54 protein-coding genes (1 of these 54 running past the window's edge) are annotated in these 57,671 nt (G+C 51.9%); 33 read left to right on the top strand and 21 right to left on the bottom strand.

What is annotated here, in order from left to right; genetic code table 11:
* Window positions 1-364, top strand: partial view of a glycoside hydrolase family 94 protein gene (locus tag CSR04_RS09090; protein WP_102795939.1) — the end only. Its footprint begins 2,093 nt before the window's first position; 364 of the gene's 2,457 nt are visible here — the last part of the coding sequence; its start codon lies off the left edge, out of view; its stop codon occupies window positions 362-364.
* Here CSR04_RS09090 and CSR04_RS09085 read toward each other — a convergent pair.
* From CSR04_RS09085 to leuA, 5 genes are all read right to left on the bottom strand, one after another.
* On the bottom strand, window positions 361-1,374 hold the full coding sequence (locus tag CSR04_RS09085) for a LacI family DNA-binding transcriptional regulator (protein WP_102795938.1): 1,014 nt from the start codon (window positions 1,372-1,374) through the stop codon (window positions 361-363). The genes CSR04_RS09090 and CSR04_RS09085 overlap by 4 nt on opposite strands.
* A 279-nt stretch (window positions 1,375-1,653) precedes the next feature.
* On the bottom strand, window positions 1,654-2,253 hold the full coding sequence (leuD, locus tag CSR04_RS09080; RefSeq protein ID WP_102795937.1) for a 3-isopropylmalate dehydratase small subunit: 600 nt from the start codon (window positions 2,251-2,253) through the stop codon (window positions 1,654-1,656).
* The gene (leuC, locus tag CSR04_RS09075; protein ID WP_102795936.1) at window positions 2,250-3,650 is read right to left on the bottom strand and encodes a 3-isopropylmalate dehydratase large subunit; all 1,401 of its coding nucleotides are present in this window, start codon (window positions 3,648-3,650) and stop codon (window positions 2,250-2,252) included. Before leuC ends, leuD begins: the two co-directional genes overlap by 4 nt.
* A complete protein-coding gene (leuB, locus tag CSR04_RS09070) occupies window positions 3,650-4,747 on the bottom strand; it encodes a 3-isopropylmalate dehydrogenase (protein WP_102795935.1) in 1,098 nt (365 codons plus the stop codon). Before leuB ends, leuC begins: the two co-directional genes overlap by 1 nt.
* Window positions 4,748-6,301: a 2-isopropylmalate synthase gene (leuA, locus tag CSR04_RS09065; protein ID WP_102795934.1), complete on the bottom strand. Its 1,554-nt coding sequence runs from the start codon at window positions 6,299-6,301 to the stop codon at window positions 4,748-4,750.
* Between the two features lie 810 nt (window positions 6,302-7,111).
* On the opposite strand from leuA, the gene flhA reads away from it, so the two are divergent.
* The 15 genes from flhA to CSR04_RS08990 all read left to right on the top strand — a co-directional run bounded on the left by flhA (window position 7,112) and on the right by CSR04_RS08990 (window position 21,513).
* Complete coding sequence (gene flhA, locus CSR04_RS09060) at window positions 7,112-9,211, top strand: flagellar biosynthesis protein FlhA (RefSeq protein WP_102795933.1); 2,100 nt, start codon at window positions 7,112-7,114, stop codon at window positions 9,209-9,211.
* A gap of 19 nt (window positions 9,212-9,230) precedes the next feature.
* The gene (gene flhF, locus CSR04_RS09055) at window positions 9,231-10,550 is read left to right on the top strand and encodes a flagellar biosynthesis GTPase FlhF (protein WP_102795932.1); all 1,320 of its coding nucleotides are present in this window, start codon (window positions 9,231-9,233) and stop codon (window positions 10,548-10,550) included.
* A complete protein-coding gene (locus CSR04_RS09050) occupies window positions 10,547-11,419 on the top strand; it encodes a MinD/ParA family protein (RefSeq protein WP_102795931.1) in 873 nt (290 codons plus the stop codon). The genes flhF and CSR04_RS09050 overlap by 4 nt, the downstream gene beginning before the upstream one ends.
* Complete coding sequence (locus CSR04_RS09045; RefSeq protein WP_102795930.1) at window positions 11,416-12,141, top strand: RNA polymerase sigma factor FliA; 726 nt, start codon at window positions 11,416-11,418, stop codon at window positions 12,139-12,141. The genes CSR04_RS09050 and CSR04_RS09045 overlap by 4 nt, the downstream gene beginning before the upstream one ends.
* A 46-nt stretch (window positions 12,142-12,187) precedes the next feature.
* Window positions 12,188-12,571, top strand: a complete 384-nt coding sequence (gene cheY / locus CSR04_RS09040; protein ID WP_102795929.1) for a chemotaxis response regulator CheY — start codon at window positions 12,188-12,190, stop codon at window positions 12,569-12,571.
* A gap of 35 nt (window positions 12,572-12,606) precedes the next feature.
* On the top strand, window positions 12,607-13,353 hold the full coding sequence (locus CSR04_RS09035) for a protein phosphatase CheZ (protein WP_102795928.1): 747 nt from the start codon (window positions 12,607-12,609) through the stop codon (window positions 13,351-13,353).
* 13 nt (window positions 13,354-13,366) lie between these two features.
* A complete protein-coding gene (locus CSR04_RS09030; RefSeq protein WP_102795927.1) occupies window positions 13,367-15,568 on the top strand; it encodes a chemotaxis protein CheA in 2,202 nt (733 codons plus the stop codon).
* Window positions 15,569-15,571: 3 nt separating this feature from the next.
* Complete coding sequence (locus tag CSR04_RS09025; protein ID WP_102795926.1) at window positions 15,572-16,678, top strand: protein-glutamate methylesterase/protein-glutamine glutaminase; 1,107 nt, start codon at window positions 15,572-15,574, stop codon at window positions 16,676-16,678.
* Window positions 16,679-16,714: 36 nt separating this feature from the next.
* Complete coding sequence (locus CSR04_RS09020; RefSeq protein ID WP_102795925.1) at window positions 16,715-17,494, top strand: ParA family protein; 780 nt, start codon at window positions 16,715-16,717, stop codon at window positions 17,492-17,494.
* Entirely contained in the window at window positions 17,491-18,168 is a 678-nt protein-coding gene (locus tag CSR04_RS09015; RefSeq protein WP_102795924.1) for a chemotaxis protein CheW, read from the top strand. Before CSR04_RS09020 ends, CSR04_RS09015 begins: the two co-directional genes overlap by 4 nt.
* Before the next feature lie 23 nt (window positions 18,169-18,191).
* Window positions 18,192-18,680: a chemotaxis protein CheW gene (locus tag CSR04_RS09010; protein ID WP_102795923.1), complete on the top strand. Its 489-nt coding sequence runs from the start codon at window positions 18,192-18,194 to the stop codon at window positions 18,678-18,680.
* A gap of 67 nt (window positions 18,681-18,747) precedes the next feature.
* A complete protein-coding gene (locus CSR04_RS09005; protein ID WP_102795922.1) occupies window positions 18,748-19,179 on the top strand; it encodes a DUF2802 domain-containing protein in 432 nt (143 codons plus the stop codon).
* Between the two features lie 600 nt (window positions 19,180-19,779).
* Window positions 19,780-20,256, top strand: coding sequence for an AAC(3)-I family aminoglycoside N-acetyltransferase (locus CSR04_RS09000; RefSeq protein ID WP_102795921.1), 477 nt, complete (start codon window positions 19,780-19,782; stop codon window positions 20,254-20,256).
* A gap of 90 nt (window positions 20,257-20,346) precedes the next feature.
* Window positions 20,347-20,727 (top strand): hypothetical protein, encoded by a 381-nt coding sequence (locus CSR04_RS08995; RefSeq protein WP_102795920.1) that lies wholly within the window; start codon window positions 20,347-20,349, stop codon window positions 20,725-20,727.
* Between the two features lie 465 nt (window positions 20,728-21,192).
* A complete protein-coding gene (locus CSR04_RS08990; RefSeq protein WP_102795919.1) occupies window positions 21,193-21,513 on the top strand; it encodes a hypothetical protein in 321 nt (106 codons plus the stop codon).
* A 47-nt stretch (window positions 21,514-21,560) separates the two neighbouring features.
* On the opposite strand, the gene CSR04_RS08985 is transcribed toward CSR04_RS08990, so the two are convergent.
* Both CSR04_RS08985 and fliK read right to left on the bottom strand, forming a co-directional pair.
* Window positions 21,561-21,872: an EscU/YscU/HrcU family type III secretion system export apparatus switch protein gene (locus tag CSR04_RS08985; RefSeq protein WP_102795995.1), complete on the bottom strand. Its 312-nt coding sequence runs from the start codon at window positions 21,870-21,872 to the stop codon at window positions 21,561-21,563.
* 4 nt (window positions 21,873-21,876) lie between these two features.
* Complete coding sequence (gene fliK, locus CSR04_RS08980) at window positions 21,877-23,976, bottom strand: flagellar hook-length control protein FliK (RefSeq protein ID WP_102795918.1); 2,100 nt, start codon at window positions 23,974-23,976, stop codon at window positions 21,877-21,879.
* A 186-nt stretch (window positions 23,977-24,162) separates the two neighbouring features.
* Here fliK and ccmA point away from each other — a divergent pair, with 186 nt between their 5' ends.
* The 12 genes from ccmA to CSR04_RS08920 all read left to right on the top strand — a co-directional run bounded on the left by ccmA (window position 24,163) and on the right by CSR04_RS08920 (window position 34,393).
* Window positions 24,163-24,786 (top strand): cytochrome c biogenesis heme-transporting ATPase CcmA, encoded by a 624-nt coding sequence (ccmA, locus tag CSR04_RS08975; RefSeq protein ID WP_102795993.1) that lies wholly within the window; start codon window positions 24,163-24,165, stop codon window positions 24,784-24,786.
* Window positions 24,786-25,451, top strand: coding sequence for a heme exporter protein CcmB (gene ccmB, locus CSR04_RS08970; protein WP_102795994.1), 666 nt, complete (start codon window positions 24,786-24,788; stop codon window positions 25,449-25,451). The genes ccmA and ccmB overlap by 1 nt, the downstream gene beginning before the upstream one ends.
* A gap of 21 nt (window positions 25,452-25,472) precedes the next feature.
* The gene (locus tag CSR04_RS08965; RefSeq protein WP_102795917.1) at window positions 25,473-26,231 is read left to right on the top strand and encodes a heme ABC transporter permease; all 759 of its coding nucleotides are present in this window, start codon (window positions 25,473-25,475) and stop codon (window positions 26,229-26,231) included.
* Entirely contained in the window at window positions 26,221-26,451 is a 231-nt protein-coding gene (gene ccmD / locus CSR04_RS08960; RefSeq protein WP_216362535.1) for a heme exporter protein CcmD, read from the top strand. The genes CSR04_RS08965 and ccmD overlap by 11 nt, the downstream gene beginning before the upstream one ends.
* On the top strand, window positions 26,451-26,927 hold the full coding sequence (ccmE, locus tag CSR04_RS08955) for a cytochrome c maturation protein CcmE (protein WP_102795916.1): 477 nt from the start codon (window positions 26,451-26,453) through the stop codon (window positions 26,925-26,927). The genes ccmD and ccmE overlap by 1 nt, the downstream gene beginning before the upstream one ends.
* A 3-nt stretch (window positions 26,928-26,930) precedes the next feature.
* Window positions 26,931-28,910: a heme lyase CcmF/NrfE family subunit gene (locus tag CSR04_RS08950; protein WP_102795915.1), complete on the top strand. Its 1,980-nt coding sequence runs from the start codon at window positions 26,931-26,933 to the stop codon at window positions 28,908-28,910.
* Window positions 28,907-29,476, top strand: coding sequence for a DsbE family thiol:disulfide interchange protein (locus CSR04_RS08945; protein ID WP_102795914.1), 570 nt, complete (start codon window positions 28,907-28,909; stop codon window positions 29,474-29,476). The genes CSR04_RS08950 and CSR04_RS08945 overlap by 4 nt, the downstream gene beginning before the upstream one ends.
* On the top strand, window positions 29,473-29,931 hold the full coding sequence (locus CSR04_RS08940; RefSeq protein ID WP_102795913.1) for a cytochrome c-type biogenesis protein: 459 nt from the start codon (window positions 29,473-29,475) through the stop codon (window positions 29,929-29,931). The genes CSR04_RS08945 and CSR04_RS08940 overlap by 4 nt, the downstream gene beginning before the upstream one ends.
* Window positions 29,932-29,933: 2 nt before the next feature.
* A complete protein-coding gene (ccmI, locus tag CSR04_RS08935; RefSeq protein ID WP_102795912.1) occupies window positions 29,934-31,142 on the top strand; it encodes a c-type cytochrome biogenesis protein CcmI in 1,209 nt (402 codons plus the stop codon).
* Window positions 31,142-31,924, top strand: coding sequence for an MlaA family lipoprotein (locus tag CSR04_RS08930; protein ID WP_425427685.1), 783 nt, complete (start codon window positions 31,142-31,144; stop codon window positions 31,922-31,924). The genes ccmI and CSR04_RS08930 overlap by 1 nt, the downstream gene beginning before the upstream one ends.
* A 158-nt stretch (window positions 31,925-32,082) precedes the next feature.
* Window positions 32,083-33,372 carry a Vi polysaccharide biosynthesis UDP-N-acetylglucosamine C-6 dehydrogenase TviB gene (tviB, locus tag CSR04_RS08925; RefSeq protein ID WP_102795911.1) on the top strand — a complete coding sequence of 430 codons (1,290 nt, stop codon included), beginning with the start codon at window positions 32,083-32,085 and terminating at the stop codon, window positions 33,370-33,372.
* Window position 33,373: 1 nt separating this feature from the next.
* Window positions 33,374-34,393, top strand: coding sequence for an SDR family oxidoreductase (locus CSR04_RS08920; RefSeq protein ID WP_102795910.1), 1,020 nt, complete (start codon window positions 33,374-33,376; stop codon window positions 34,391-34,393).
* A gap of 207 nt (window positions 34,394-34,600) precedes the next feature.
* Here the strand turns inward: CSR04_RS08920 and CSR04_RS08915 are convergent, their stop codons facing one another.
* On the bottom strand, window positions 34,601-35,329 hold the full coding sequence (locus CSR04_RS08915; protein WP_146027135.1) for a L,D-transpeptidase family protein: 729 nt from the start codon (window positions 35,327-35,329) through the stop codon (window positions 34,601-34,603).
* Between the two features lie 128 nt (window positions 35,330-35,457).
* On the opposite strand from CSR04_RS08915, the gene alr reads away from it, so the two are divergent.
* A complete protein-coding gene (gene alr / locus CSR04_RS08910; protein WP_102795908.1) occupies window positions 35,458-36,540 on the top strand; it encodes an alanine racemase in 1,083 nt (360 codons plus the stop codon).
* A gap of 7 nt (window positions 36,541-36,547) precedes the next feature.
* Here alr and CSR04_RS08905 read toward each other — a convergent pair whose 3' ends face one another.
* From CSR04_RS08905 to CSR04_RS08890, 4 genes are all read right to left on the bottom strand, one after another.
* Window positions 36,548-37,879, bottom strand: a complete 1,332-nt coding sequence (locus tag CSR04_RS08905; protein WP_102795907.1) for a DUF3300 domain-containing protein — start codon at window positions 37,877-37,879, stop codon at window positions 36,548-36,550.
* A gap of 152 nt (window positions 37,880-38,031) precedes the next feature.
* Window positions 38,032-39,465, bottom strand: a complete 1,434-nt coding sequence (locus CSR04_RS08900; RefSeq protein ID WP_102795906.1) for an efflux transporter outer membrane subunit — start codon at window positions 39,463-39,465, stop codon at window positions 38,032-38,034.
* Window positions 39,458-42,631 carry an efflux RND transporter permease subunit gene (locus CSR04_RS08895; protein WP_102795905.1) on the bottom strand — a complete coding sequence of 1,058 codons (3,174 nt, stop codon included), beginning with the start codon at window positions 42,629-42,631 and terminating at the stop codon, window positions 39,458-39,460. Before CSR04_RS08895 ends, CSR04_RS08900 begins: the two co-directional genes overlap by 8 nt.
* 1 nt (window position 42,632) lies before the next feature.
* Window positions 42,633-43,874 carry an efflux RND transporter periplasmic adaptor subunit gene (locus CSR04_RS08890; protein WP_216362534.1) on the bottom strand — a complete coding sequence of 414 codons (1,242 nt, stop codon included), beginning with the start codon at window positions 43,872-43,874 and terminating at the stop codon, window positions 42,633-42,635.
* 141 nt (window positions 43,875-44,015) lie between these two features.
* On the opposite strand from CSR04_RS08890, the gene CSR04_RS08885 reads away from it, so the two are divergent.
* The 3 genes from CSR04_RS08885 to CSR04_RS25200 all read left to right on the top strand — a co-directional run bounded on the left by CSR04_RS08885 (window position 44,016) and on the right by CSR04_RS25200 (window position 47,719).
* Entirely contained in the window at window positions 44,016-45,035 is a 1,020-nt protein-coding gene (locus CSR04_RS08885) for a LysR family transcriptional regulator (protein WP_102795903.1), read from the top strand.
* A 137-nt stretch (window positions 45,036-45,172) separates the two neighbouring features.
* Complete coding sequence (locus CSR04_RS08880) at window positions 45,173-46,831, top strand: methyl-accepting chemotaxis protein (protein WP_102795902.1); 1,659 nt, start codon at window positions 45,173-45,175, stop codon at window positions 46,829-46,831.
* 90 nt (window positions 46,832-46,921) lie between these two features.
* Complete coding sequence (locus CSR04_RS25200; RefSeq protein ID WP_245921491.1) at window positions 46,922-47,719, top strand: hypothetical protein; 798 nt, start codon at window positions 46,922-46,924, stop codon at window positions 47,717-47,719.
* Here the strand turns inward: CSR04_RS25200 and CSR04_RS08870 are convergent.
* The 5 genes from CSR04_RS08870 to CSR04_RS08850 form a co-directional block, all read right to left on the bottom strand.
* Window positions 47,685-48,599: a sensor domain-containing diguanylate cyclase gene (locus CSR04_RS08870; RefSeq protein ID WP_102795901.1), complete on the bottom strand. Its 915-nt coding sequence runs from the start codon at window positions 48,597-48,599 to the stop codon at window positions 47,685-47,687. The two genes, CSR04_RS25200 and CSR04_RS08870, sit on opposite strands and share 35 nt — an antisense overlap.
* A gap of 112 nt (window positions 48,600-48,711) precedes the next feature.
* Window positions 48,712-49,731 carry a cyclase family protein gene (locus tag CSR04_RS08865; protein ID WP_102795900.1) on the bottom strand — a complete coding sequence of 340 codons (1,020 nt, stop codon included), beginning with the start codon at window positions 49,729-49,731 and terminating at the stop codon, window positions 48,712-48,714.
* Window positions 49,728-50,369, bottom strand: a complete 642-nt coding sequence (locus CSR04_RS08860; RefSeq protein ID WP_216362533.1) for a DsbA family oxidoreductase — start codon at window positions 50,367-50,369, stop codon at window positions 49,728-49,730. Before CSR04_RS08860 ends, CSR04_RS08865 begins: the two co-directional genes overlap by 4 nt.
* Window positions 50,370-50,465: 96 nt before the next feature.
* Entirely contained in the window at window positions 50,466-51,329 is an 864-nt protein-coding gene (locus CSR04_RS08855) for a LysR family transcriptional regulator (protein WP_102795899.1), read from the bottom strand.
* A 62-nt stretch (window positions 51,330-51,391) separates the two neighbouring features.
* Window positions 51,392-51,868 carry an HPP family protein gene (locus tag CSR04_RS08850; protein ID WP_102795898.1) on the bottom strand — a complete coding sequence of 159 codons (477 nt, stop codon included), beginning with the start codon at window positions 51,866-51,868 and terminating at the stop codon, window positions 51,392-51,394.
* A 45-nt stretch (window positions 51,869-51,913) separates the two neighbouring features.
* Here CSR04_RS08850 and CSR04_RS08845 point away from each other — a divergent pair, with 45 nt between their 5' ends.
* A complete protein-coding gene (locus tag CSR04_RS08845) occupies window positions 51,914-52,546 on the top strand; it encodes a TetR/AcrR family transcriptional regulator (RefSeq protein WP_216362532.1) in 633 nt (210 codons plus the stop codon).
* A 13-nt stretch (window positions 52,547-52,559) separates the two neighbouring features.
* On the opposite strand, the gene CSR04_RS08840 is transcribed toward CSR04_RS08845, so the two are convergent.
* The 4 genes from CSR04_RS08840 to CSR04_RS08825 all read right to left on the bottom strand — a co-directional run bounded on the left by CSR04_RS08840 (window position 52,560) and on the right by CSR04_RS08825 (window position 57,600).
* Window positions 52,560-54,221: a trypsin-like serine protease gene (locus CSR04_RS08840; RefSeq protein WP_245921488.1), complete on the bottom strand. Its 1,662-nt coding sequence runs from the start codon at window positions 54,219-54,221 to the stop codon at window positions 52,560-52,562.
* Window positions 54,222-54,495: 274 nt separating this feature from the next.
* On the bottom strand, window positions 54,496-55,713 hold the full coding sequence (locus CSR04_RS08835; protein WP_102795897.1) for a hypothetical protein: 1,218 nt from the start codon (window positions 55,711-55,713) through the stop codon (window positions 54,496-54,498).
* A 147-nt stretch (window positions 55,714-55,860) separates the two neighbouring features.
* Window positions 55,861-56,511 carry a signal peptidase I gene (lepB, locus tag CSR04_RS08830; protein WP_102795896.1) on the bottom strand — a complete coding sequence of 217 codons (651 nt, stop codon included), beginning with the start codon at window positions 56,509-56,511 and terminating at the stop codon, window positions 55,861-55,863.
* Between the two features lie 144 nt (window positions 56,512-56,655).
* A complete protein-coding gene (locus CSR04_RS08825; protein WP_102795895.1) occupies window positions 56,656-57,600 on the bottom strand; it encodes a DUF1835 domain-containing protein in 945 nt (314 codons plus the stop codon).
* Window positions 57,601-57,671: the final 71 nt, after the last annotated feature.

Below are 57,671 nucleotides of genomic sequence, written 5' to 3'. Positions count from 1 at the left end.
GTACAGTCAGATGATTGCCGGGCGCGACGCCGCGACGCCGGGGCAGGCAAAGAATTCCTGGCTCAGTGGCACGGCGGCCTGGTGTTTTTATGCTGCCAGCCAATATATTACCGGTATACGTCCTGACTACCAGGGGCTGCGCATTATGCCCTGTTTGCCCAGCCACTGGCCGTCACTGTCTGTTACCCGGCAGTTTCGAGGGGCCGTTTATCAGATAGACATCGCCAATCCCCATGGCCTGAGTCAAGGAGTTGTGGATATGCAGATTGATGGTGAGCCTGTGCCTGGCGACCTGATCCCTTATGCGCGCTATCGGGGGCAGCATAAGGTGCAGGTTCGGCTGCTACCACCAGAGCAAGGTTAGTCGGATGCAGGTGCCGGGCCGGTGCTTTGTCTGACCACCAGGCGCAACGGCAATTGGATGTGCTGCGGTACTGGATTTTTGCCGCTTAACTGGGCCAGCAGCAGTCTCATGCTGGCCTGGCCAATTTCTTCAAGCGGTTGATGGATAGTGGTAAGGGGCGGATTCATCAGGCTGGCATAGCGGATATCGTCAAAGCCCATAATGGAGATATCCCCCGGAATGGCATAGCCATATTCTCTGAGCACACTCATGGCACCAATGGCCATATCGTCATTAAAACAGAATACGGCGGTAGGGCGTTTACGCAGCTTTAGCAGCGCTTCCATCGCTTTCATACCCGACTCAGTGGTGTAATCACCCTGCACCAGATACTGTTCATCCGGCTCGATACCGGCTTGTTGCAAGGCCTGCTGAAACCCTTGCAAGCGCTCGCGATTGCTGGGGGCATTGTTGTCACCAAGCACTGCCGCAATGCGCCTGTGCCCCAGCGCGACCAAGTGGTTTACCCCGTCTTTGGCCCCCTGAACATTATCGACCATCACTTTATTCAGGCCGTCGACTTCTATGCTTTCGTTGCCATTCACTAAGGGCGGTAAATTGGCTGTCAGATTATCCAGATCAAACGGCAGGCGGTGGGTATAAAGCAATATGCCGTCGGCCTGGCCACTGCTGACCATCTGAGCGTAATGGCGCTCGCGCGCTTCCTGACCTTGCGTGTCACCAAGCAACACCGAGTAACCGGCCTTTTGCGCTTCTACTTCGATAGCACGGATAATGCCGGCATTCACCTGATTAGTGATATCCGGCATCATCACTACAATATTGCCGCTTTGCTGCGTGCGCAGGCTGGAGCCAAAACGATTGGGTGTGTAGCCGGACTCCCGTACCGCTTTCATGACTTTTTTACGGGTGTCTTTATTGACCAGTTCGGGGTTACGTAAGGTGCGTGACACTGTGGCCGGGGACACGCCTGAACGGGCCGCGATATCTTTGATACCCAGTTTGCTCACTATGAAAATCCTGTTTTCTAAGGCTTTCGATGTAAAACGTTTTCAGCCCGAAATTAAAGGCTTTGAATGAATATAATGCCTTGAGTGAAAAAATCACTGATTTTTTTCAAAGAGAATCGTGGTTGACAGCAAAAAGGCAGATGACGTGGGTAGCAAAAGCGCATTGCCGGGCGATGCTTGATTCAAGCCCGACGGGGGAAGTCGTCAGAACTAAGTGGTCAGTTGGCAGAGCCGGGCAAACCTGAACTGCCAACTGCCCACTTAATTCAGCCAACTGATTTAACGCCAGGCCGGAAGCTGCTGCTCGTAGGCGTCGATCTTCGCCACCAGTTCCAGGGTTTCACCAATGGCATCCAGCCCTTTGATCAGCTTGTACTTGTGATGTTCCTTAATCTCAAAGGCGAAGCTGTGCTCGCCAACCCGTACATGCTGAGCAGGCAGATCGATTTCAATCTGCACTTGTGGGTCGGCGTCTACCGCGGCAAACAACTTATCCATCTGGCTGTTATCCAGGGCTATAGGCAGTAGTTGGTTGTTCATGCAGTTGCCGTAAAAAATATCGGCAAAGCTGGTGGCAATCACCGCTTTAAACCCATAGTCGGTCAGTGACCAGGGCGCGTGTTCGCGGCTGGAGCCACAACCAAAGTTTTCTCTGGCCAGTAAAATTTCACTGCCCTGATGCTCTGGCCGGTTCAGTTCAAACTCCGGATTAGGAACTTTTTCTTCCAGATCCAGATAGCGCCAGTCGTGGAACAAATGTTTACCGTAACCGGCACGGGTTACAGCGGTTAAAAACTGCTTGGGGATAATCTGATCGGTATCCACATTGGCACGGTTCAGTGGCGCTGCTTTGGCGCGAAGTTGTATGATGCCTGTCATTTATCCAACTCCCTTACATCTACAAAATGACCCGCCAGTGCGGCGGCTGCGGCCATGGCCGGACTCACCAGGTGAGTGCGGGCGCCGCGGCCCTGGCGACCTTCAAAGTTGCGGTTACTGGTGGAGGCGCAGCGGTCACCGGCTTGCAGCAGGTCATCGTTCATACCAAGGCACATAGAGCAGCCCGGCAAACGCCATTCAAAGCCAGCATCCAGAAACACCTTATCCAGTTGCTCGGCCTCAGCCTGTTGTTTAACCGCGTAAGAGCCCGGCACCACAATGGCGTTAACGCCCGCAGCCACTTTACCTTTGGCGGCAATCTTGGCCGCAGCACGCAGGTCTTCAATACGGCTGTTGGTGCAAGAGCCAATAAATACATGGCTGATGGCCACATCGGAAAGCTTTTGTCCGGCTTCCAGGCCCATATATTTCAGGGCTTTTTCCGCCGAAGTGCGCTCTACCGCATCGCTGAAACTGGTGGGGGCCGGAATAGGTTCATCCACCGCCACCACCTGACCGGGGTTGGTGCCCCAGGTAACCTGCGGCTTGATGTCTTCGGCGGTTAAACTAACCACAGTATCAAACTGGGCGTCGGCGTCGGACTTCAGGTTTTGCCAGCAGGCCAGGGCGGCTTCCCAGTCTGCCCCTTTGGGGGCGCGCTCTTTGTCTTTGAGGTAATCAAAGGTGATCTGATCCGGGGCAATCAAACCGGCTTTAGCGCCAGCTTCAATACTCATATTGCAGATGGTCATGCGCTCTTCCATGGACAGCGCTGCAATGGCGCTACCGGCATATTCCAACACATAGCCGGTTGCCCCTGCATGGCCAATCTTACCTATAATCGCCAGGATGATGTCCTTGGCAGTCACGCCGATAGACAGCGTACCGTTAACCTCCACCTTCATGGCCTTGGCTTTGCCCTGCTTCAGGGTTTGGGTGGCAAACACATGCTCCACTTCGGAGGTGCCGATACCAAAGGCCAGCGCCCCAAAAGCGCCATGGGTAGCGGTATGAGAGTCGCCGCATACCACGGTCATGCCGGGTAAAATCAGCCCCAGCTCCGGACCAATGACATGTACGATACCTTGTTTTTTATGTCCGACCGGAAACAGCTCGACGCCAAACTTTTCACAGTTTTCCATCAGAGTACGAAGCTGCAACTGGTTGGCCGGGCCACAGGCATCCAGGGCCAGCGACTTGGTGGAAATACTGTGATCCATGGTAGCAAAGGTGCGATCCGGACGGCGCAGTTTACGGCCTTTTTCTTCAAGACCGGCAAACGCCTGCGGTGAGGTCACTTCGTGGATCAGATGACGGTCAATATAAATCAGGTTATCGGTACCGGCCTGGGCTACCAGATGCATGTCCCAGATTTTGTCGTATAAGGTCTTACCCATCAGGCATGCTCCTGTAGTTTGGCGGCTATATAACTGCCCACCTCGGCGGTGGACTTCGCCTCGTGTCGGCGCTCTGCACTCAGTAGCTCGGCGGTCACATAACCATCATTCAGGGCATGTTGCACGGCCTGTTCAATCGCATCTGCGGCCGCGTTTTGGCCCAAGCTGTAACGCAGCAACATGGCCGCTGACAGGATCTGGGCAATGGGGTTGGCGATGCCTTTACCGGCAATATCCGGGGCGCTGCCACCGGCCGGTTCATACATGCCAAAGCCTTCAGCGTTAATGCTGGCAGAAGGCAACAAGCCCATGGAGCCTGTGATCATGGCGCATTCATCGCTAATAATGTCGCCGAATAAATTGGAGCACAGCATCACATCAAACTGATTGGGGTAGCGCAGCAGTTGCATGGTGGCATTGTCGATATAGATATGCTCCAGCGTTACATCCGGGTAGTCTTTGGCGACCTCTTCGGTGATTTCCCGCCACAGGCGGCTGCATACCAGCACATTGGCCTTATCTACCGAGGTGACTTTTTTGCCGCGCAGACGTGCCGCTTCAAAGGCAATTTTGGCAATGCGGCGGATTTCCCGGCGCGAATAACGCATGGTATCAAAGGCGTATTCTTCCTCACCTTCGCCGGCCATGCCTTTGGGCTGACCAAAATAGATGCCGCTGGTCAGTTCACGTACCACCATCACATCAAAACCGCTGGCGGCGATATCCGCACGCAGGGGAGACAAGGCTTCCAGGCCGGGATAAATCCTGGCCGGGCGCAGGTTGCTGAACAGGTCAAAATGGCTGCGAAGTTTTAATAGCGCCGCACGCTCCGGGCGCTGGTCCAGCGGCAGACTGTCCCATTTGGGACCACCAATAGAGCCGAATAAAATGGCATCGGCCTGTTCGCAGCCTTTTAAGGTATCTTCTGGCAAGGCATGACCATGTTTATCAATGGCTGCACCGCCTACATCAAATTGGTTCAGGACCAGATTGAGGTCGAACTTACGCTGGACTACTGCCAGCACTTTTTCCGCCTCGCGCATTACTTCCGGGCCGATGCCGTCACCGGGCAGTAAAGCTATGGAATAGGATTTCATCTACACCCCTGCTATTTTCTGTTGTTTTTTCTCGTCTATCTGATCGGCCAGACAGGTGTTGTTCAGTACATAAATCAGGGCTTTCACCCCAGCTTCAACGATGTCGGTGGCAAGACCAATACCGTTGAAACGACGACCACGATATTCGGCTACCACGCTCACTTGGGCCAAGGCATCAGCCCCTTCGCCTTTGGAGTCCAGTTTAAAGTCAACGATCTCCACTTCGTCATGGCCGGTTACCTGAATAATGGCGTTAAAGGCTGCATCCACCGGGCCGTTACCTATGGCCGAAGCGGTGCCTTCCTGTTCGCCCATACGCATTTTGACCGTGGCGCTTGGGATCATCCCCTTACCAGCGTTGGCATGCAGATACAGCAGTTCATAATGGGCCTGTTGCTGCTTCTGCTGGTCGAAGAACACCAGCGCTTCCAGGTCGTAATCAAACACCTGGCCTTTTTTGTCGGCCAGTTTCAAAAACGCCTGATACAAGGTATCTAAATCATAATCTTCATCTTTGTAACCCAGCTCATGCATACGATGCTTAATCACATGGCGGCCCGAGCGGCTGGTCAGATTCAGATGATTTTTGTTAATGCCGACACTTTCTGGTGTCATGATTTCATAGGTATTTTGCGCTTTTAAGATGCCATCCTGATGAATGCCGGAAGAATGGCTGAAGGCATTGGCGCCGACAATGGCTTTATTGCTTTGTACCGGCATATTACATATCTGACTGACCAGCTTGGAGGTACGGAAAATCTCCTGGCTGTTAATGCCGGTTTGCAGGCCCAGCATGGCTTCGCGGGTTTTCAGGATCATGGCCACTTCTTCCAGCGAGCAGTTACCGGCCCGCTCGCCAATACCATTGATGGTACATTCAATCTGACGTGCGCCGTGCTGCACGGCGGCTACAGAGTTAGCCACTGCCAGGCCCAAATCGTTATGGCAGTGCACGGAAATCGTGGCCTGGTCGATATTCGGCACCCGGTTGAACAAGGTCTGAATAATGGCGCCGAATTCGCTGGGGATGGTATAACCGACGGTATCGGGAATATTTACCGTGGTGGCACCGGCCCTGATGGCGTTTTCCACCATCCGGCACAGATAATCGATGTTGGTGCGTCCGGCATCCTCGCAGGAAAATTCCACATCGTCGGTGTAGCGTCTGGCATGTTTGATAGCGGCCACCGCCATGTCCAGCACCTCATCCTGAGACTTCCGTAATTTGGCGCCTACATGAATATCTGAGGTGGCGATAAAGGTGTGGATACGGAATTGCTCAGCAACCTTTAAGGCTTCGCCGCAGGCGTCGATGTCATTCATTACCGCGCGGGACAAACCACAGACGGTGGCATTTTTCACTTCCCTGGCAATGGTTTGTACAGATTTAAAGTCACCCGGGGAAGAGACCGGGAAGCCAGCTTCGATAATATCCACCCCCAGTCGCTCAAGGGCCAGGGCAATCTGCAGTTTTTCCTTCACACTCAGACTGGCAGGTAAGGCCTGTTCGCCGTCCCGCAAGGTGGTATCGAATATCTTGACTCTGTTTGTCATGGTCTTTCCCCTTCTTGGTTGACCCCGGCACCTTCACACTTGGTTTTTACTTGGTATAAAAGTGAAAAACCCGTGCTGTGCACGGGTTTTTCTGAATTTCTGCCTGTTTCTCGGCTACAACCTACCCGTGCAATCTTGCTGCCATAAGGAGGAGTAGAGAGAGAAATTTTTGCATTCGCTGTTGCCTGTATTTGGAACAGGCATATTAGTATCTTTTTCGGCTATTGACGTCAACCAGTTAGGGTAAATTAATTCGCTATTGGCTTGCTTTAAATGGCATAAGCGCGATTTTATCCCTTTCCTGGCGGAGTATGTCGAAAGGCTTATCCTAACAATGTCGAAATTTCTGGTTGTCCAGTTATTGGTTGTCAGGTTTGTAAGTGGTCTGTAATTCGTTGTCAGTTGGCAGAAATCAGTCGTCAGTTGGCAGAGCCGGGGCGACCTGAATTGCCAACTGTATAGTAACCACGGATTTTGAAGCTATTGTTGTTGGGCTGAAGCCCAACCCACAGTGGGTCGGAATTTATTCCGACAACAAAGCTCAGTCTAAGCGCCGTGGGTCGGATTTGAGTCCGACGGGATGTAAGCTAAATGGTCAGTAATCAGTCGGCAGTTAGCAGAAATCCGTTGACAGAGCGCGAGGGCGAGTCAGACTGAACAGCCAACAGCCAACAGCCAACAGCCAACAGCCAACAGCCAACAGCCAACAGCCAACAGCCAACAGCCAACGGATTACTGACCACTTAATTCAGCCAACTGGCGCACTAATTGCAGTATCCAGTGCAGCCGTCAAATTCCCGTTGTTAGATTATGGAACTAAGCTCCTACCTGAACCGATTCGACAAAAACTCTGTAAAGCAGTTCACCTCCGGGTTGGGGGCACCATTAATCCTGCTGGCCATTATGGGCATGGTGATATTACCCATGCCGGCATTTCTGCTGGATGTACTGTTTAGTTTCAACATTGCTTTGTCGCTGGTGGTTATCCTGGTTGCGGTATTTACCAAACGGCCCATTGATTTTGGCGCCTTTCCGCTGGTGTTGCTGATTGCCACGGTATTACGTCTGGCATTGAACGTCGCTTCCACCCGTGTGGTATTGCTGGAGGGGCATGAAGGCGGGGACGCCGCGGGTAAGGTGATTCAGGCCTTCGGTGAAGTGGTGATTGGCGGTAACTTTGCCGTGGGTATTGTTGTCTTCGCCATCTTGTTGATTATCAACTTTAAAGTGGTTACTGCGGGTGCCGGACGTATTTCTGAGGTAAGTGCACGCTTTACCCTGGACGCTATGCCGGGTAAGCAAATGGCCATTGATGCGGATTTAAATGCGGGCTATATCGATTCCGATGAAGCCCGTCGTCGCCGTCAGGAAATTACCACAGAAGCAGACTTTTACGGCTCAATGGATGGTGCGTCAAAGTTTGTAAAAGGTGACGCGGTAGCCGGTCTGTTTATTATGTTGATCAATATCGTCGGCGGTTTGTTTATCGGCATGATTCAGCATGATCTCAGTTTTGGTGATGCCATTGAGATTTATACCATTCTGACCATAGGTGACGGCCTGGTGGCGCAGATCCCGTCACTGCTGTTATCTGTTGCCACGGCCATTATAGTTACCCGTGAAAACGATACCCAGGATATGGGTAGCGAGTTGAAGAACCAATTGGGTAATCGCCGCGCGCTGTATATCACCACCGGTATTTTGTTTGTGATGGGGATTGTGCCAGGGATGCCACACCTGGCGTTTTTAGGCTTTGCACTGTTGGTTGGCGGCTATGCCTATTTTGACTGGTGGCGGGAACAACAAGCCGAACAGCAGCAGGCGGCTGGCGAGCTGGTACCTGAACAGACCCGCGCACCCGCAGAAGTCAAAGAGCTGGGCTGGGATGATGTGCAGCATGTTGACACTATTGGTCTGGAAGTAGGGTACCGGCTAATTCCCCTAGTGGACAAAAGTCAGGGCGGTGAGTTGCTGACCCGTATTAAGGGGGTGCGTAAAAAGCTTTCCCAGGAGTTGGGTTTTTTGATCCCGCCCGTGCACATACGTGACAACCTGGACTTAAATCCCAATACCTACACCATCGCTATGTTGGGTGTCACTATTGGTGAGGCAGATATCAGCCATGATCAGGAACTGGCCATTAACCCTGGTCAGGTGTTTGGCAAACTCGACGGCAAGCCCACCAAAGATCCGGCCTTTGGCCTGGATGCGGTATGGATTAAGGCTGCCCAGCGAGAACACGCGCAAACACTGGGCTATACGGTGGTAGATGCTGCGACAGTAGTGGCAACGCACTTAAGCCAGTTGCTGACCAATAATGCCTATCAATTGCTGGGCTACGAAGAGGTTCAGCAGTTGCTTGACATGCTGGCCAAACAAAATCCCAAACTGGTAGAGGGATTGGTACCGGATATTCTGCCCATGGGCACGGTAGTGAAGGTGCTGCAGACCTTGCTATATGAAGGGGTGCCAATCCGAGATTTGAGAAGCATTGTACAAACCCTCTGCGAATATGGTCCCAAGAGTCAAGATCCCGACGTATTAGTATCGGCCGTGCGTATTGCCCTGAAACGTCTGATCGCCCAGGAAATTAACGGCAGCAGCAAAGAAATCCCTGTGATCACTTTGGCCCCAGAACTGGAACAGATATTGCACCAGTCGCTACAAGCCGGTGGCGGTGACGGCGCGGGTATCGAGCCCGGTCTTGCCGAACGACTGCAGCAATCTCTGGCCGAAGCGGCCCAGCAGCAGGAACTGGCGGGCGAGCCAGCAGTATTGTTGACGTCAGGCATGTTGAGACCCGTGTTATCACGCTTCCTTAAACATGCCATCGCCGGATTGCACGTACTGTCCTATCAGGAAGTACCTGATGACAAGCAGATTAAGATTGTCAGCGCCGTGGGCCAATAAGCTGACATAGGGGGTAAAAGTGAAAATCAGACGTTTCTATGGAAAAGACATGCGCGAAGCGCTGGCTCAGGTTAAAGAAGAGTTGGGCGGTGACGCAGTGATCATGTCGAACAAAAAAGTGGCGGATGGTATAGAAATTGTTGCTGCCTATGACAGAGAGCCTGTACGTAAGCAAACACCCCAAGCCAATCAGCCGGATGTTATGGCAAAACCAAGAATGGCACCGGCTGGCGCAGCAGGAAAGACGCCCAGTCTCAGCGAAATTATCGGGGATTCCGGCCCGGACAGCCTTAAAGCACTGTTGGAAAAGCAAACCAAACAGTCTCAATCAGCATCGCAACCTGCCCGTGCAGAAAGCACAAGTGCAAACACGCAGCATACCCCTGTGAAGACAGAGCCCAACAGACAGGACGACATCGAGTTGCAGGATATTCGCCAGGAGTTGAAGTCACTGCGAAATGTACTGGAGTTTCAGGTGGCTGGCCTGATCAAGCAAGATCGTCAGCAAGCCAGGCCCCTGCATAGCTATCTCATTGATAAATTGGTGCGCATGGGCATTACCCCAGCGCTGGCCGAGCAGGTGGTATCCTATGCACCGGCCAACTGCGAGGAGCGTGACGCCTGGGTATTTCTGCTTAAACTACTGGCCAATCGTCTGCACACGACACAAAACGATATTCTCGCCAAAGGCGGTGTCGTGGCACTGATGGGGCCGACCGGCACCGGTAAAACCACCACGATTGCCAAGTTGGCGGCGCAGTATGCGCAGCGTTATGGTGCCAATCAGGTAGCGCTTATTACCATTGACAGCTATCGCATTGCCGCATACGAACAGCTGGCGACTTACGGCAAGATTATTGGCTGCCCGGTAAAGAAAGCGGCCAGTGCCGAAGAATTGTCCGATCTGCTCCATCAGTTTCGCAATAAAGGCCTGGTTTTGATTGATACTGCCGGTTTTGGTCAAAGAGACACCAGATTAATCAAACAGTTAGATACCTTGGCTGAATCATCTTATGCTAATATCAAACATTATCTGGTGTTGGCCGCGAATGCGCAGCATAGAGTGATGGAGCATCAGCTTATGACGTATAAGCAGATTTCTTTGCAGGGCTGTATTTTCACTAAACTTGATGAGTGTTACAGTCTCGGCGAAGCCATCAGCCTGGCCCTGGAGCACAGATTGCCTGTCGGATATTTGACGGATGGGCAGAAGGTGCCCGAGGACATTAAGGCGGCCGATGCCAAGTACATAATTTCTTGTGCAGCGAGACTATTTAAGCAGTATGCTTTAATGCCTACAAGAACGCAGCAGGTTGTAAACTCAGCAGTATCAATATGATTGAGGATCAAGCGAGTAGCTTAAGACGAATGAACCAGCCCAATCTAATCAAAGTGATTGCCGTTACCGGTGGCAAAGGGGGAGTGGGTAAAACCAACATCACTCTGAATACAGCCATCGCTATGGCCAAGCAAGGCAAAAGGGTCATGGTGCTTGACGCCGACCTGGGGTTGGCCAACGTTGACGTAATGTTGGGCCTGCGGGTCGAAAAGAATTTATCTCACGTACTGTCGGGTGAATGTCTGTTGGAAGAAGTGCTGGTGGAAGGCCCCTATGGGGTCAAAATTGCCCCGGCCACCTCTGGCACGCAGTCCATGACAGAGCTGACCCCCACAGAACATGCCGGATTGATTCGCGCTTTCAGTGAATTGCGCAGCCAAATCGACGTGCTGATTGTGGATACCGCCGCCGGTATTTCCGATATGGTGTTGAGCTTCTCGCGCGCAGCCCAGGATATTATGGTGGTGGTGTGTGATGAGCCGACTTCTTTGACGGATGCTTATGCGCTGATCAAGATTTTGAATCGTGACCATGGTGTATTTCGCTTTAAGATTGTGGCCAATATGGTGCGCAACTTACGCGAAGGACAAGAACTCTTTGCTAAACTGTCAAAAGTAACCAATCGTTTTCTGGATGTTGCCCTGGAATTGGTTGCCACAATTCCGTTTGACGAGAACATTCGTAAAGCGGTACGCAGGCAAAAATCCATTATCGAAGCCTATCCCAGTTCGCCAGCGGCAGTAGCCATCAATAATCTGGCTAAACAGGCGCTAAGATGGCCAATACCATCGCAGCCCGGGGGGCATCTGGAGTTTTTCCTGGAACAGTTAGTCAATCAGAATTCTGCGGTCCAAAGAGATAAAGTGTGAACAATAAAGCAGCCGCCTATCAGCAATTCGACGATAAAACGAAGCTGGTGGAGCAACATGCCTCACTGGTCAAGCGTATAGCCCACCACCTGATGGCGCGTCTGCCTGCCAGCGTGTTGGTTGACGATCTTATTCAGGCTGGCATGATTGGTTTGTTGGAAGCCGCCAAAAATTTTGACGGTTCCAAGGGAGCCAGTTTCGAAACCTTTGCCGGTATTCGCATCCGCGGTGCTATGCTGGACGAAATTCGTAAAGGCGACTGGACACCCCGTTCGGTGCATAAGAACAGCCGCGCCATTGCCGAGGCTATACAAGCAGTGGAACGTGAAACTGGTGGCGATGCGCGTGATGCCGATGTTGCCGGGAAATTACAAGTCAGTCTGGATGAATATCACCAGATGTTGAACGAAGTGAATGCCGGCAGACTGGTGGGTATTGAAGATCTGGGCATTACCGAAGATGTCATTAGCACCGAACAGAACCGGGGCACTGACGCACCCTTTGATGATTTGTTGCAGGGATCGTTTCAAAAAGCGCTGGCCCATGCTATTACTACTTTGCCTGAACGGGAAGCCATTGTGCTGTCACTGTATTATGACGAGGAACTGAACCTGCGCGAAATAGGCGAAGTGCTTGAAGTCAGTGAGTCTCGGGTTAGTCAGATCCATAGTCAGGCCATGTTGAGACTCAGAACTCGCATGCAAAGCTGGCAAATGGAATAGAATTTAATAAGAATAACAGTTGGTTGATTCCTCACTGGAGGCAGTTTTGGATAAAAACATGAAAATTCTTGTTGTCGACGATTTCTCGACAATGAGACGTATCATCAAGAACCTTCTCAAAGACCTGGGCTTTACCAATGTTCAGGAAGCTGATGACGGGAATACCGCGTTGCCAATGTTGCAACAAGGCGATTTCGACTTTGTTATCACTGACTGGAACATGCCAGGGATGCAGGGGATTGATCTGCTCAGAGCCATTCGCGCTGATGATAGCTTGAAACACACCCCTGTTCTGATGGTGACAGCGGAAGCGAAGAAAGAGCAAATTGTTGCAGCAGCCCAGGCCGGTGTAAATGGATATGTGGTGAAACCATTCACTGCAGCTACGCTGAAAGAGAAACTCGAAAAGATATTTGAGCGCCTTGGGTAGTCCCTGGCGGATCCTAAAGCATAAGGAACGCCTTAATGACTGATACTCATCAAGCTCCCATGTCGCTTGAGGATGCTCGCCAACTGGTGACATTGCTTGAGCAGGGAGACAACCAGGGTGCCATGCAACTGCTGGAATCTGTGACCATGGAAGACTCCATGGAATTGTTTGCCGAAGTGGGCAAACTTACACGTCAGTTACATGATTCACTTAACAATTTCCAATTGGATGCCCGCATCGCGGATTTGGCTCAGGAAGATATTCCTGATGCACAAAGTCGACTCAACTATGTAATTGAAACCACGGAAGATGCAGCTAACCGCACGATGGATGCGGTTGAGACCAGTATGCCTATCGCTGAACGTCTGAATGCCAGAATTAATGAAATTCTGCCAGACTGGAAAAGGCTGATGACACGTCAGTTGCAATTGGGTGAATTTAAAACGCTTTGCCATGATATGGATAAGCTTCTTGACGAGGCCAGTGTTGATTCGGCGAAACTGAACGAACTATTGACCGAAGTGCTGATGGCTCAGGGTTATCAGGATCTGACCGGTCAGGTTATCCGTAAAGTCATCGAGTTAGTCAAAGAAGTCGAAGACAACCTGGTACATATGCTTAAGGTGTTTGGTGAGCCCGAAGTAGATGAGATTGCCAAACAAGCCAAGAAAGAGGCCAGCAAGGAAATGGCAGAGGGCCCAATTATTGATGCGGCTACCCGTGATGACGTGGTAACTGGTCAGGATGACGTAGATGATCTACTTTCAAGCTTAGGGTTTTAAGGGGAATTGATGCATGGCCTTTGACGTTGATGAGGATATCCTGCAGGACTTCCTGGTTGAAGCGGGAGAAATTCTGGAGCAATTGCAGGAGCAACTGGTTGATCTGGAAAACAATCCCGAAGATGCGGATTTGCTCAATGCCATATTTCGCGGCTTCCACACCGTTAAAGGTGGGGCGGGTTTCCTTTCCCTGACCGAACTGGTGGATGCCTGCCACGGTGCTGAAAACGTGTTTGACGTGTTGCGTACCGGCAAGCGCCAGGTAACTGCCGAGCTGATGGATGTTATCTTGCAAGCGTTGGATAGCATCAATGAGATGTTTGCCAGTGTTAAAGCCCGTGAACCGTTGGAGCCTGCCTCTCCAGAAGTATTGGAGGCTTTGCATCGTTTAAGTAAACCTGAGTCCGAAGACGAATATGTGGCGCCAGCGCCCGAGCCAGAGCCTGAACCCGAGCCCGAACCTGTTTCGGTGAGTGACAGTACTGATAGTGGCAGTATCGACGATATCAGCGAAGATGAATTTGAGGCTTTGCTGGATGAACTGCATGGGCCAGGCGGTGCACCTTCTAATGCCAAAGCGGCATCAACTGCCAGCAAAACTGCACCACAGGTTGATTTGAGTGACGGTGATGAAGACATTACCGACGATGAATTTGAGGCCTTGCTCGATCAGCTTCACGGTGAAGGCAAATTTAAAGCTGCCAGCGATGCCCCTGCACCTGCCAAAGCCGCTCCTGCTTCCGATGCAAAGAGCGGTGACGATATTACCGATGATGAATTCGAAGCCTTACTCGACCAATTGCATGGCTCGGGTAAGGGGCCTGGTGCAGTGCCGGCAGCACCACCGGCTAAGTCTGAAGCACCAAAGCCTGCTGCTAAACCTGCAGCGGCAACGCCCGCTAAAACAGAAGCCGCGAAGCCTGCTGCCAAACCTGCGCCTAAAGCCAGTGATGATGACGAAGACAAGTCGTCTGCTGTGGCCCTGAAAAAAGACGACAAGAAAGCGCCGGCTGCACCACCTGCTGAGACAACAGTGAGGGTGGATACCAAACGCCTTGACCAGATTATGAACATGGTTGGTGAGCTGGTGTTGGTTCGTAACCGTCTGCTCAGTCTTGGCGTCAATATCAATAATGAAGATATGTCCAAGGCTATTGCCAATCTGGATGTGGTGACCGGGGATCTGCAAGGTGCGGTGATGAAAACCCGCATGCAGCCCATTAAGAAAGTGTTTGGTCGCTTCCCCAGGGTTGTTCGCGATTTAGCCCGCAGCCTGAAGAAAGAAATTAACCTGAATCTGGTGGGTGAAGAAACCGATCTGGATAAAAACCTGGTGGAAGCCCTGGCCGATCCCTTGGTGCACTTGGTCAGAAACTCAGTAGACCACGGTATTGAAATGCCGGACGAGCGTGAAGCCTCGGGTAAAAAGCGCACCGGTACTGTTACCTTGTCGGCGTCCCAGGAAGGCGACCATATTCTGCTGACCATCGAAGATGATGGTAAGGGCATGGATCCGGAGAAGCTGAAAGAGATTGCCATTAAGCGTGGTGTGCTGGATGTGGATGCCGCTGCCCGTATGTCAGATGTTGAAGCCTTCAACCTGATTTTCGCACCGGGATTTTCCACCAAAACCGAGATTTCCGATATTTCCGGCCGCGGCGTTGGCATGGATGTGGTGAAAACCAAAATCAACCAGCTCAACGGTACCGTGCATATTCACTCAGAAAAAGGCGTGGGTACCCGGCTTGAGATCAAGGTCCCTCTGACCCTGGCTATTCTGCCCACCCTGATGGTGATTGTTGGTGAGCAGACCTTTGCCTTACCACTGGCCGCAGTCAGTGAAATCATAAATGTGGACATGAGTAAGACCAACACGGTTGATGGTCAGCTCACCATGATTGTGCGCTCCAAGGCGATTCCTCTGTTTTATCTGAAGGAATGGCTGCATCGCAGTAAGGAAAAGGTCAAGGTTGAACGCAGTAAAGGCCACGTTGTGGTGGTGCAAATTGGCACTCAGCAAGTAGGTTTTGTGGTCGATGCATTGATTGGTCAGGAAGAGGTGGTGATTAAACCACTGGATGCCCTGCTGCAAGGCACGCCAGGTATGGCCGGCGCAACTATTACCAGTGACGGCGGCATTGCCCTGATTCTGGATATTCCCAGCCTGCTCAAGCGTTATGCGAAAAAAGGCCTAAAAGATAAAAAAAGCAAATAACTGATGCGTTATAAGGTACTGGTGGTCGACGATTCGACATTCTTTCGTAAGCGGGTTTCGGATTTTCTCAACCAGGACCCCGGCCTGACAGTGGTCGGTGAGGCCAAAAATGGTCAGGAAGCCATAGATATGGCTGCCAAGCTGCAGCCCGATGTCATTACCATGGATGTGGAAATGCCGGTGATGGATGGCATTAGTGCGGTGAAACGCATTATGGCCAGTACGCCCACGCCTATTCTGATGTTCTCGTCCTTAACCCATGACGGTGCTCAGGCCACACTGGATGCCTTAGATGCCGGGGCGCTTGATTTCCTGCCGAAAAAGTTTGAAGACATTGCCCGGGAAAGGCAGGAGGCTATCAGCCTGCTGCAGCAAAGAGTTAAGGCGCTGGCCAGACGCCGCGCATTTACCCGGCCAAGTTTATTAAGACCTGCACCGGTTACGCGCAGCAGCCTGCGGGATACCAGAGTGCAGGAAACAAAAAGCGCACCGGTATTTGAGTCAGTCAGGCCGCCAAAAGCGACAGGTAAGCGATACGCTGCCCTGGCCATTGGTGCCTCGACAGGCGGGCCGGTGGCGCTACAAACCATTCTTACTAAGTTACCGGCCAGTTTCCCTTACCCGGTATTTCTTGTGCAGCATATGCCGGGTACGTTCACGACCGCTTTTGCAGCGAGAATGAACAATCTCTGTCAGATTAAAGTGAAGGAAGCCGAGAACGGCGATTTAGTTGAACCCGGCTGCGCGTATCTGGCACCCGGAGGCAAGCAAATGCTGGTGGATGGCAGCAGTCGTTCCTGCCGTATTCGCATTGTTGATGACACCGGCCTGGATAATATTACCTATAAGCCTAGTGTGGATCTGAGTTTTGCATCACTGGGGCGGGTATATGGCGGTGATATTCTGGCGGTGGTGCTTACCGGTATGGGAGCCGATGGACGTGAAGGCTGTCGGTCATTAAAGCCCCGTGGGGCTACGATCTGGGCGCAGGATGAAAAGAGCTGTGTGGTGTATGGCATGCCACAGGCCGTGGCTGCGGCCGGGTTGTCTTCAGCCAGCTTAGCGCTGGGCGATATTGCTTCTCATATTTTAGCTGAAATGCCTGCCTGAATTGGGCAGGGATAGGTTTCCATAAAGGGTTAAGTTGTGATTGTCTGGACTGTGGCAAATCAAAAGGGCGGCGTTGGCAAAACGACATCCACTGTGACCCTGGGTTCCTTGTTAGCGCTTAAGGGCAAAAAGGTCTTGCTGGTGGATACCGATCCCCATGCGTCTTTGAGTTATTACTTTGGGGTGGACTCAGAAGAGCTGTCTTCCAGTCTGTATGATGTGTTCCTGGCACATAAAAATCTGACCGCCGATAAAGTATTGGATTGTCTGTGTTCAACTAAATTTGATTCGCTGTTTATCTTACCGGCCACTATGGCGCTGGCAACGCTGGACAGGAGCATGGGCCATCAGGGCGGTATGGGCCTGATTATCAAAAAGGCCCTTGAGCTGATTGAACATGAATTTGATGTTGCCATTATGGATTGCCCGCCGGTATTAGGGGTGTTGATGGTTAATGCACTGGCGGCCTGCCAACGGATTCTGGTACCTGTGCAGACAGAGTTTCTGGCCTTAAAGGGCTTGGATCGCATGATGCACACCCTGGAGATTATGAAAAAGTCGCAGCCGCGGGACTATACCTACACTATTATTCCTACCATGTACGATAAGCGCACTAATGCAGCGCTGGAGGCGTATAAAAGTCTGCGCAATACCTATGGCGAATTGGTATGGAACGGCGTCATCCCGGTGGATACCCGTTTCCGTGATGCCAGCCAGGCACAGAGTCCACTGCCGGTTTATCATCCTCGCTCCCGGGGCGTCTATGCTTATAACAGTTTGCTGAACTTTCTGTTGAGCCAGGAGCCTCAGGTATGAGCAAAAATCAGTTTGCCAATGAAAAAGTCATGGAGGAATACCTCAGTGCCTTGTTGACAGAAGACGCTGTGATTGAGCAGGTTCAGCGCCAGGCCGTTGCCAGGCTGCTGGAAGAGGCAAAACCTCATATTCCCGTCCCGCCACCTGCACCCGCTCTTCAGGATGAAGGCGCAACAGCCGATACAGCCTCAGTATCTGTGCCAGACGAGGAGCCAGAATACCGTAAAGGCAAGTTTCAGGCCTTGTATTTTGAAGTCGCGGGGTTAATTCTGGCCGTACCTTTGACTGAGCTTGGCGGTATCCATAAGATGGACAAGACGTCTCCTTTAATCGGCAAGCCTGATTGGTTCAAAGGTGTAATGCTGCATCGGGACGAAAAGCTGAAAGTGGTAGACACGGCTCAGTGGGTTATGCCAGAAAAATACACAGAAACACTGGCAGAATCCTTAAATTATCAATATCTTATTATGTTAGAGAACAGTGGTTGGGGGCTTTGCTGCGAATCACTGGTAAATACGGTGACCTTACACCAAGACGATGTAAAGTGGCGTGAAAGCCACGGCAAGCGCCCCTGGCTTGCTGGTCTGGTGAAGGAAAAAATGTGTGCCCTTATCGATGTTGGCGCCTTGGTGGCCCTTCTGGAACAAGGGCTGGGCAGTAAAGATGCAGATTAATCCGCCGGTCGGGAGCTAAAGCTATGAGTGACGACAGAAACAGTAATGCAGGGACTGATAAAGATGAAGTTCTGCAGTGGGTGACCTTCAGACTGGGGGATGAGACCTACGGCATCAACGTGATGCAAGTGCAGGAAGTGCTGCGTTATACCGAGATTGCCCCGGTGCCGGGCGCACCTGATTATGTACTGGGCATTATTAATTTACGTGGCAACGTGGTCACCGTGATTGATACCCGGGCCAGATTTGGTCTTGACGCTAACGAAGTGTCCGACAATACCCGCATTGTGATTATCGAATCCGACCAACAGGTGGTGGGGATACTGGTAGACAGTGTCGCTGAAGTGGTTTATCTGAAATCCTCTGAAATCGATAGCGCCCCCAATGTCGGCACTGAAGAAAGCGCCAAGTTTATCCAGGGCGTCAGTAACCGTGATGGTGAATTACTGATACTGGTGGATCTGAACAAATTGCTGACCGATGAAGAATGGGATGAAATCAGCAGCCTGTAACGGGTGATATCAGATGACAGACACCCGGGATTGCCGGGTGTTTTTGTGTTTGTAACTAGGAAAATCCATGGGTTGGATTGAAATTGCATTAACTGGTACGGCCCTGCTGACACTGTTATTGGTTTTGGCCGTCTTTCGCCTCAGGATGGTGTCGCAGAGTCGGGCGGCTGAGCTAGCGCAGATTCAGGCGCAACTGACAGTGTTGGAACAAAAATCCCGCTCTTTGGCCGCAGAGCTGCATGAATTGCGCACCGGCAGCATTGGCATGGGAGAACGTATTAAGCTGTTGGAAGGGCGGCATAAACAACTGGATGGTGCTCTGCGCGAAACCCGCGAGCAACAGCAAGAACTGGCGGAAATGGATCCTGATACCAAGCTCTACAACAGAGCGGTGAAACTGCTGCAACAAGGCGCGTCGGTCGAAGAGCTGATGGATGAATGTGAACTGCCCCGGGCCGAAGCGGAATTGCTGTTTAGTATTCATGGCAAGCAGCGTTAGGCATTAGTCAAATTCTCTATACATCAACCGGATAAGCGGTAGTGGCTCACATCTGATCTGAAACGCAGTTCTTTGCGCGTCAGTCCCATTCTAGCGTCCTGTCTGTGGCCCTGTGGGCCAGCTAACGCTGTTCAATCTGGTTTCTGACCAGGCTTTCCCAAAATTTTCTTTACCACTTCGTGGTAGAAAGAGAATAACTTGAGAAAACCCGGATTGGCTTTTGGTACCAGGCACGTAACATTAAACTTCAGATTCTGCGCGATGCCATCCCAGACGCGTCTTCTACTCAAGTCGTTTCAGACGACTTGTCCACCTTTTAGCTGTGCCCTGAACCGACCGGGAATTTTTTAGCGGGGTCAAAGCGGCTCGGGCCGCTTAAGGGGATACCACAGTTGATGCATCAGGCATTGATATTGTAGTTCCATTGCACTGGCGGTAGTGACAAATCGTGTAAAAACAAAGCATTCCCTTAGAATACAATTTCCATTAGCATCAACCGGACCAAGAACAAGATTTATCTGACCGTCCAACAGACGTTTATCTGTCACGGACGATATGACAGATAAAACGCTAAACTCTTAGGCATATAGGAGCGAGCGAGTGTCAGTCAAGATTGTCCATCTCACTAAAAATGATGTTGCCTTGTTGCAGTCCATAAATGCTATGTTTAGCGAAGTATTCGATGACGAAGCGAGTTACTCCGCCAACAAGCCATCATCAAGCTACCTTCAAACATTGCTTGGTACATCCAGCTTCATTGCACTGGCTGCGGTTGACGAGGATAAAGTCGTGGGTGCTATCGCTGCATATGAGTTACAAAAATTCGAACAGCAAAGAAGCGAAATTTACATCTACGATCTCGCAGTAGTTTCCACCCATCGCAGAATAGGCATTGCCACTGCTCTTATTCAAAAGCTAAAGGCTATTGGCGCTGCACGCGGCGCGTATGTGATTTACGTTCAAGCCGACAAAGGCGTAGAGGATCAGCCAGCCATAGAGTTGTATTCCAAGCTGGGCACCATCGAGGATGTGTTCCACTTCGATATTACAGTTGAGGACGACAGCAAAAATGCCTAACAATACACTGCAGCCGGACAAACTCTCCGCTGCGCTTCGTATTTTCCGCTGAGTGCGGCGTTACATTTTTAACCTAAGCAGGGCATGTCAATGGCTCAAAGCAACAATAAAAAATTACTTAATAAAAAGGTTCGTAAAGGTAGTAAAGGGTTTCCTATCGCGACCGTTGCTTTTTACGGTCCTGACAATAAAACCGCGACGAAACTGGTATGTGCAATCATTTCTTATCAAGGCGCCGAACCTGACCCAATAAAAAAGTGGTTTTCATCAAGTGATATACGTAAATCTGATCAAGTGCTCAAAGAGGTATTAAGCTTTATTGATGACAATAGTGCAAAAACCGTGAGCATGATTGAGGAAATTATCGGCTGCCCTCATGAGGAGGGTATTGATTATCCCGAAGGTGCGTATTGTCCTGAATGTATATTCTGGAAGGGAAAAGATCGATTTACTGGTGAGATATTGAATTAAAAGTTTATTGTTGCGTAACGGTCACCAAAAGCCAATCCGGGTTTTCTCTAGCCAATTTTCTACCACGAAGATCAGAAGAACACGAAGAGTGGACAATCTCTATTGTCCTTCGTGCCCTTCGCGCCCTTCGTGGTGAAGAAAATTTTGGGAAAAAGCCTGGTCTGGAACCAGCTTGAACAGCTTTAGCTGGCCCAAAGGGCAACAGGCAGGACGCTTGTTGTAATTGGGTCTGGCATGCCATGAATGACATATCATAAGGGACAAGGCGGTCAGGTTATTCAAACCTTGCCATGGTGCACTTCGCCGTGGATACTAAAATTCAATTTGGCTAAATCAAATCCAAAGACATAGTTGTAATCAGACATGGACGGCTCACCTCAAAGGTTGCCAGTTAAGCGTGGCAGAACCTCGGGAAAGGGGGAGTCCATATCATTCGTTACACGGCCATGGAGCATTGAGTAAAATATGGAAGTGAGAGAACAATATGGGGAAGAAGCAAGAATTCAGTTAAATTTCTTCTCTTTCATGACGGTGGCTGTTTGGGTGTGCTTTGGCGTGAGCCTGTCATTTGCCTTGGCACTTCATCTAGTGATTACAAGCACGCTCACTGATGCTTCGTTTGAGTCAACTGTGTTCTGGCTTAGCACTGCCATGTATGGCTTTATTGGATTCGTTTTTTCATTGATTGGCTCTGCGCTGATATATCCGATTTATAACTTGTGGTGTGAGCGAATGCGTGGGCAGCGTGTTAGAGGTAAATTTGCGATCGTCTGCAGGGACGTATAACAAATGACTGTGGTCTAGGGTCAACAAGTTAAGCTATTTTTCACACCTCACACCCGATCATCCACCTTACCATGTATATTATTCCAACTCTCCGGGAACTTACCTTGCAGCACGTAAGAAAACGCAATCAGTTCGGCAATCACAATATACAGTTCACGGGGAATTTCCTGACCAAGATCCAGGGTATTGAGAAAGCCGGCCAGTTGCTCATCTTCATGCACTAACACGCCATTTTCCCGGGCCAGGGCAATAATTTCCTCTGCCAGTTCACCAAAGCCCTTGGCAATGATCTGTGGGGCTTGTTGCTTATTGTCGGCCTGGTATTTTATGCCGACGGCACTTTTGGGTTTATCCACCATTTCATTAAGCCCGGGTTTCAAAAATATGGTAGGGGCGCTGCTGCAGATGCGCTGGGATCTTACCCAACTGGCACTGGCTGTGGTTCACCTGCAGCCCCAAACCGGTAAGACGTTTTCTTAAATGCGGGATAAACTGAATAACCAGATCCCTCAGATTTGCATTGGCGGCATAGAAGTCCAGTTCAAGCTCCGTCTGGTACAATCTGGCTTTGGCCAGTAAACCACCTAATTCGCCAATTTCCAGCTTCATGGTTAAATTCCACTGCCGGTCAGCCGACAGAGCCTTCTTGTTTTTCTTATTGGGCGGCGGCTCGCGGCGAATCAGGAGTTCCAGTTCGCGGCGCGGTTCACCTTGCCCCAGAGGCAGATTGTAATAAAAACTGTCCTGGCCCTGAATCTGGCTTTCAGCATTGAGGCTCTTCGCACCGCTGTGATTTCCCAGCATGCGGCCCAGTTCTCTTAGCAATTGGTGTCTTTGTTCCAGCATGGACAAGTCGCTGAGGTTGCGCTGACTAACCGGCGCGCTGGCGGCCGGGCGCCCCCCTTCTAATAGGGAGGCCAGCCCTTCAGACAGCTTCTGAGCTTGCTCTGAAGACAGTTTGCTGTGCTGGCTGGCAAGGCGGGAAGCCAGTGTCACCTGCAGCAAGGTCACCAATGCGCCGACAAAGCCCTGGCTGGAATTGGGGGTGAGCAGTTGAGCGGGCGTCAGATTGAGCGCCGGCGTGCTAAGCAAGGCGCGCAGCGCGGCGGTATCTTGTTCATTGCCCTGTGGCAGGCTTTGTTTTAACTGAGTGCTGAGTTGCTGCAATAGCTTGACCGTATCAGGTGCCACCGAGCGACTGTCAGCCAGGGCTGATTCTATATGAGTCAATAAGCGAGCCGGTGATTCCCGTTGGCTGTAGAGTTTACGGCTGAGCTCCTGTAATTGCTGGTATAACAGGCCTTGCTTATCTACCTGTGCGGCGGCTTGCTGGGTCGCGGTGGGAGTTAATACCGCTTTGTCCGGGACAAGGGGCTTATCCGTTGTGACTGTAACCTCACTTTGTGACTTGGCTGGAGTACTTGGCGCTTGCCCTGCTATCGGCTTACCCGTTATTGGCATACTGTCTTTGCTAATAGCCGGGCCGGCTTGTCCTTCGGTTGGCATAGAAATCTGCGGTTTGAATACAGACTGCAACTGCTGTAGCGCCGGTTTATCCAGTATCAGACTGGCGCTGGGTGGAGTACTAAGTGATTGAAGTTGCGGCCGCTCACCGCTGGGTTGCTGCAATTGCACAAACTGCGCTGTGGCGGTTAGTTTGGCAAGCCACTGTACAAGTGGCCTGGCAACCGGCACAGGTAGTTGTTCGGCCCACTGCTTTAACTGATGGATGTCGATGCGAAGACCTTGCCCGAACAGGTCAACACGGCTTAACAGTTCGGGTTTTTGTGCGGGTAATACCCATTCACTGCCAGCAACCGGCCCCCTGGATGCCATGTTTTGCGCTGATGGTTGTAGTGGGGCGGCAGCTGCAGGTGAAGGATTGATTGGCTTGCCGCTGTTTTGGACTTCACTCAGGGTTAACTGCCACTGGCCAGTTTGCCGGTGATAGTGCAGCTCAACCAACTGCCCTGGTGCCAGCTTGGGGGCATCCATCGGCATTTGCAGTTTGACCGCTTTGCCTTGTATATCCAGCGTTAGTTGCTGTGGCTGCTGGCTGATGACCTGTGCCGACACTTTAAAGACTTCCGGCAGTTGGCCCTCGCCTTTACCCACCAGTGGCAGCAAGGCCTGTAATAGCTGGTTGTTCAGTATCAGGGTTTGGATTTGTGTGGGTTGGGCCTGACTTTGGTTTACCTGCGGGTAGAAAAGTAAGGTTGTGTTGTCTTTGCCACTTGTCAGCAACTGGTAAAGCCCACCATCCAATAGTTTACCCTTGAGATCACTGGCATTTATCTGCACCTGCCGGTTACCCAGGTTCAGTAACAGTTGATTGCCGGGCAGTATTTTTACCTCGGCCTGACTAAGCTGTTGTAGCATGGCTTCAGGCAAAGCGGCGCTTTGCTGCAACTGGCGCAAGGCACTCAGCAGGGATTGCTGGGATGTAGGTAACAGATCTGACATAAGGCCTTATCGACTGCCTGTTGCACAAGCTGAATGCACTGGGTGCAGAATAACGGCATTTTTGATGATCTCGATCAGTATATCAAGTGGGTACAAATCATCCCCAACTGCTGTTGGCTGTGCTATCATCCGCCGGTTTTTGGCTGTGCATTCTGTTTTGAATTGCCGATAAACAAAAGGCTGAGTTTGTCCTTACTATCCGTTAACAATTTGTCCTGCATTAAGCGTGATCGCATCTTGTTTGATGAGCTGGGGTTTGTGTTGCAGCCAGGGGAGCTTTTGCATGTTCAGGGCCCCAATGGTGCCGGTAAAACCAGCCTGTTGCGATTATTGGTCGGTTTGTCTCAACCGCAAAGCGGAGAGATTTGCTGGCAAGGTGAGAATATCCGCCAAATACCGTCGCAGTATCAACGTCAGCTTTGCTATTTTGGCCATAAACTTGGGGTGAATCTGGCCCTTAGTGCACTGGATAATCTGCACTTCTGGTGTCAGATGCAGGGGATTAAGGCGGACACTGATCTCTATCCGTTACTGGAAACACTCGGATTAGTGGGACTGGAAGAACTGCCTGCCGGGCAACTTTCCGCCGGGCAACAACGTCGAATTGCCCTGGCGCGTTTCTGGCTGAAATCCTGCCCCTTATGGGTACTGGATGAACCTTTTACCGCACTGGATCGCCAGGCCGTGCAAATGCTTAAATCCCGTATGCAGGCCCATTTGCAAGAGCAGGGCATTATCGTGATGACCTCTCATCAAAGCCTGGATTTCCCCACTCCTGTTCGTGAGCTGCATCTGGAGTATCGCCTGTGATATACCCTTTGGCAGGACTGCTGCGCCGTGAATTAGCGCTGGCCTACCGCCAGAAAGCGGAGTTAGTGCAGCCGCTGATTTTCTTTGTACTGGTTATCAGTTTGTTTCCGCTTGGGGTGGGTCCTGGTCCGCAGATGCTACAGAAAATAGGCCCAGGGGTGATTTGGGTGGCCGTACTGTTATCATCGTTGCTCGGTATGGAGCGATTGTTCCGTGACGATTTTAGTGACGGCTGGCTGGAACAGATGATGCTCAGTGGGCTGCCGTTGCCTTTGGTGGTGCTGGTTAAAGTGATCGCACACTGGCTGACCTGCGTACTGCCACTACTGTTGGTGTCCCCTCTGCTGGCGTTGTTTTTAAATTTGAGTCCGGCCATGTATCAGGCACTGGTGCTTGGGCTGCTACTGGGCACGCCGTTACTCAGCCTGGTCGGGGCCACAGGCGTGGCGCTGACATTGGGCTTGCAACGGGGTGGGGTGCTGTTGTCTTTACTGTTATTACCGCTATTCGTCCCATTATTGATTTTTGCCACCTCGGCGGTGGATGCGGCAGCTATGCAACTTCCCTATAATGGCCAGTTAGCCATCATAGGCGCCTTATTACTTTTGGCATTGGCGCTGAGCCCGCTGGCAACGGCCCATGCTTTGAAGATCAGTCAGAATTAAAATTATCAGGTGCAACTGACTATGTGGAAATGGTTACATCCTTATGCAAAGACCGAACGGGCCTATGCCTTGTGTGGCAGCTTGTTACCCTGGTGCTGGGGTGGGGCACTGCTGTGTCTTGCCGTCGGACTGGCATGGGGGCTGGCATTCGCTCCGGCTGATTACCAGCAGGGAGATTCGTTCAGAATCATCTATTTACACGTACCCAGCGCCATATTGTCTATGGGCGCCTACAGCGGTATGGCCATTGCTGCATTTATTGGCTTGGTTTGGCAAATCCGCAGTGCCGACATGGCCGTGTCAGCTATTGCCCCGGTAGGTGCGGTAGTCACTTTTGTGGCACTGTTTACCGGTGCGGCCTGGGGAAAACCTATGTGGGGTACCTGGTGGGTATGGGACGCCAGACTCACGTCTGAACTGATTCTGCTGTTTCTGTACCTCGGTGTTATCGCACTTTATCAGTCGTTTGAAGACAAGCAGCAAGGTGCCAAAGCGGCCGGTATTCTGGCTTTGGTTGGGGTGGTCAATCTGCCTATTATTCACTACTCGGTAGAATGGTGGAATACCCTGCATCAGGGCGCCACCATCACCAAATTTGGCAAACCTTCCATCGCCCCTGACATGCTCTGGCCGCTGCTGATTAGTATTGCCGGACTGGGGCTGCTGGTTGCGGCACTGAGTTTATACCGACTGCAAAGTGAAATGATTCGCCGTGAAATGCATCGCCCCTGGGTACAGGCCATGTTTAAAGCGCAAGAGGGCAATCATCATGCATTTTGAAAGCTGGTCAGCCTTTTGGGCCATGGGTGGATACGCATTTTATGTCTGGCTGGCGTTTGGTGTCAGCGGCCTGGCGCTGGCACTGCTGGTGGCACAGAGTTTCTATGCGCGGCGAAGCCTTCGCCGCTATTGGCAGGCCGAACAGGCAAGGCAACAACGCATCGCTGCAAGCCGTTCCCGCCAGCAACAGAATTCTAAACTTGCTGATGAGGTGGATTGATGAATCCAAGACGTAAACAACGACTGATGGCATTCAGTGCCATTATTCTGGTGATAGGAGGGGCGATAGGGCTGATGCTCTATGCTCTGGGACAGAATATCGACTTATTCTATACCCCCAGCGAACTGGTGGAAGGTAAGAACGGGGTTAAACCCCAGGTGGGGCAACGTTTGCGTATTGGCGGCATGGTCGTGCCGGGGTCAGTGCAGCGTGACGATGACAGTCTGGCCGTGAGTTTTGATCTGGTGGATACCGGTCCGGTCGTCCGGGTCAGCTATCAGGGTATTCTGCCGGATCTGTTCCGTGAAGGGCAGGGCATTGTTGCCACCGGTGTGCTTACCGCACTGAATCACATCGAGGCGGAAGAAGTCCTGGCTAAACACGACGAAGAATATATGCCACCGGAACTGGCAGAAGCCATGAAGGGCATCAAGCATGTGAAGCCTTCTGAAGCCAATTACGGCAATAAGGGGTAACCGATGCTTGCTGAACTGGGACATTTTTCCCTGGTATTGGCCCTGTTGATGGCCATTCTGCTGGCCATTTATCCTATGTGGGGCGCGCAGCGTGGCCAGCAAGTGCTGATGCAGACCGCCAAACCCCTGACCGTGGGATTGTTTCTTTTTACCCTGTTCGCCTATGTGTGCCTGACTCAAAGTTTTATCGACAACGACTTTTCCATTGCCTATGTGGCACATAATTCCAATACCCTGTTGCCCTGGTATTACCGGATGACGGCTGTGTGGGGAGGACATGAAGGGTCGTTCCTGTTGTGGGTGTTGATTTTTGCGCTCTGGGCCGTGGCCGTGGCCGTTTTCAGCCGTGGAATTCCGCTGGATATTCTGGCCAGGGTGTTGGCCATTCTGGGCATGGTTGGGGTGGGGTTTTACCTCTACATTCTGCTGGCATCCAATCCTTTTGAACGCTTGCTGCCTTTTTATCCTGTGGATGGGCGGGATCTAAATCCGCTGCTGCAGGATTTTGGCATGATCATCCATCCGCCCCTTTTGTATATGGGGTATGTGGGTTTTTCCGTGGTTTTTGCCTTTGCTATAGCGGCGCTGGTGGCCGGTAAACTGGACGCGACCTGGGCTCGCTGGTCGCGCCCCTGGACCCTGGCAGCCTGGGTGTTTCTAACCCTGGGTATCGCACTTGGCAGCTGGTGGGCCTACAAAGAGCTGGGCTGGGGTGGCTGGTGGTTCTGGGACCCGGTGGAAAATGCCTCGTTTATGCCCTGGTTGGTTGGCACTGCCTTACTACATTCTTTGGCCGTAACCGAGAAGCGCAAGGTGTTTAAATCCTGGACGGTTCTGCTGGCTATCGCGGCGTTTTCACTCAGTTTGTTAGGCACATTTCTGGTGCGCTCGGGTATTTTGGTGTCCGTGCATTCGTTTGCCTCAGACCCTACCCGTGGCCTATTTATTCTCGGCCTGCTGGTGTTGGTTATTGGCGGTTCGTTACTGCTGTATGCGCTGCGTGCACCGCAACTGCGTAGCGCCGGGCGCTATGAACTGCTATCCCGTGAAACCATGCTGATTGGTAATAATATCCTGCTGTGTAGCGCAACCCTGGTGGTGCTGATGGGCACCTTACTGCCCCTGGTACATAAAGAACTGGGGCTTGGGTCTATCAGTATTGGCGCGCCATTTTTTGATCAGATGTTTGTCTACCTGATTGTGCCCTTTGTGCTGCTATTGGTGATGGGGCCGCTGAGTCGCTGGAAAAACCAATCACTGGCTGCCCTGCGTAATCAACTGCTGGCCGGTCTGGGCTTAAGCCTTCTGGCAGTATTGCTGCTTAATCTGGGTCGGGATGGTCTGTCTTACATGGCCGTACTGGGCATGGCGCTTTCCGTCTGGATAGCTATTGCCACGGTGCAGGAGGTTCGCCAGCGCCTGAGTGCGGTTAATCATGGCTTGGCCGGGCTGAAGGCCCTGACCCCCAGCCACTGGGGAATGGTGCTGGGACATCTGGGATTTGCTGCCACTATTATGGGCATTGCCATGGTCACCAGTTACAGCGTGGAACGCGATGTGCGTATGAGCCCGGGTGAACAGATTGAATTGCAGGGTTATGAATTTCGTTTCCTCGGTGTGGAAGCCCTGACAGGACCGAACTATACCGGCCACGTGGCTAAGCTTGATGTGTTTGTGGAAGGAAAAAAAATCAGTCATTTACAAGCACAAAAACGTTTTTACACCGTACAACGCAATGTGATGACCGAAGCGGCGGTGGATCCCGGTTTTACCCGCGATTTGTATGTGGCGCTTGGCGAGCAGCTCAGCAATGGCGATTGGGCCTTGCGGGTCTATGTAAAACCCTATATCCGCTGGATCTGGGGAGGCGCAGCCATTATGGCCCTTGGCGGGCTGCTGTCGATGAGCGATAAGCGCTATCGCATGGCCAGATTGGTCAAAGCATCCGAGCCTGTATCAAAGCTGGCAGGAGAGTCGGTATGAAACGCATAGGTTTGTTTTTACTGCCGCTAGGCTTGTTCCTGTTGATTACGCTGTTTTTGTTGCAGGGGTTGTTTTCCAATCCCCGTGATATCGAATCCAGTCTGCTGGATAAACCTGTGCCAAGCTTTAGCCTGCCAGATGTGATGGACGCTTCGGTACAATATGGGCCCGAGGTGTTTCAAGACCAGGTAACCTTATTAAATGTATGGGGAACCTGGTGTGTAACCTGTGCGGTGGAATTGCCCTTTCTGACTCAGCTACGGGAGCAGGGAGTGCGTATTGTCGGCCTGTATTATGAGCAGGAACTGGACCCGGATTTTGGCGGTAAAACCATTCAGCAGATCCGTGCGGATATCAATAAAACCGTATCGCAACTGGGTAATCCTTACGTTTTCAATATTTTTGATCACAGCCGTGATACCTCAATGGACTTTGGTGTCACCGGTGCCCCTGAAACTTTCCTGATTGATCAACAAGGCCGGGTCAGGTTGCATCATGTAGGCGACCTGAACGAGCGGGTCTGGCAAAACAAATTTCTGCCGCTTTATCAGGAGTTGTCGCAATGAAAAGGCTGTTAGTCGCCCTTTGTGCCTTGCTGAGTGTGTCGGTGTTTTCGGCAGAGGAAGTTTATGAGTTTGCCAGTGACAAACAACGTCAGCAGTTCAAACAATTAACCGAAGAGCTGCGCTGCCCCAAGTGCCAGAATCAGAACATAGCTGACTCTGATGCCCTGGTGGCTCAGGATCTTAAGCGAAAGGTCTACCAGCTTTTGCAACAAGGCAAGAGCCACGATGAAATTGTGGCCTATATGAAAGACAGATACGGCGATTTCGTTTATTACCAACCACCGCTGAATCCGGCGACCGCCTTGTTGTGGCTGGGGCCGCTGTTGTTTGTGGGTGGGGCAGTGTTGCTGGTGGTGATACGTCGCCGTGGTCGTGCCACACAGCTGGATCAGGAGCTGCTGGCGGAAGCCGAAAAAATGCTGGAAAGTCGCCAGGCACAGGAGAATAAGCAGTGACAATGTTCTGGTTTGGTTTGTTGTTAATGTCAGTGCTGGCTGTTCTGCTGATTGGCTGGCCCTGGCTGGGCAGACGGTTTATACGCCCCGTGGATGGTAAGCAACTGAATGTGGCGCTGACACGTCAACGTTTGGATGAATTACGCAGGGAAGTCAATGAAGGCTTGATAGAGAGCCAGGATCTGCACAAGGCTGAGCAGGAATTGAAGCTGGCCCTTGCCATGGAACAAGGCCAGGACGCACGCATTGTCAGCGGTTCTTCGCGCTGGGTGTTGCTGGCTGGTTTAAGCCTGGCCCTGATGGTGAGTGCATACAGCTACTGGCACGCCAATGAGCTGGATGCATTACATGACTGGCAGGCCGCCAATGCCCAATTAGCTGATTTGGGCCGGCGTGTGGTGGTAGAGGCAGATCCCAGTGTTACGGTGGAAGAGCTGCAACAGTTTGCTTTGGCGCTGCGCACGAAGCTACACGCCGACCCACAGGCGCCGGAAGGCTGGTTATTGCTGGGGCGTTTGTACGCCAGCCTGAATCGACTGGACAGTGCCATTGAAGCGTACGAAAAGTCCTTAAGTCAGGCTCCAGACCGCAGTGGCACCCTGCTTAGCCTTAGTCAGGCGTTGGTGATGATTGGCAGTGAGGAGAGTCTGACGCGGGCGAAACAACTTTTGACAAAACTGCAATTGCAGGAACCTGATAATCAAAGCAGTCTTGGGTTGCTGGCGATTACCGCGACCCAGTTGGGAGACCAACCGTTAGCGCTAAAAAGCTGGACGGCGCTAAAATCGCTATTACCGGTCGAGGATCCCATGCAGGCGTCAATTCAGCAGCGCATCGATGAATTGTCTGGTGTGCAGGGGACCAGCTTAAAAATTAAGGTTGGCATCAGTGAGGCGCTGCGGGCGCATCTGCCAAATGACGGTTATCTGATTGTGTTTGCCCGCAGTCAGGATAGCAACATGAAAATGCCCGCAGCGGTGATTCGCCAGCCTTTGACCAGCCTGCCTCTGGAGATTGAGCTGTCGGATGCTAATGCCATGTTGCCGAACTACAATTTGTCCAGTTTGCAGCAGGCCCAGGTGGTAGCAAGAATTTCCCAGGACGCCGATGTGCAGAGCGCACCCGGCGAATTACAGGGGGAAATCAATCTGGCTCTCAGTAAAGGGCAGATGCTGCAAATCGAAATTACCATTGATAAGGAACTGAATTGATGATGTCCAAATCCTGCCAACTGGGCCTTTGCTTGCTGCTTCCGGCATTATTGCTGGGGGGCTGTGCATCCAAAGGGCCGGTGGAACAGGCGCAACAAAATAACCAGGTGACAGGCGATCCACGCGATCCACTCGAATCTTTTAACCGTGCTATGTGGACCTTTAACTGGGACTATCTGGATACTTATGTGGCCAGACCCGCGGCTGTGGTGTACCGCGACTATATGCCGGGTTTCGCCCGCACAGGGCTGCATAACGCCGCTTCAAACCTGGAAGAACCGGCTAACTCGGTTAACAACCTGCTGCAAGGTAAAGTCGGCGATTCCATGGTAAGTCTGGGACGTTTTTTAGTGAACTCCACCGTAGGCTTACTGGGTACCATTGATGTAGCCGAGGGAATTGGTATGCAGCGCAAGTCGGAAGAATTCGGTGAAGTCTTGGGCGTTTGGGGTGTCGGTAATGGTCCTTATGTGATGTTGCCGGTGTTGGGGGCTAACGATGTACGTGGCGGCGTGGGCGATTTTGTTGATTCTGCCTATTGGCCTATGGATGCGTTGAGCTTTCCGGTCAGCCTGTTCCGCTGGGGAATTGATGCCATGGAAACCCGTATCCGCTTGATGGATCAGGAGCAGTTGATCGATGGCGCCGTGGACCCTTACGCCATGGTCAAAGATATCTATTTCCAGAATGTTGAATTTAAAGTTAAAGATGGCAAGGTCGAGCAAAGCAAGGAAGAGCAAAAGCTGGATGATGATATTGATGCTTACTTAGATCAGCTTTAACCCTGTGGGTCGGGATGTATCCCGACCTGATACTTAGGGCTGTTTAACTTTTAAGTATAAATTTTTGCTCAGACGACAAAAATTTGGCGATGACCGTTGACTTAAAATCAATATCCAGCACCATATCCCCCATTATCAGGAATTAACAGGATAACGCTATGGAGCATCAATTACCGGATATTCAGTCCATTAAGCTGGCTGTCATCGGACTGGGATATGTGGGTTTGCCGCTGGCGGCAGAGTTCGGCAAAAAGAGAGCCGTTATTGGTTTTGATATTAACGCCAAACGTATTCAGGAATTGCAAAGTGGCGTGGACTTTACCCTGGAAGTCAGCAAGGAAGAACTGGCTGAATCCAGGCATCTTTCTTTTACCTGTGAACTTGATGACCTGCGCCAGGCCAATGTCTTTATCGTTACAGTGCCAACCCCTATTGATGGGTTTAAACGTCCGGATTTAACCCCTCTGATTCGCGCCAGTGAAACCATTGGCAAGGTGTTAAAGCAAGGCGATATCGTTATTTACGAGTCTACTGTTTATCCCGGGGCCACCGAAGAAGATTGTGTGCCGGTGTTGGAGCGGGTTTCCGGTCTGAAATTTAATCAGGATTTCTTCGCTGGTTACAGTCCTGAGCGCATCAACCCTGGTGATAAAGAGCACCGGGTGTCCACTATTAAAAAAGTCACCTCTGGCTCTACGCCCGAAGTAGGGGAGTTGGTGGACAGCATCTATCGCGAGATCATTACTGCCGGTACTCACTTGGCCAGTTCCATTAAAGTGGCTGAAGCGGCCAAGGTCATTGAGAATACTCAGCGGGATGTGAATATCGCTCTTATCAATGAGCTGGCGATTATCTTTAATCGTCTGAATATTGATACCCTTGAAGTCCTTGAGGCGGCAGGTACTAAGTGGAACTTCCTGCCATTTAGGCCCGGCCTGGTGGGTGGCCACTGTATCGGTGTTGATCCATATTATCTGACCCACAAGGCACAAGCCATTGGTTATCATCCTGAGATGATTCTGGCAGGGCGTCGTCTTAATGACGGCATGGGCCAGTATGTGGTATCTGAGCTGGTTAAGACCATGATCCAAAAAGGTATTCAGGTGCAGGGTGCCAGAGTCTTGCTGTTAGGACTGACCTTTAAAGAGAACTGCCCTGACCTGCGCAATACCAGGGTGGTGGATATTGTTGCTGAGTTGCAGGAGTACGGGGTTAAGGTGGATATCCATGATCCCTGGGCTTCGCCTGAAGAAGCCATGCATGAATATGGCCTGGAACTTAAAGCTGAGCCGGACAACGACGCCTATGATGCGGTTATTCTGGCTGTGGCACATAAACAGTTCAGAGACTGGGACGGGGCAAAACTCGATTCGCTGTGCAAAGCGCGGCGCGTGGTATATGACCTGAAATATGCATTGGATAAAAACTTAACGGATATGAGGCTGTAAAATGGATAAGTTTTCCCTGTTGCTGGCCGACCTTAAAGCGAATCCGCAAACCTGGCTGGTAACGGGCGTAGCAGGCTTTATTGGCTCCAATTTGCTGGAAGCACTGCTAAAGGCTAATCAGAAGGTGGTGGGGTTGGATAACTTTGCCACTGGTCATCAACGTAATCTTGATGAGGTACAGGAGATTGTCGGCCCATCCCGCTGGCAGAATTTCCGCTTTATTCAGGGTGATATTCGTGACAAAAGCTTGTGTGAAGAAGCGGTAAAAGGCGTGGACAGGGTACTGCATCAGGCAGCGCTTGGTTCCGTGCCGCGTTCACTTAACGATCCAATCACCAGTAATGAAGTTAATATCAGCGGTTTTCTGAATATGCTGGTGGCGGCCAAAGATGCCGGGGTTAAGGCCTTTGTCTACGCAGCTTCCAGCTCCACTTATGGTGACCATCCAGCCTTACCTAAAGTAGAAGAGAATATTGGCAAGCCCTTATCACCTTACGCGGTGACCAAGTATGTGAATGAGCTGTATGCCGATGTGTTTGATCGTGCATATGGCTTTAAAGCCGTGGGCCTGCGTTATTTCAATGTGTTTGGCAGACGTCAGGACCCAGATGGTGCCTACGCGGCGGTGATCCCTAAATGGACTGCTGCCATGAAGCGCGGCGAAGAGGTGTTTGTCAATGGCGACGGCGAAACCAGCCGGGACTTTTGCTATATCGACAATGTGATCCAGGCCAATCTGCTGGCAGCGACAACGGTGCTAGACAAGAACGAAGTGTTTAATGTGGCGGTGGGGGACCGAACGACCCTGAACCAGCTATTCCAGGCGATTAAGGAAGCGCTGCAGGAACAGGGCGTAGGCTACAGTAAAAAGCCGGTGTACCGTGATTTTCGCGCTGGTGATGTGCGTCATTCCCAGGCGGACGTCAGCAAAGCGGAAACGCTATTGGGCTATGCGCCACAATACCGGATCTTTGATGGCATCAGCCTGACCATGCCCTGGTATGTGGCGAATGTAGGTTAGAGGGCAGATTATCTGCCCCCTTGCTTTATACTTGCGCACACTGTTCCAGCCGGTTTGCAGCAGAGTTTAACCTGTTCACCTGTCATATTACTGCACAGCAGCCCAGCAGCCGTAGGTCGGAATTCATTCCGACAATCAAACGCGGGCGAAGCCCAAAGACTCGGACTTTCATCCCATAGTTTGTATCTGTGGGAAGACAAAACGCGTCTAGGGCAAGGCCCATTCACTGCGCAGGCGTTGATATTCAGCCTCAGGTAGCAACAATAAAGCGGGGTGCTTATCTGCCTCCAGCCAGCTCAGTAATTTATCCATCACCTCGGCGGGCATGGCGGTGCAACCCGCTGTGGGTTTGTCGCTCGCACGCCATAAATGCATAAAGATACAACTACCGGCGCCAGAGATATTTTGTCCATTGTGCTCTACAACTATGCCCTTGCTGTATAGGTTGTCTCCATAGTGCAGATCCCGGCGCATGCCCTCTGACGAGCCCTCAATCGCCTGCTTACCCACTTCCTGGCTGTCGACAATCTGGTTGTAATAGGGGGACCCTTTAACGTCCATACAGTAGTGGCTGGCCTGCATCTGCTGGTAGGGAATATGCAGATTTTGCAGTGCCTCATAACCAAAAGCTGTGGTCAGCCGAAATAATCCCGCCGGGGCCTTACCATCGCCTTCCTGCTTTTGCTGGCCTTGTTGCTCTGGGTGCAGGCCCATTCCCCAGGCCATACCGGTGCGGCCGATGGTAACGGGGCTATGCAGATCCGTGCGCTGCCATTTGCCCTGTGTCTTTTGGTACACCTGCATTTTGCCCTGATTGGCACGCCAGTCTGCCGTAGTGACAACCACCAGTTGCTGTATATTGTCCGGCACTTGCCAACCGGCCTGAGCCAGCTGACAGACAAACAAGGCCAGCAGTGAAATAAGCTTATGTTTCATGGTAATCTGCCCGATTGCATGATCAAAGATGTCTTGATAATAGAGCATCTTGGTCTGTGAATAAAATATTTAAATTTGATTCATTTTTGGTAAATTAATATTCCTTTTGTTCCCGAGTCTTAATCATCATGCATTATCGACCTACCCGAGCCCGTATCAATCTGCCGGCAATATTGCATAACTATCGGCAGGCCAGCCATTTGGCGCCTAAGGCCCGGCAGGTGGCAGTGATTAAGGCTGATGCATATGGTCATGGGGCGGTAGAAGTGGCGAAATACCTGGCACCCCATGTGCCGGCTTTTGCTGTGGCCTTTATCGATGAAGCGTTGCTATTACGCAGCGCCGGTATTCAAAAACCCGTATTGATTCTTGAAGGCGTCAACAGCGCAGAAGAATTAAAGCTCGCTCAGCAATCTGACCTTTGGCCGATGTTACACAGCGCCAATCAGGTCGAAGGGCTGCTTAAATCTGATGGGCTGGATGACCTGCAATGCTGGCTGAAAGTGGATACTGGCATGCACAGGCTGGGTCTGAATCCGGTGGAGGCACAAAGCTGGGCGGATAAGCTTGGCCGCAAACTGAACAAAAAGCCGGTGCTGGCCAGCCATTTTTCCTGTGCCGAGGAATTTCATTCTGAAACGAACAAACATCAGATGCAGCAGTTGTTCGCTCTGGCGGCTCATCTGGACTGTGAAGTCAGCCTGGCCAACAGCGCTGCATTATACACTCTGCCGGGGGCGGCGGTAGGCTGGAATCGCCCTGGTATTATGTTATATGGTTGCTCGCCTATTCCAGGTAAGACAGCGGAAGAAATGGGGCTGCAGGTGGCCATGCAGGTCACCAGCCAGATTATTGCGCTTCGCGACATCGAGGCTGGCGAAACGGTGGGCTATAACGGCCGTTGGCAGGCCAGCCAGAAGAGTCGTATCGCCACCCTGGCTATTGGCTACGCTGATGGCTACCCGCGTCTGACCAACAGCAGTAGCCAGGTTTATTTACATGATCAGCGCGCACAGGTAGTGGGCACCGTTTCCATGGATATGTTAGCCGTGGATGTCAGCCATCTGCCCCAGGCAGCCATAGGTGATGAAGTGGAAATTTGGGGGCAGCATATTCGCGTCACTGAAGTCGCCGGGCATGCTAATACCATCGGCTATGAATTGCTGACCCGCATCAATCAGCGCATGCCCAGAATTTACCAGCATGATTAGGGGCTATTTATCTTTGCTGCTTAGGCTCCCGGTGTGAATGTCGTAAGGTGTTAGCGGGTTTGTCTTGTCTTGGCGTCGTTTCACGCCTGGCTTGATGTTGCCGCTGTACTGAATGGCTTTTCACCTGGGGATGTTGTTGGCGCTGAACGGTACGACTTTGTTCAGGAACCCGGCGCGGTTGTACCTGAGGGCGAAGTGCCTGCCGGTTAGCCAAATCGTTTTGCTGGTTTCTGTATCTGCGCTCGTCCACTTGCCTATTGTTGTGTTGTTGGCGGGGTCTTTGCTGGTGCTGAATCACCTGATTGCTGTGTGATTGGCGCTGCGATTCCACTGAGCGGCTATGACGTTGCTGTACCTGTGCAGCATTTGGCTGCTCACGGCTCACCACCCTGACCCTGTCTTGTTTGAATCTGGGCTCTGAACGTACCCGGTTGACATGCACGGTACCGCCCACCTGACCATTTTCCCGATTATAGGTGACCTGACGGTAAGCCCGCGGCTTGTGATAGCGCACACCACGCCGATGATGCAGGTTGTGCTGCCAGCGTCTGGCATCATATCTGTACCAATAATGGCTGGGATAATGATAGGAGCGGTGGTGGAAGTTGTCATAGTTCACCACGATATGCCGGTTATGCCAGTGAAAGGCACTGAAGTAAAAGCTGGGGCGCACCACCACACTATGGCCCCAGTGAATGCCTACCGACAACCCGGATTGCGGCCAATACACAGGAGGACGATGCCACCACCAGTCGCCGTATACAATGCGACTGTCATAGTAAGGCACATACACCACTTCACGTTTAATGGTCTCAACCCGGATAACCTGTGGCTCTTCTTCTACCACCACATGTTCATTACTGGTCAGATTTCCCTGACTGTAGGCCTGACGGCGCAGATATTGGATCCTAGCCAGTACCTGTTCTTCATCGGCCAAATTGGCTTCGCCAAGATCCCGGGTCCAGTCCAGATCCTCGCTCATTCGCGTTAACAGCTCAGTAAAAGGCAGTAGCGCTTTGACGCTGGGATCCCAATCCTTATCTTCGCTGGCTTCCAGCACTTCATTGGCGTCCAGATCTGGATGCTTTGCCCGCCAACGTGCGGCTTCCACCACCTCCAGGGGATAACTTGCAGCGATCAGAATATGTGACAGCAGGGTGTCCGGATATAAGGCGACAGGCGCCAGCAAGGTATCCAGCTCCTCGTCATCCAGGGGTTCCTGAATCTCGACTTCATCAAGAGTGGGAGTTTGGGCATTTACCACTGATACCAGTGCAAAACTGAGTAACAATAGCAACACCAGACGTAAGTGGGCTTTCCAGTAAGGAAGGACAAGCATGACTTGCCTCCGGTAAGTAACCTTATATTGGGTTATAGGCGCCCGGCACTTAACCTCAACTGAATCGCAGGTGAACTTCAGGAAAAAATGAGGCAGCCCGGCTTTTGGCCTGGCTGGAGGACAGTTGTCGCTGCCGGGTGCCTCAAAGGGGATCAGCCCGCTGACCGATTAGCCAGCAGGGGATGGGCGGCATCAGGAGTCAGCCTGCCACCAAAGGCGCGATAGACTTCACTTAAGGCCACAAAGGTACGGTTTTGCGCCTGCACCAGATTGTCCCTGGCCGCCAATAAAGTACGTTCGCTGTCTAGCAGGTCCAGTAACTCAATGGCGCCGGCGTCGTATTGCAGTTGCGCCAGTTCCAGTGCCTGCTGACTGGCTAGCACCTGTGCTTCAAGCAAATGGGTTTGCTGCTGGCTCTTGCTGTAGTCGCTCAGAGCCGATTGTGCATCCGCCACAGCACCCAGCCATTGGCCTTGCAAATTGGCCAGCGCTTCACGCTCCCTGGCATTGGCAATGTCTATTTGCGCCTGTACGGAGGACAAATCCAATCCGGGCCAGCTTAGCCTGGGGGCCAGACTCCAGGCCCGGGTCTGACTGTCAAGACTGGTGCCGCCCAGCGACAGATAACCCAGAAAGCCGTTAACCGACAGCTCCGGATATTGGGCCGCCTCTGCCACGCCAATCCTGGCCGTCGCCGATGCCAGCCGGCGTTCAGCCAATTGCACATCCGGGCGTTGTCGCAGCAGTTCCTGAGGTTGTTCAATGGCAACCGGCTTATTCAACTGGGGTAGGTCGCTGTCCAGCCATTGCCAGTCGGTCAGTTTTTGCCGGCCGCCTGCCAGGGCCAGCAAGCTGTTTCGACTGCGCTCCGCCTGCGCTTGTAGGGCCGGAATACTGGCCTCTACGCCTTTAACCTGGGCATCGATACGCAGCAAATCCAGCTGTGACGCATAGCCTGACTCCAACCTGGCCTGAATAATAGTTCGGGTCCTGGCCAGGCTTTGCAGATTGCGTTTGGCAACGGCAACCCTGGCACTTAGCGCCTGACTGGTGGCATATTGATTGGCCACCTGGCTGAGCAGGTTAATCCGGATGTCACGCCAGGCCTGTTCACTGGCTTTGGCATCTGCCTCGGCGGCTTCAGTGGCGCGGCGCAATTTACCAAACAGATCCACTGTCCAGTTCAACTGTGCTCCCAAACGCAATGAGCGGCTATGTACCCGCTGGTCTCCCATTCCGGGTGTTAACTGATTCTGGGCCTGGTGGACGGCCTGGATATCACCGCTTGGCAGAATGTCGTTGCTGATATCCATAAATTGCGCATAAGCAGCGTCCACATTGGCCCTGGCCGCGGCCAGGGACGGGTTGTTCTTTAAAGTGGCTTCAATCAGTTGGTTAAGTTGGGGATCATCGAACTGACGCCACCACAAGGGGTCCTGGCTGACCCCTGACTGCACATTGGCAGTCAGGTCAGTGAGTTCTGTGGCGATTAATTCAGGTGTCTGGTAATCCGGCCCCACGGCACAGGCGCTGAGCACCGCCACGGCTAACGCAGCCAGTGGTATTCTGATAAGTGAATTAGTCATGGGCCAATGCTCCCTGAGCAGTTGCGGTTTGTGCTTGTTGTTTAGCCTTGCGGTTTCTCAACAGGTGGTAGAATACCGGGGTCAGGATCAGGCCGAAGATGGTGACACCAATCATGCCGGAGAATACCGCCACACCCATGGCCTGGCGCATTTCCGCACCAGCGCCGGATGACAACACCATAGGCACCACACCCATAATAAAGGCAATTGAAGTCATCAGAATGGGACGCAGACGCAGGCGACTGGCTTCCTTAATGGCTTCCATGGTACTCAGGCCTTTATCTTCCAGTTCTTTGGCAAACTCGACGATCAGTATGGCGTTTTTGGTGGCAAGCCCTACCAGCACGATAAAGCCTATCTGGGTGAAGATATTGTTGTCACCACCGTAGATAATCACCCCGGTCATGGCTGACAGCAATGTCATCGGCACAATCAGAATAATGGCCAGTGGCAGGGTCAGGCTCTCGTATTGCGCAGCCAGTACCAGGAACACCAACAGCACCACCAACGGGAAGACCAGCATGGCGGTATTGCCAGCCAGAATTTGCTGATAGGTCAGTTCTGTCCACTCGTATGTCATGCCCAGAGGCAAGGTTTCATCCAGAATGCGTTCAATGGCAGCCTTGGCCTGACCGGAGCTGAAGCCGGGGGCGGGAGCACCGTTTACTTCGGCCGTCGGATAGGCATTGTAGTGCATCACCCGGTCTGGCCCTGCGCCATGGTGAGCGCTTAAGAATGAACCCAGTGGGATCATATGACCATCCTGATTACGTACCTTAAGCTGGGCAATCTGCTCTGGCTCCTGACGGAAACGCTCATCGGCCTGCACATTAACCTGATAGGTGCGACCAAACTGGTTAAAGTCATTCACATACACCGAACCCAGATAAGCTTGCATGGTCTGGAACAGGGTATTCATATCCACACCCTGGCTCATGGCTTTGGTGCGGTCCAGTTCCACATCCAGTTGCGGCACATTAACCTGGAAGCTGGAGAAATTACCGGTTAACTCAGGCGCCGCCCAGGCTTTACCGACGACTTCCTGAGTCACCCGGTACAGTTCTTCAAAACCAAGGCCTGCGCGGTCCTGAATTTGCAGCCTGAAGCCGCCTATGGTGCCCAGACCTTGTACCGGCGGGGGCGGGAAGATGGCGATAAAAGCCCCCTTAATCGCGCCAAATTGTTGGTTTAACTGCGCAGCAATGGCGCCGGCAGACAGCTCAGGGCTGGTCCGCTGATCAAAAGGCTTAAGGGCTGCGAACACAATGCCGCTGCTGGGACTGTTGGTAAAGCCGTTGATATTCAGGCCTGGGAAGGCCACCGCATTTTCCACGCCTGGATGCTGAAGCATAATGTCAGACATTTCACGGATCACCGCTTCGGTTCTGTCCAGAGAGGCAGCATCGGGCAACTGGGCAAAAGACACCAGATACATCTTATCCTGACCCGGTACATAGCCCGTCGGCGTGCTAGAAAACTGCTGATAGGTCAGCGCCATCAGGCCGGCATACAGCACCAGAATAATGCCACTCATGCGCACCAGTTTGCCAACTCCCTGGGTGTAACCCTTGGCGCCGCGGTCAAACAGGCGGTTGAAGGGGCCAAACAGCCAGCCGCCAAACACTTTATCCATACCCCGGGTCAGCCAGTCCTTAGGCGCGTTGTTGCTTTTCAGTAACAGTGCAGACAGGGCCGGGCTCAACGTCAGGGAGTTAATGGCCGAGATCACGGTAGAAATCGTAATGGTCAGGGCGAATTGTTTGTAGAACTGGCCGGTCAGACCCGACATAAAAGCGGTAGGAATAAATACTGCCGCCAGCACCAATGTGGTTGCCACAATGGGGCCTGTGACTTCACGCATGGCCTGCTTAGTCGCTTCCACCGGGCTTAAACCATCGTGAATATTACGTTCAACGTTTTCCACCACGACGATGGCGTCATCCACCACAATACCGATGGCCAGTACCAGTCCAAACAGCGACAGCGCGTTCAGGGAAAAGCCCATCAGGTGCATAATGGCAAAGGTACCCACCAGCGAAATCGGCACCGCCACCAACGGAATGACCGAAGCGCGCCAGGTTTGCAGGAACAGCACCACAACCAATACCACCAGCAGGATAGCTTCCAGCAGGGTGTTGATAACGGCTTTGATGGAGCCACGCACAAATACCGTAGGATCATAAACAATCTGATAATCCACCCCTTGTGGGAAGGTCTTTTTCAGTTCGGCCATGGTGGCGCGCACATCGTCAGAAATCTGAATGGCGTTGGAGCCAGGTGCCTGGAATACCGGCAGTGCTACGGCAGGCTGGTTGTTCAGCAGCGAGCGCAGCGCATAGAAGTTGGAGCCCAGTTCAACCCGGCCCACATCGCGGATCCTAGAGATTTGTCCGTTTTCACCCACCTTGATAATAATGTTGGCGAACTCTTCCTCGTCAGCCAGGCGACCTTTAACGTTAATCAATAACTGGAAGTCACTGTTACCAGTGGGCTGAGCGCCCAGACTGCCCGCTGCTGCTTGCTGGTTCTGAGCCCGAATTGCAGCCACCACGTCGCCCGGATTAAGGTTCAGAGCGGCGACTTTTTCGGGATCCAGCCACACGCGCATGCTGTATTCACCGGCACCAAACAGCCTTACATTGCCCACACCTTCAATGCGTGCCAGTTCGTCTTTAACATTCTGGTGAGCGAAGTTGGACAGATACAACATATCGTATCTTTCATCCGGCGAAATCAAGTGCACCACCATGGTCAAATCCGGTGATGACTTCTCCGTCACCACGCCTAAACGCTGTACTTCCTGTGGCAAACGAGGAATGGCGCGGTTGACCCGGTTTTGAACCAAAGTTGTGGCGTCATCCGGGTCGGTGCCGATGGCAAACGTGATGGTCAGGGTCATACGGCCATCAGAGGTGGCCTGAGAAGACATATACAGCATGTTTTCCACGCCGTTGATTTCCTGCTCAAGCGGTGAGGCTACGGTTTCGGCAATCACTTTGGGATTGGCACCAGGGTAGTTAGCCGTGACCACCACTGTGGGGGGCACAACTTCTGGGTACTCGGTAATGGGCAGCTTCCATACCGCCAGGGCACCGGCGATGAAAATCATCAGCGACAATACCCCGGCAAAAATGGGCCGTTGAATAAAAAATTGCGAGAAATTCATCTTAGCCTCCTACCACGCTGCTGGTAGCAGATTGCTTAGCTAATTGTTCGGTGCCAAATTGCGCATCCAGACGAGCCTGCATCGCTTGCAATTGCTCAAGCTTGGCCTGGCTGGTCATATTGACAAACTCCGGACTGACCGGGGTGCCAGGGCGTACACGCTGCAAACCATTAACCACAATTCGGTCTTCTGCTTGCAGGCCGGATTTGATAATGCGCAGGCCCTCTAGTTTCTCACCCAGTTGTACGGCACGGTATTGCACCTGATTGGCCTCATCCAGTACCAGTACAAACTTATTGCTAAGATCGGTGCCTATGGCGCGGTCTTCAATCAGAATGCCGTTGTAGCTGGCGCTGCCGGTTAGTTTGATGCGCGCGAACAAACCTGGCAGGAACTGGCCTTCGGCATTGTTAAATACTGCGCGGGCACGAATGGTACCGGTGGATGGGTCAATCTGGTTGTCCATAAAATCCACCACGCCTTCATAAGGGTAACCGCTGTCACTGGCCAGCCCCATAAACACCGGGTGTTCGGCATCACGGGCGCTGGCGCGGGTGCCCTCTTTGGCCAGTTTCAGATAGTTAAGGTAGGTTTGCTCATCGGCATCAAAGTAGGCGTAAACCTTATCGGTGGAAACGATAGTGGTCAGCAGGCTTTGTCCGGCATTCACATAGTTGCCTTTGGTGATAAGCGCGCGTGATACACGACCGGATATAGGCGCTTCCACTCTGGTGTAGCCGCGGTTCAAACGGGCAATATCCAGTGCTGCGGTGACCGAGTGAATGCGAGCCTTGGCCTGTTGCAACTGGGCGCGACGATTGTCTACCACTTCCTCGGAAATGGCAGACTGGCGGGCCAGTTTCAGGGCCCGATCATATTCACTTTGCGCCAAATCCACCTGGCTTTGTGCTTGTTCCAGCTCACCTTCAAGGCGGCTGACTTCCGCCTTGAAGGGGCGGTTATCTATAAAGAACAGTGGATCACCGGCTTTGACCAGAGCGCCTTCTTCAAAGGCAACCATATCAATATAGCCGGAGACTCTGGGGCGCAGTTCAACCGTTTGCGGTGCTTCAAGGCGGCCAGTAAACTCATCCCATTCGGTGATACGTTGATTGATAACCGGTGCGACCGACACCTGCGGTGCCTGCATCTGGTGGTCGTTCTGAACGTCTGTACCACAGGCGCTTAGCAGGGCCAGTGAGCTGAGTAATAAGCCCGCAGGTAATAAATGCTTGGGGTTCATGTGTCTCTCCATAAAGTTAGCCAATTGCGACGCTGGCAAGTATGGGAGCACCAAGTAAATAAAAAAAATTATAAATTTATATGATACATATCAGTCTGGGTGATGTATTATTTTGTTTAACAATTCAACAGGAGCACACTGATGCGACATCAGGACCTGAATCTACTGATGATTTTTGACGCCATCATGACAGAAGGCGCTATTACCCGGGCCGCAGATCGTCTGGCCATGACCCAGCCTGCTGTGTCTAATGCCTTATCCAGAATGCGCAGTGCCTGGAAAGATGAGTTGTTTGTTAAGGATGGACGGGGCATTCAACCCACGGTGTTTGCGCAGAATTTGTGGAGCCAGATCCGCGACCCGTTGCGCCAGTTGGAAGATGCGGTGGATCCTACCTCCTTTGATCCGGCAACAGCAAGACGTACCTTCAGATTAGTGATATCCGATATTACCGTGAGCATGGTGTGGTCACCGCTGCGCCGTTATATTGAACAGCATGCCCCCAATATCAATATTCATGCTATTCCTAATACCATAGTGAATAATGAAAAGGCCCTAAATGACGCTGAAGTGGATATGGTGGCCGCTGGGCAGACCATGATGTCGAGCGTGATCCGCAGCGAATTTCTGTTCAGCCCCCGTTATGTTTGTGCCATGCGCCCTGGTCACCCGCTGGCAGGAAATGAACTGAGTCTGGAAGATTTTATTCGTGCCGAGCATCTACTGGTGTCCATGTCGGGAGATACCACCGGCGTAACCGATGTGGCGTTGTTGCAGTTGGGCATGACCCGGAGAGTGGCCATGTCGGTGAATCATTTTTCTGCCGTGGCGCCACTGCTTAAAGACAGCAATCTGATCTGTGTCGTGCCCTCTATGGCGATTGAGAAGGAAATCTTTAATGGTGAGCTGGCGGTTTATGAAACGCCGATTGAACTGCCGCCTACTCAGCTTGGCTTGTTATGGCATAAGCGTCAGGATGGTGATCAGGGGCTGATTTGGCTCAAAGGGGTATTAAGTGCAATGCTGCGTAAACGGGCTAATCAGCACTTTGCTGACCTGTCACGTTGCTGTCGCAAGGGCTATTGCCCGGATGCCATGGCCAAAATGATGGCATCCTCTGATAAGGCTAAGCTGGAACTGGTGGTGAATCAGGACAAGTAACTATGCCCATGCCGGGCATTATCAGATTCTTGTATCTGGTTGTCGGTTAAGAAAAAAATGACCAATCAAGGCACTTGACTGTCACATTTGAACGAGTTTCTACTAAGGTTAACCTAACAAAAATAAAAGGTTTCCTTATGCGCACCCTCTCGATCAAATTTCGTATCCTGCTGCTTGCCGCTGTGCCGACATTTTTGCTCGCGGTCTTGCTGACCTGGCTGGCTATCAGCAATGCCAATGACATTGTTGAAGACAGCCTTAAGCAGCAACGTCAGTCCCTGACGGAAGAAAAACGCAAAGAACTGGATGAACTGCTGGAAATGGCCATCAGTGCCACTCAGTCTGCCACTGACACTGAGCAGGTAAAGGCGATTTTACGCAAGCTCAGATACGATCACGGCAATAATTATTTCTTCGTATATGACACTCGTGGTGTGCAGGTGGTGAGTGCCGATAATCCCGAACGTGAAGGCAAAAATTTCTACGACAGCCGTTCACCAGAAGGGCGCAACCTGGTGCGTGAATATATTGAAGCGGCGCGCAAAGGTGGCGATTACATTGAGTATAACTGGCCGAAAGCCGGGCAAAGCCAGCCGAGTCCTAAGCTGGCCAAGGCCATAAAGTTTCCTGGCCAGGATTGGGTTATCGCCACTGGTTTTTATATTGACGATCTGGACCACACCCTGGCCGAGCTGGAAGCTAAACTGCGGGCGCAGAGTCGCAATAGCATGATCTCAATCCTGATACTGGCGGCATTGTTGCTGGCTGCTGCCCTGATCCTGGGGGCTTTACTTGCCCGTAGCATTATTCAACCGCTGAATGGTGCTGTGGCCGCAATGCAGAATATTGCCAGTGGTGAGGGGGATCTGACCCGGCGCCTGGACGAAAGCCTGGGGCATGAATTAGGGGCGCTGGCCAAAGCCTTCAATACTTTTGCCGGCAAAGTGGCGGCGCTGGTAGATAATGTGCGTGGGTCGGTTAAAACCCTGGCATTGTCCAGTGAAGAGCTGAGTCAGATTATGCAGCAGGCCGACGAAGGCGTGCGTCGTCAGCATAGTGAAAGTGACATGGTCGCGGTTGCGATGAACGAAATGTCTGCCGCGGCCCAGGAAGTGGCCAGCAGCGCCAGCAATGCTGCCGGAGCCACCGGTGAAGTTGAAAAACAGGTGAAAGGGGCATCGGTCAGATTAGACGATGCCATTAAGGTCATCGGTGGACTGGAAGTGAAGGTTAACACCGGCGTGGACGTTATTTCCAAAGTGGGGGAGGAGTCGAAAAATATTGGCTCGGTGCTGGAAGTGATCAGCGGTATTGCCGAACAGACTAATTTACTGGCCCTGAACGCCGCGATAGAAGCGGCTCGTGCCGGGGAGCAGGGGCGGGGTTTTGCTGTGGTGGCCGATGAGGTGCGCACCCTGGCAGCGCGCACGGCGGCAAGCACCGGGGAAATCAATCAGATGATTGGCCGTTTGCAAAGCGGTGCCAATGAGGCGGTCGGTGCGATCAGCTCAATTCGTGAAGGCAGTGAAGAGACGGTTAAACAAACCAAAGAGGTGGACAGAGCCTTAAAAGAAATCTACCAGGCAGTGACGACCATCAATGATATGAACAACCAGATTGCCGCCGCAGCTGAACAGCAAACTACCGTGTCTGAATCCATCAATGAAAATCTGCATACTATTGTCAGTATTGCCGAACAGTCGGCACGAGGCACGCAGGAAGCTAATAACATCTCCACCAGTTTAAATAAACTGGCGGCTGATTTGCAGGAACTGGTTGGCAGTTATAAAACCTGATAAGACCAACGCAGCACAAACCCAGATGATTGACCTTGAGACATCAGTGTCGGCTGCCAGTATTAACTGACACTGTGTCGGGGAGTTCAGATGCGTATTTTGCTGTTTTTACTGCTTTTGTCGTTACCTTTGCAGGCTCGTGAGGCATACCAGATTCGCGGGCTGGCACAGTTTGACGCAGAGCAGCAAAGTAAGCTGAAGGCCTGGTTAGACAAAGCGGTTAAGGCCAGTCAAACTGCCCTTGGTGAGTATCCTTTTACCATGGCATTGCATCTGCACCCGCGCAAGGCCAATCAGCCGGTGCCCTGGGCCAATACCTGGCGGCAGGAGCAGCAAAGTGTGCATTTTTATGTGGATACCCGCTTTCCCTTGCAACGCTTCGTCAATGACTGGACCGCCTATCATGAACTCAGCCACCTGGCGATTCCTTATCTTGGCAGTTGGAACAGTTGGTTTGCCGAAGGCTTTGCCAGCTTTATGCAGTATCAGTTAATGGCTGATGCCGGGGTGCTTGAAGGCAGCTTGGAAGATGCCTATCGAAGCAAAATCAAACCCCAGGCACGCTGGTATAACAGCCAATATAGTGCCGCCAGTGTGGCCAGACGCTTAATGAAAAATCGCCAATATGCGGCGGCGTACTGGGGAGGAGCCTGGTTTTTTGTGTTGGCTGACCGTCAGTTAAGGCAGGATTATGGCAAAGGACTCAGTCAACTTATCAGCGAATATCAGTCTTGCTGTCGAAACGAGTCAGAAGATATCCAGCAGTTAGTAACAGCACTGGATGCCATGTTGGAAAAGCCGGTGTTTGTGCCGCTTTTACAGCGATTTGAGCAGGCACCGGCCAGGGATATATTCAGAGAATGGCTGGAAAGTGGCAGTAACGAATAGCGTTTTTACCCTTTTGTTTAATGCTGTACATGAGTTCATCTACCATTTTCAGCAAATGATCAATATGCTCTGGTGCTTGTGTACAAGACAAAACCCCAATGCTGAAGGTCACCGGGCAGTGCTGTTTGGCCATTTCCTCCAGCAACTGATGGTGCAGGCGGTCTAACATAAATTTAGCAACGTTTTGTGGTGTTTCCGGTAGCAGCAGAACAAATTCATCACCCCCGATACGAGCCACAGTATCACTGCTGCGCAGACAGCTTTGCAGCCTCCGGGCAATGTTCTGAAGAAGATTATCACCGGCCAGATGGCCATGCAGATCATTCACCTGCTTAAAGTTATCCAGATCCAGATAGGCCAGACTAAAAGGGCGTTGATAGCGGCTGCATCGTTCTAATTCATACTCAGCCAGCTCCATAAAAGCCCGGCGATTGGCACAGCCGGTCAGCGCATCAATGCGGGCCAGTTGCCGTTCCCGTTTCAGCCCTTCGGTCAGAGCATCCTGCATTTGCTTAATATCTGTCATATCGCGGACGGTACAAATCACCAGTTTTTTGTCGTCCAGCACCAGCGGGCTGAGCATAATGTCGACAGGAAAGGTGTCACCCTGACTTTTTTGTCCATATAACGTCATAACCGCACCCATCATGCGGCGTTGCGGTGTCTGCATATACTGTTGAATATGTTGATGATGAGCCGAACGCTGCTCCTGCGGAATCAGACGGCTGACCATTTCGCCCTCAAGGTAGCGGGGCGGGTAGCCGAATAATTCCTCCAACAGGTGGTTGCAGATTAAAATTTGCCCTTCCGAATCCACCACCAGCGTGGCGTCCGGCATAGCATTAAGCAGGTCTTGCAGTGGCAACGAAGGATTAAACATTACAACTCCCCGAAAGTCATTCGGGGGTATTGTATTCAATCCTTGTGCTGTTTTTTTGACCTGGATCTATCGCTCGAGTGGAAAAATTCCAAACAGTGCGCTCCTTTTACTCCTATTCGCGCTGCAAAGGGATTGCAATGGGCCTGATGGGGGCGGCATCTGCACCACGCAGCTTCAGTGACGCGGCGATAAACACAAACTCATAAACCTTATCTCTGGCCAGGGATTCAAGGTTGACCAATTCCATAATGGGCACGCCTTGCTGGGCTAACAGGTAGGTATGCACGGGCACATAGTTACCTGTTACTTCAGAAGGGAAGGATTCAAAGCTCAGGTTATCCGCACCAACCAGCATAGCCTGGCCCTGTTCTGCCAGATATCGTGCTGCCTGCATACCCAGTCCAGGGGCATTTTGCATATAGGCTGCGGCATTTTCATAATCCTGCATACGGCCGGTACGGATTAGCACCACATCGCCTTTTTGCAGTGTCATCTGCTGTGTTTGCAAAGCAGCCTGGATATCTTCGGCGCTGATCCTGTAGTTGTCGGCCAGTTGCGTTAATCCCTTGCTGGCGGCAATATCCAGCAATACGCCTCTGGCAATAATAGGTGGGATGGTCTCGGCACCGCTACGTTGCCAGCCCTTATCTCCCAAGTGCTTGTCGGCATGAAAGCCGTTATAGATTTCACCATTCAGACCAAAATGGCTGAGTGCATCGATATGGGTACCCATATGGGTATACATGGAAATCGCGCTGCCGGAATAGCTTACATGCTTATTCACTGCGTCTCCCTGGCCCAGAACATTGTCGACCACAGCACCTCTTGGGGTATGGGTCATCCAGATTTGGTAGGTCGGATCGCCCGCCGCCTGCCAACTTGGCATACCGACAAAATATTCTACTGACAGGTCATACACTTCATTCCAGTCTGCTCGGGACAGCAATAGATTGCGCTGCACCGCGGTGTTCAGATTCAGTCTGCCCAGCTCGTCGTCTTTGCCCCAGGGGCTGGTGCCGACCTTGGCATCAGATGAGACCTGTTGCGCCGCGGTTTGATGCGCCATTGATGGTGTCACTTGCAATAACAGGCTAACCAGTACGGCAACGGATTTCGCTACAGGGTTGTTCATACGGTGGCCTCCAATTGCGTTATTTCCTGATTCAGCAGGCTGCGCATCTGGCCTTGCGTGAGGGTGCTGGAAATCAGGGTGGAATCATTGATATACAGGCTGGGAATCGAGCGAACCTGTAAATGCCTGGCTCTGGCGTTATCCAGTTCTACTGCTTTGATGACATCCTGGCTTTGCATCAGTCTGGCAATTTCACCGGCGTCAAAGCCTTGCTCTGCCGCAATATCCAATAAGGTAGGCTGGTCGCCGATATTACGGTTGTCACGTAAATGCGCGGTTTGAATAGCGTCAAACAACACCCAGTGGCCTTGCTGACCTTGTAATTTTTCGGCACTTTTGGCTGCCAGCGCCGCCTGATAGCCACTGGGGTAGTTAAATGGTTGAGCGCGCATGCCTTCGATATTAAAACGCTCAGGCTGCTCGGCCTGGCGCTGACAAGCTTGCCAGTGACGCAGGATTTCTTCTTTAGCCCCTTGCATCGAGCCGAAGCGGGCCACCATTTCCTGCTCATTACGTTGCAACACAAAGGCCCGGTGGATCACTTCTAGGCCCAGCTCCTGTGCAACCACTTTTAGCCTGGGTGACTGTAAATAACACCAGCCGCATACGGCATCATGGAAAAACTCTACGCGAATCATTGTATTACTCTGTTGGTTAATCAGTGTGAACAGAGTAATCAATGGCCCATAAGATGAATAATGAGGCTTTTCAGGGAATTTGATAGAAGATTTCTATCAATTCAGCAAGGCATCCCGCAGGGTCTGCAACACAGGATCATCCTGGTATGTGGGGTAGTAACCCAGTTGCAGGGCAACCTGGCGACATCCGCCATCCTGTAACGAAAGTTTGCTAAGCTCGCCGTTTTTAAGTGGAAGGCTGATCAGCCAGTCTGGCAGCCAGGCATAACCCAGTCCCGAGCTAACCGCCGCCAGTGCGGCCTGAGCATCATAAACCGACAAGCGTTGGGTGCTGCCCAGCCAGCCGGAGTTAGTGTTTTGCCTCAGCCCCATATCAGATATCACTATCTGGCGATGGCAGGTCAGATCATCAAGCTTAAGATCTTTGCTTGTGGCCAGTTTATGCTCGTTGCTGACTACCGCCCATAGCTGCACTGAGGTAAGTGGATAGCTGATTATCTGCGCTGGCAAACGACTGCCGATCGCCAGATCCACATGGCCGTCCTCCAGCAATTCTGCGGCTCTGGACAAACTGCTTTGCTGCACTTTGAAATTGGTTTGTGGGTAGGCGCGCAGCACCTGTTGCAACGCCGCATGCCAGTAAGTCGGTGGCAGTAATACATCCACCGCCAGACGTAATTGCCTGGCTGGCTGATTGAAACTGATGGCCTGATCTTCCAGATGCTGCGCCTGACTTACCAATAACTTGGCTTGTGGCAGCAAGCTCTGGCCAAAGGGCGTCAGTATCGCCTTACGGCCCTGAATGTTGAACAGATCTTTACCCAGCAACTGCTCTATCTTGTGAATGCCATGACTGATAGTGGGCTGGGTTTTAAACAACATCTCGCCTGCCTGGGCAAAACCACCGGCCTCCACCACTGCTACAAACATCTTCCATTGTTCCAGACTGACTTTGCTCATAAACGCTTCCTGATACTTGCTTGGGCACGGGTTATACCGGGATTTGCATGACAGGCCAAGTGTTATCCCTGTGGCAGCGGGTACGGCTGACGGCTGATAAACTTATGATAGCACCAGCCGCAGGCTGTAATCAGCAAGGCACCACAAAGTACTGGCGTGAGTAAAAACAGCCAATCCTGACCGCTCAGCATCACTACCAAAGGGTTGGCACCGGCCGGTGGATGAGTGGTGCGGGTTAGCAGCATCAGCGCGATGGCTAGCCCCATGGCCAGGCTGATAGACAGCGGCGTTACCCCCATAGCCTGCATAACGCCAAGGCCGATAAAGGTCGTCAGTAAGTGACCGAAAATAATGTTTTTCGGTTGTGCCAGTGGACTGCTGGGCAGGCCAAACAGAATCACCATAGTGGCGCCAAATGGTGCCATTAACCAGATATGTTGTTGCCAGCTATCCAGATGCGTTAACAGCAGTGTACAGAGTGTTGCGCCAAGGCCGGCGACCAGGGCCGGATGGGTCACAATATGTTTTGCAGAGTTCATAGAGTTCCTTGAGTAGACAAATCGGTCTACTCTGGATGGTAGACAATGTTGTCTACCTCTGTCAATATCATCCCGGTTCTCAATGCAAAGGCCGAACTAATGGACAAGCGTCAACAGTTGATCAGCACCGCGTTTACGTTGTTTTATCAGCAGGGTATTCATGCCGTGGGGATTAACCTGATTCTGGATACAAGCGGTATCGCTAAAAAAACCTTGTATCACCACTTCGCTACTAAAGAAGACCTGCTATTGGCCGTGCTGGAATACCGGGACAGCGTTTTCCGTGACTGGTTGGCGAGTCGATTGCGTCAGGCGGGAAGCGGGCGTATTGCAAGCCTGGCATTGTTTGATGCCCTGGATGACTGGTTTAACGACAGGGTGGCGGTGTTACAACCCTTTGCGGGCTGCTTTTTTATCAACTGCTGTGCAGAGTTTGGCGATGTAACACATCCGGTGCATCGTCATTGTGCCAGGCATAAGGCGGATATTCAGGCGTTGCTATCTGAGTTGTTGCAGCAGGATGGCATGTCCTATCAGCAAGCCAGCGCAGTGGCGGCCAGATTATGCCTGCTGAAAGAAGGCGCCATTGTGCAGGCCTATGTTTGTGGTGAACTGGAGGCGGCAAAACTGGCCAAATCCCTGGCCATGGAGATTGTGAAAGGTGCGGATATCAATTGATATCCGCAAATCGTTACTGACAGCTGCCTAAGTCACGCCATACCTGCCATTGACCGGCGTTTTGTGCTGGATTGTCGCCCTGAGTCCACCACTTGGCCTGGTATTTTCTACCCTGATGGGAAACTGTATCGCCGGTCAGATAAACAGCGCTGGCCTGCCAGGCTGGAATACCGCTGCAACCAGAGTTGTTTCCATCTGATACAGTAATGGTTTTGCTGGTACTGTGGCTAAGCCCTTGCGCATCACTGACCGACAACCTGACTTGGTAAGTGCCTGCTGCAGCATAAGCATGGACAGGGCTTTGCAAGCTGGATGTGGTACCATCACCAAATTCCCATGCATAGCTGACCACGGCATTATCGTCGCTGGATTGGTCGGTAAAGCTGACCGTCAGGCCATTTGCGCTGGCACTGAACTGCGCCACAGGGGCCTGATTGCCACCACCGCTGCATGGTCCGTCGTTACGCCAAACATTGGTATAGACATCCGGGGCAGCACCAGTTGACCACCAGATGGCCTGATACTTGGCACCTTTATGCGCGACCTTATCGCCCAGTGCATAGCTTTGGCTGACACTCCAGGTGGGCAGACCATCACATCCGGGGGGATTAACGTCACCAATCACTACTGCGCGGCTGGCGGTATCGGTTTTTCCGCCCGTATCTGTCACCTGCAAAGTGACAGTGTAGGTCCCGCTGTTGCTGTAGGTATGGCTGGGGTTGGTTTGACTGGATGTACTGCCGTCACCAAAGTTCCAACTGGAAGAAGCAATGCCACTGTCATCTGTCGAAGTATTAGTAAAATCTGCGGTATTGCCTGTCACGGTAGCACTGAAGCTGGCTACTGGCGCTGGATTTGGATCCGGATCACCAGGTCTCACCCCTGTTTTACCCTCAATCCAGTCCAGATAACTGGTGGTGCGGGTAAATGCCGTAGCACCCTGGCAATTGATTCCCCAGCTTACTGTACCAATGCTGTAAAAACGGCCATTGGCGCTGACTGCATAAGGGCCGCCGCTGTCACCATTACAAGCGGAACGTCCGCCTTCACCACCACCACAAATCACCGAGCCGGGAATATTAAAATTCAGTTGGCTGCTGCACTGATTGTTGGAAATAACCGGCAAAGGCGCTTCCCTCAACACCTCGCTGGGTGTGCCGCGGTTGTAAGTCAGGCCCCAGCCGGATACTACCGGATAATCCCCCACATCGGCGTACTGTTGTTCGAAGGCTTTTGTCGGCAGCAAAGCGGGCTGCTGTGAGGCTGCGCTGGCCAGGCGCAATACGGCAATATCGTAGCCGGAACGTATGCCATTGGCACCTTGCCAGTATTCGTGCTTAATGATTTGACTGACCCGGATAACCTGGCCGTCGCCACCGCTGCGTCTGTGCGCGCCGACCCTGACGGTAAGATTGCCGGTGGACGCGCTGTCCAGGCAGTGCGCGGCGGTCAGCACCCAATTGGGGCTGATCAGGGTGCCGCCACAGCCTTGCTGGCCATTCATCAGCAACGCCACCTGATAGGGGCGGGAATAAGGTTGGGTTTCACTGCCACCCACCACCTGTGGTGTAACATCATCGGTAGTTTGTGCATGCAGTGCCAGGCTGGATAAGCCGGTTGCCAGGGTGAGTCCCCCCATCAGCAGGCGATGACGTAACGATTGTCTCTGATACATTTCCTGTTCCTTTTGTGTTGTAGTTAAAACACTTTGACGTCTCCCGTTAACATCTTGGTAACAAAGTGTATCTGAGATACTATCTGTGAATGTTTTTTGTGCAAGTCCTGAGCAGGAAAACTTTTTAATACTTGAGTGAGTTTGTTAACTAATTGTTTTGTAATGGATATTTTTTGATGCTTAATGTGGGCGGGAGATGATTGTAATGATTTTCTGCCACTGTACAGTCTCCCTACCGATGGATAGAGAGGCTGTACTGAAGCATGACCGGTATTTAACGGTGGGCGAAATAAATACGGTAGGTTGAAGACCAGATCGGGTATTGGATACCCAGCAAGTAGCAGGAAAACTGCTCCGGCACCAGATTGGCGTGATGGAACAGAAAATCCAGCATCATCTGCTGTCGATGTTGCAGTTGCTGCATCACCGATTCATAGGAAGTCAGGCGTAACTCCGGGCTGTCCGGCAGTTTTTCGCTCCATAGTTCATCACTGCTCAGTTTGCCTTCCTGCACTTTACTGTTGGCCGCATAGCAACCGGTGCTGACATTGCTTTGCCGGTCTATATCTTTATGCAGAAAGACCAGCATCTGCAGGCGCGCCGTGGGATGCTTAATGGAAATACTGGTGGAACTGAACGGGCTGTCCGAATGCAAAGGATTGGCCAGCTCATCCGGATTACTGAACAGGAAGGTGGCATCAAAGGGATGATGTTCGCCCAGTTCGTTAAACACCAGCGCCGAATGCGCGGCCGAATAACCCGAATAAGCTTGCATCAGACCATCGCTGGAGAAAGGCTCTATAACTCCCACGCTAAATTGGTCGGGCTGCATTTCACTGTCCAGTTGGATTGGCTGTGGCCCTTCAAAATCTGGTGGATTACTGTGGCTATAGTACTGAATAAATGGCTGCGCATGGCGATTACGCAGAATACCTTGTTTGGCCACCAGTGCCAGTTCCTGCAAATAGGCCTGGCGGTGGGGATTTTCAAACAGTATATGCACCGAGAACAGCTGCTCAGTAGCCACCCCCAGTAACTGTTTGCTGGCAATAAAATGCTGGTGGCGCAGTTCCAGTGCTGAGCCACCCAGTGACTGACCAATGTTTCCCTGGGATTGAGGAGTGCTGAGACGGCGTTTAAGGTCGGCATGACTGCGTGCATAACGATGAATCGCCAGGCGGAACTGTTCTATGGCCTTGCCGGCTTCGGCCAGTTTTATTTTGTCCAGGCCAAGCTGTTTACTCTTAGTGACAAACTCGTCCAGTGCTTCTATTCCTGGCAGCGCACAGATCACATCATGGCCGGTTTTAACCCTATGCGCCGCCGTCAGCAGGCGCTGACTGTTGGAGCGGTTGATATCCATAAATTCGCTTAGGCCAGTAATAGTGCGAGCCTGCTCAGGCACATCTTGCAGCAGTTGTCGGATGGCGTGTCTGATTTGCTCGCCGGTGCGACTGAGCGCCATCAGGTCCTGTTCATTCAACGGAGTCATTTGTTTTGATTATTAATTTGTCCGGCTACAGGGTAACGGCTTGCGCAGGTGGCTGACAATATGCAATGGCTTAAAGACGTGTTAATTAGTCCGACGCCAGTCTGCTGACGCCGGGCTAATGTCTGCTTCCTGATTGCACGTTAGCGCTTAGATGGCTTTATAGAAACGCTCGCTACGCGGCAGAAAGTAATTCTCATAATTCAGGGAAAACAGCACATGGTGCGCGCGGCCACGGATCTCGTCACGAGGAATAAAACCGATGACCCTGGAATCCGCACTATTGTCCCTGTTATCACCTAAGGCCAGATAAGCATTGTCTGGTACTTTAACCAGTGGAAAGTTTGCCAGAGGCTGATGGCCGGTTTTGATTCGAACGGCATGTTCTACACCGTACAGGTTCTCCAGCAGGTCTTCACCTTCAACACTGCGGTTGAGAGAAGCATAGTTCAGCGGCTGGCCGTTGATAAACAAGCGGTTATTGCGCATTTCCACCACATCACCGGGAATGCCGACCACGCGTTTAACCAAGCGATCACCGGCCTTTTGTGACTCAAAAACGATGATATCACCACGACTGGGATCGCCGAGCTTCTTCAGTGATACATTGGTAAAGGGCAGGCGCAGATCATAGGCCAGTTTATCCACCAGAATACGATCACCTTCCACTATTGTGGGTTTCATTGAACCAGTCGGGACATCGTTCCAATCTGCGACGGCGCTGCGAAACACCAGCATAAGGGCAACAAATACCAGCAGGCCCCGGTTATCTTTAATCAGCTTATTTAACTTACTTCGCATCAGATGAAGTCCTGTTCGTTATTGGTCTGTATTACGATATGTTGTTTTAACAAAAATTCCTTACCGACCAACAAAATGAATGTAACAAGGTGTGGAGTAGGAGCTGGATTTGCACAAAATCTATACTCGAAAGATAAACAGCCCCTAGGCTTCTGTCACTTCAACCACTTGTCCGGTAACCGGGTTCCATCTGGGACAATCTGCTTTGCTGATATCAAAGGGACCCACCCACCAGCTTTCTGCAATACCAGGCTTTGTTACTGACGGTAAACTGGCCATGCGCAGCGGCCAGTCTTGTTCATCTGCTTCAATGTCGATAACCCCCTGAGCGGCCAGATGTTTGAGTAAGGCCCAGTACATCAGATCGCCAAGATGTGGCAGTGGCTCCCGCACCAGGGTGATTTCCCTGAACAGTTTGCCGCAGGTCCGGGGACCGCCGTCCTGCAGGATCTGCACCGTTAACTGCGCGCTTAAACCCAGCCCGCAGTCTGTCCATGGCAGTTCCTGCAACTGGCGTTTCAGAGCCCCGGCCATGGCTGGGATAGAGGGTGTGCCGGATTGGATAATATGGTTTAGCCTGACCACATCGCCTTGTACAAAACTATGCCAGACATTTTCTGCATCCGCGTAATGAGCACTGCTAACGGCTTGGCGTTGTTGCAGATAAAGCTGTTTTAAATGTTCGGGGCTAAGTTGGCCCAAGCCACAGAATCGCTCAATGCCCGGGTATTCACTGATGCAAATCAGCTCCAGGCGATCGCCAAGGGCCAATGGCTTCAGGTGTGTCAGAATAAAGGCCAGAATCAGTTGGTCGTAGCTGTCATGTTCAAACCACAGCACAAGGTGCGGGTATTGATGCACTTCAGCTAGTTGCTGATAGGCACGGCGCTGCTTTTCCTCAACCTCTGGCAGCGCCAGTTCATAGTGCCTTGCAATAAATTCACTGCGTAGGGTATGCCACTGCTCGCTGTCCACTACCGGACCCTGGCAAAAGGGATCGGAGAATTCCAGAAAGTCACCCTTTATTCCTGCCTGCCGTAAGCCATCCCGAATATCACTGCCGCAGCGTATATGTAACGTATCGTCCATTGAGGTTGCCTGTTGTTGTTTCCATGGTGCTCAGAGTAGGAGACGGCGAGGGCGTGGACAAGTCCAATACT

Origin of the sequence: Bowmanella denitrificans, from assembly GCF_002887595.1 — a bacterium.
Lineage (GTDB): Bacteria > Pseudomonadota > Gammaproteobacteria > Enterobacterales > Alteromonadaceae > Bowmanella > Bowmanella denitrificans.
This window is presented reverse-complemented; position numbering and strand designations above follow the sequence as displayed.

What these genes read in the sequence shown, in the direction of transcription:
- CSR04_RS08895 (WP_102795905.1), bottom strand. Translation starts at nt 42,631, where the DNA reads ATGAATTTCTCGCAATTTTTTATTCAACGGCCCATTTTTGCCGGGGTA.
- CSR04_RS08995 (WP_102795920.1), top strand. Translation starts at nt 20,347, where the DNA reads ATGGCTCAAAGCAACAATAAAAAATTACTTAATAAAAAGGTTCGTAAA.
- CSR04_RS08885 (WP_102795903.1), top strand. Translation starts at nt 44,016, where the DNA reads ATGCGACATCAGGACCTGAATCTACTGATGATTTTTGACGCCATCATG.
- CSR04_RS08860 (WP_216362533.1), bottom strand. Translation starts at nt 50,369, where the DNA reads ATGATTCGCGTAGAGTTTTTCCATGATGCCGTATGCGGCTGGTGTTAT.
- CSR04_RS09035 (WP_102795928.1), top strand. Translation starts at nt 12,607, where the DNA reads ATGACTGATACTCATCAAGCTCCCATGTCGCTTGAGGATGCTCGCCAA.
- CSR04_RS09050 (WP_102795931.1), top strand. Translation starts at nt 10,547, where the DNA reads ATGATTGAGGATCAAGCGAGTAGCTTAAGACGAATGAACCAGCCCAAT.
- tviB (WP_102795911.1), top strand. Translation starts at nt 32,083, where the DNA reads ATGGAGCATCAATTACCGGATATTCAGTCCATTAAGCTGGCTGTCATC.
- CSR04_RS08900 (WP_102795906.1), bottom strand. Translation starts at nt 39,465, where the DNA reads ATGACTAATTCACTTATCAGAATACCACTGGCTGCGTTAGCCGTGGCG.
- flhA (WP_102795933.1), top strand. Translation starts at nt 7,112, where the DNA reads ATGGAACTAAGCTCCTACCTGAACCGATTCGACAAAAACTCTGTAAAG.
- leuD (WP_102795937.1), bottom strand. Translation starts at nt 2,253, where the DNA reads ATGACAGGCATCATACAACTTCGCGCCAAAGCAGCGCCACTGAACCGT.
- CSR04_RS09010 (WP_102795923.1), top strand. Translation starts at nt 18,192, where the DNA reads ATGAGTGACGACAGAAACAGTAATGCAGGGACTGATAAAGATGAAGTT.
- leuA (WP_102795934.1), bottom strand. Translation starts at nt 6,301, where the DNA reads ATGACAAACAGAGTCAAGATATTCGATACCACCTTGCGGGACGGCGAA.
- CSR04_RS08855 (WP_102795899.1), bottom strand. Translation starts at nt 51,329, where the DNA reads ATGAGCAAAGTCAGTCTGGAACAATGGAAGATGTTTGTAGCAGTGGTG.
- CSR04_RS08880 (WP_102795902.1), top strand. Translation starts at nt 45,173, where the DNA reads ATGCGCACCCTCTCGATCAAATTTCGTATCCTGCTGCTTGCCGCTGTG.
- ccmD (WP_216362535.1), top strand. Translation starts at nt 26,221, where the DNA reads ATGCATTTTGAAAGCTGGTCAGCCTTTTGGGCCATGGGTGGATACGCA.
- CSR04_RS08850 (WP_102795898.1), bottom strand. Translation starts at nt 51,868, where the DNA reads ATGAACTCTGCAAAACATATTGTGACCCATCCGGCCCTGGTCGCCGGC.
- CSR04_RS08840 (WP_245921488.1), bottom strand. Translation starts at nt 54,221, where the DNA reads ATGTATCAGAGACAATCGTTACGTCATCGCCTGCTGATGGGGGGACTC.
- CSR04_RS08940 (WP_102795913.1), top strand. Translation starts at nt 29,473, where the DNA reads ATGAAAAGGCTGTTAGTCGCCCTTTGTGCCTTGCTGAGTGTGTCGGTG.
- leuC (WP_102795936.1), bottom strand. Translation starts at nt 3,650, where the DNA reads ATGGGTAAGACCTTATACGACAAAATCTGGGACATGCATCTGGTAGCC.
- CSR04_RS08945 (WP_102795914.1), top strand. Translation starts at nt 28,907, where the DNA reads ATGAAACGCATAGGTTTGTTTTTACTGCCGCTAGGCTTGTTCCTGTTG.
- CSR04_RS08835 (WP_102795897.1), bottom strand. Translation starts at nt 55,713, where the DNA reads ATGACTCCGTTGAATGAACAGGACCTGATGGCGCTCAGTCGCACCGGC.
- CSR04_RS08930 (WP_425427685.1), top strand. Translation starts at nt 31,142, where the DNA reads ATGATGTCCAAATCCTGCCAACTGGGCCTTTGCTTGCTGCTTCCGGCA.
- leuB (WP_102795935.1), bottom strand. Translation starts at nt 4,747, where the DNA reads ATGAAATCCTATTCCATAGCTTTACTGCCCGGTGACGGCATCGGCCCG.
- fliK (WP_102795918.1), bottom strand. Translation starts at nt 23,976, where the DNA reads ATGTCAGATCTGTTACCTACATCCCAGCAATCCCTGCTGAGTGCCTTG.
- CSR04_RS09005 (WP_102795922.1), top strand. Translation starts at nt 18,748, where the DNA reads ATGGGTTGGATTGAAATTGCATTAACTGGTACGGCCCTGCTGACACTG.
- CSR04_RS08985 (WP_102795995.1), bottom strand. Translation starts at nt 21,872, where the DNA reads ATGGTGGATAAACCCAAAAGTGCCGTCGGCATAAAATACCAGGCCGAC.
- ccmE (WP_102795916.1), top strand. Translation starts at nt 26,451, where the DNA reads ATGAATCCAAGACGTAAACAACGACTGATGGCATTCAGTGCCATTATT.
- CSR04_RS09025 (WP_102795926.1), top strand. Translation starts at nt 15,572, where the DNA reads ATGCGTTATAAGGTACTGGTGGTCGACGATTCGACATTCTTTCGTAAG.
- CSR04_RS08825 (WP_102795895.1), bottom strand. Translation starts at nt 57,600, where the DNA reads ATGGACGATACGTTACATATACGCTGCGGCAGTGATATTCGGGATGGC.
- CSR04_RS08905 (WP_102795907.1), bottom strand. Translation starts at nt 37,879, where the DNA reads ATGCTTGTCCTTCCTTACTGGAAAGCCCACTTACGTCTGGTGTTGCTA.
- ccmI (WP_102795912.1), top strand. Translation starts at nt 29,934, where the DNA reads ATGTTCTGGTTTGGTTTGTTGTTAATGTCAGTGCTGGCTGTTCTGCTG.
- CSR04_RS08870 (WP_102795901.1), bottom strand. Translation starts at nt 48,599, where the DNA reads ATGTTTAATCCTTCGTTGCCACTGCAAGACCTGCTTAATGCTATGCCG.
- CSR04_RS09030 (WP_102795927.1), top strand. Translation starts at nt 13,367, where the DNA reads ATGGCCTTTGACGTTGATGAGGATATCCTGCAGGACTTCCTGGTTGAA.
- CSR04_RS25200 (WP_245921491.1), top strand. Translation starts at nt 46,922, where the DNA reads ATGCGTATTTTGCTGTTTTTACTGCTTTTGTCGTTACCTTTGCAGGCT.
- CSR04_RS09015 (WP_102795924.1), top strand. Translation starts at nt 17,491, where the DNA reads ATGAGCAAAAATCAGTTTGCCAATGAAAAAGTCATGGAGGAATACCTC.
- CSR04_RS08950 (WP_102795915.1), top strand. Translation starts at nt 26,931, where the DNA reads ATGCTTGCTGAACTGGGACATTTTTCCCTGGTATTGGCCCTGTTGATG.
- CSR04_RS08965 (WP_102795917.1), top strand. Translation starts at nt 25,473, where the DNA reads ATGTGGAAATGGTTACATCCTTATGCAAAGACCGAACGGGCCTATGCC.
- CSR04_RS08990 (WP_102795919.1), top strand. Translation starts at nt 21,193, where the DNA reads ATGGAAGTGAGAGAACAATATGGGGAAGAAGCAAGAATTCAGTTAAAT.
- CSR04_RS08915 (WP_146027135.1), bottom strand. Translation starts at nt 35,329, where the DNA reads ATGAAACATAAGCTTATTTCACTGCTGGCCTTGTTTGTCTGTCAGCTG.
- CSR04_RS08890 (WP_216362534.1), bottom strand. Translation starts at nt 43,874, where the DNA reads ATGAACCCCAAGCATTTATTACCTGCGGGCTTATTACTCAGCTCACTG.
- alr (WP_102795908.1), top strand. Translation starts at nt 35,458, where the DNA reads ATGCATTATCGACCTACCCGAGCCCGTATCAATCTGCCGGCAATATTG.
- lepB (WP_102795896.1), bottom strand. Translation starts at nt 56,511, where the DNA reads ATGCGAAGTAAGTTAAATAAGCTGATTAAAGATAACCGGGGCCTGCTG.
- CSR04_RS08845 (WP_216362532.1), top strand. Translation starts at nt 51,914, where the DNA reads ATGTTGTCTACCTCTGTCAATATCATCCCGGTTCTCAATGCAAAGGCC.
- CSR04_RS08865 (WP_102795900.1), bottom strand. Translation starts at nt 49,731, where the DNA reads ATGAACAACCCTGTAGCGAAATCCGTTGCCGTACTGGTTAGCCTGTTA.
- CSR04_RS08920 (WP_102795910.1), top strand. Translation starts at nt 33,374, where the DNA reads ATGGATAAGTTTTCCCTGTTGCTGGCCGACCTTAAAGCGAATCCGCAA.